The sequence below is a fragment of the Rhodoglobus sp. genome (assembly GCF_053580035.1).
This window is the reverse complement of sequence record NZ_JBMDVL010000004.1, coordinates 172,196-227,628: the sequence shown is the minus strand read 5'-3', so window position 1 is coordinate 227,628 and position 55,433 is coordinate 172,196. Positions and strand designations below refer to the sequence as shown.

General features: G+C 58.5%; 62 protein-coding genes (1 of these 62 cut by a window edge). 12 read left to right on the top strand and 50 right to left on the bottom strand.

Annotated elements, in window-relative coordinates; genetic code table 11:
* From pheT to infC, 10 genes are all read right to left on the bottom strand, one after another.
* On the bottom strand, positions 1-1,114 hold the beginning of the coding sequence (pheT, locus tag ACOH1Z_RS13380; RefSeq protein WP_449648990.1) for a phenylalanine--tRNA ligase subunit beta. 1,379 nt of this gene lie to the left of the window's left edge; the window shows 1,114 of its 2,493 coding nt (coding positions 1-1,114); its start codon is at positions 1,112-1,114; the stop codon falls past the left edge of the window.
* Positions 1,114-2,154: a phenylalanine--tRNA ligase subunit alpha gene (pheS, locus tag ACOH1Z_RS13375; protein WP_449648989.1), complete on the bottom strand. Its 1,041-nt coding sequence runs from the start codon at positions 2,152-2,154 to the stop codon at positions 1,114-1,116. Before pheS ends, pheT begins: the two co-directional genes overlap by 1 nt.
* Before the next feature lie 48 nt (positions 2,155-2,202).
* A complete protein-coding gene (locus ACOH1Z_RS13370; protein WP_449648988.1) occupies positions 2,203-3,141 on the bottom strand; it encodes an amino acid ABC transporter permease in 939 nt (312 codons plus the stop codon).
* Positions 3,138-3,806 carry an amino acid ABC transporter permease gene (locus ACOH1Z_RS13365; RefSeq protein WP_449648987.1) on the bottom strand — a complete coding sequence of 223 codons (669 nt, stop codon included), beginning with the start codon at positions 3,804-3,806 and terminating at the stop codon, positions 3,138-3,140. The genes ACOH1Z_RS13370 and ACOH1Z_RS13365 overlap by 4 nt, the downstream gene beginning before the upstream one ends.
* Positions 3,807-3,886: 80 nt before the next feature.
* Entirely contained in the window at positions 3,887-4,756 is an 870-nt protein-coding gene (locus ACOH1Z_RS13360) for a glutamate ABC transporter substrate-binding protein (protein ID WP_449648986.1), read from the bottom strand.
* Positions 4,757-4,793: 37 nt separating this feature from the next.
* Complete coding sequence (locus ACOH1Z_RS13355) at positions 4,794-5,546, bottom strand: amino acid ABC transporter ATP-binding protein (protein WP_449648985.1); 753 nt, start codon at positions 5,544-5,546, stop codon at positions 4,794-4,796.
* A 73-nt stretch (positions 5,547-5,619) separates the two neighbouring features.
* Positions 5,620-6,423, bottom strand: a complete 804-nt coding sequence (locus ACOH1Z_RS13350; RefSeq protein WP_449648984.1) for a TrmH family RNA methyltransferase — start codon at positions 6,421-6,423, stop codon at positions 5,620-5,622.
* 104 nt (positions 6,424-6,527) lie between these two features.
* Positions 6,528-6,914, bottom strand: a complete 387-nt coding sequence (rplT, locus tag ACOH1Z_RS13345; RefSeq protein ID WP_009771944.1) for a 50S ribosomal protein L20 — start codon at positions 6,912-6,914, stop codon at positions 6,528-6,530.
* 18 nt (positions 6,915-6,932) lie between these two features.
* A complete protein-coding gene (rpmI, locus tag ACOH1Z_RS13340) occupies positions 6,933-7,127 on the bottom strand; it encodes a 50S ribosomal protein L35 (protein WP_197108656.1) in 195 nt (64 codons plus the stop codon).
* Positions 7,120-7,737 carry a translation initiation factor IF-3 gene (infC, locus tag ACOH1Z_RS13335; RefSeq protein ID WP_449648983.1) on the bottom strand — a complete coding sequence of 206 codons (618 nt, stop codon included), beginning with the start codon at positions 7,735-7,737 and terminating at the stop codon, positions 7,120-7,122. The genes rpmI and infC overlap by 8 nt, the downstream gene beginning before the upstream one ends.
* 308 nt (positions 7,738-8,045) lie before the next feature.
* On the opposite strand from infC, the gene ACOH1Z_RS13330 reads away from it, so the two are divergent.
* Positions 8,046-8,396 carry a DUF1844 domain-containing protein gene (locus tag ACOH1Z_RS13330; protein WP_449648982.1) on the top strand — a complete coding sequence of 117 codons (351 nt, stop codon included), beginning with the start codon at positions 8,046-8,048 and terminating at the stop codon, positions 8,394-8,396.
* Here the strand turns inward: ACOH1Z_RS13330 and ACOH1Z_RS13325 are convergent.
* The 6 genes from ACOH1Z_RS13325 to ACOH1Z_RS13300 all read right to left on the bottom strand — a co-directional run bounded on the left by ACOH1Z_RS13325 (position 8,393) and on the right by ACOH1Z_RS13300 (position 12,810).
* Positions 8,393-9,160: an SseB family protein gene (locus tag ACOH1Z_RS13325; RefSeq protein ID WP_449648981.1), complete on the bottom strand. Its 768-nt coding sequence runs from the start codon at positions 9,158-9,160 to the stop codon at positions 8,393-8,395. The two genes, ACOH1Z_RS13330 and ACOH1Z_RS13325, sit on opposite strands and share 4 nt — an antisense overlap.
* Before the next feature lie 24 nt (positions 9,161-9,184).
* Positions 9,185-9,934, bottom strand: a complete 750-nt coding sequence (gene priA, locus ACOH1Z_RS13320) for a bifunctional 1-(5-phosphoribosyl)-5-((5-phosphoribosylamino)methylideneamino)imidazole-4-carboxamide isomerase/phosphoribosylanthranilate isomerase PriA (protein WP_449648980.1) — start codon at positions 9,932-9,934, stop codon at positions 9,185-9,187.
* Between the two features lie 79 nt (positions 9,935-10,013).
* Positions 10,014-10,646 (bottom strand): imidazole glycerol phosphate synthase subunit HisH, encoded by a 633-nt coding sequence (hisH, locus tag ACOH1Z_RS13315; RefSeq protein ID WP_449648979.1) that lies wholly within the window; start codon positions 10,644-10,646, stop codon positions 10,014-10,016.
* Entirely contained in the window at positions 10,646-11,251 is a 606-nt protein-coding gene (gene hisB, locus ACOH1Z_RS13310; RefSeq protein WP_449648978.1) for an imidazoleglycerol-phosphate dehydratase HisB, read from the bottom strand. The genes hisH and hisB overlap by 1 nt, the downstream gene beginning before the upstream one ends.
* A complete protein-coding gene (locus ACOH1Z_RS13305) occupies positions 11,248-12,336 on the bottom strand; it encodes a histidinol-phosphate transaminase (RefSeq protein WP_449648977.1) in 1,089 nt (362 codons plus the stop codon). Before ACOH1Z_RS13305 ends, hisB begins: the two co-directional genes overlap by 4 nt.
* Before the next feature lie 111 nt (positions 12,337-12,447).
* Positions 12,448-12,810, bottom strand: coding sequence for a LysM peptidoglycan-binding domain-containing protein (locus ACOH1Z_RS13300; RefSeq protein WP_449648976.1), 363 nt, complete (start codon positions 12,808-12,810; stop codon positions 12,448-12,450).
* A 230-nt stretch (positions 12,811-13,040) separates the two neighbouring features.
* Here ACOH1Z_RS13300 and lexA point away from each other — a divergent pair, with 230 nt between their 5' ends.
* Complete coding sequence (gene lexA / locus ACOH1Z_RS13295) at positions 13,041-13,730, top strand: transcriptional repressor LexA (RefSeq protein ID WP_449648975.1); 690 nt, start codon at positions 13,041-13,043, stop codon at positions 13,728-13,730.
* A 50-nt stretch (positions 13,731-13,780) separates the two neighbouring features.
* Here the strand turns inward: lexA and hflX are convergent, their stop codons facing one another.
* Positions 13,781-15,331, bottom strand: coding sequence for a GTPase HflX (gene hflX / locus ACOH1Z_RS13290; RefSeq protein ID WP_449648974.1), 1,551 nt, complete (start codon positions 15,329-15,331; stop codon positions 13,781-13,783).
* A 41-nt stretch (positions 15,332-15,372) separates the two neighbouring features.
* On the opposite strand from hflX, the gene ACOH1Z_RS13285 reads away from it, so the two are divergent.
* Entirely contained in the window at positions 15,373-15,996 is a 624-nt protein-coding gene (locus ACOH1Z_RS13285; protein ID WP_449648973.1) for a class I SAM-dependent methyltransferase, read from the top strand.
* Positions 15,997-16,033: 37 nt separating this feature from the next.
* Here ACOH1Z_RS13285 and dapF read toward each other — a convergent pair whose 3' ends face one another.
* The 17 genes from dapF to ACOH1Z_RS13200 all read right to left on the bottom strand — a co-directional run bounded on the left by dapF (position 16,034) and on the right by ACOH1Z_RS13200 (position 33,746).
* Complete coding sequence (dapF, locus tag ACOH1Z_RS13280) at positions 16,034-16,912, bottom strand: diaminopimelate epimerase (protein WP_449648972.1); 879 nt, start codon at positions 16,910-16,912, stop codon at positions 16,034-16,036.
* Positions 16,899-17,834, bottom strand: coding sequence for a tRNA (adenosine(37)-N6)-dimethylallyltransferase MiaA (miaA, locus tag ACOH1Z_RS13275; protein ID WP_449649012.1), 936 nt, complete (start codon positions 17,832-17,834; stop codon positions 16,899-16,901). The genes dapF and miaA overlap by 14 nt, the downstream gene beginning before the upstream one ends.
* 37 nt (positions 17,835-17,871) lie before the next feature.
* Positions 17,872-19,407: a tRNA (N6-isopentenyl adenosine(37)-C2)-methylthiotransferase MiaB gene (gene miaB / locus ACOH1Z_RS13270; protein ID WP_449648971.1), complete on the bottom strand. Its 1,536-nt coding sequence runs from the start codon at positions 19,405-19,407 to the stop codon at positions 17,872-17,874.
* 44 nt (positions 19,408-19,451) lie between these two features.
* Positions 19,452-20,255 (bottom strand): regulatory protein RecX, encoded by an 804-nt coding sequence (locus ACOH1Z_RS13265; RefSeq protein ID WP_449648970.1) that lies wholly within the window; start codon positions 20,253-20,255, stop codon positions 19,452-19,454.
* An 8-nt stretch (positions 20,256-20,263) separates the two neighbouring features.
* Positions 20,264-21,424: a recombinase RecA gene (recA, locus tag ACOH1Z_RS13260; protein WP_449648969.1), complete on the bottom strand. Its 1,161-nt coding sequence runs from the start codon at positions 21,422-21,424 to the stop codon at positions 20,264-20,266.
* 241 nt (positions 21,425-21,665) lie between these two features.
* Positions 21,666-21,893 (bottom strand): DUF3046 domain-containing protein, encoded by a 228-nt coding sequence (locus ACOH1Z_RS13255; RefSeq protein ID WP_449648968.1) that lies wholly within the window; start codon positions 21,891-21,893, stop codon positions 21,666-21,668.
* A gap of 77 nt (positions 21,894-21,970) precedes the next feature.
* Positions 21,971-22,279: a helix-turn-helix domain-containing protein gene (locus ACOH1Z_RS13250; RefSeq protein WP_009771924.1), complete on the bottom strand. Its 309-nt coding sequence runs from the start codon at positions 22,277-22,279 to the stop codon at positions 21,971-21,973.
* 201 nt (positions 22,280-22,480) lie between these two features.
* Entirely contained in the window at positions 22,481-22,978 is a 498-nt protein-coding gene (locus ACOH1Z_RS13245; RefSeq protein ID WP_449648967.1) for a CinA family protein, read from the bottom strand.
* 10 nt (positions 22,979-22,988) lie between these two features.
* Positions 22,989-23,645, bottom strand: coding sequence for a CDP-diacylglycerol--glycerol-3-phosphate 3-phosphatidyltransferase (pgsA, locus tag ACOH1Z_RS13240; RefSeq protein ID WP_449648966.1), 657 nt, complete (start codon positions 23,643-23,645; stop codon positions 22,989-22,991).
* Between the two features lie 4 nt (positions 23,646-23,649).
* Entirely contained in the window at positions 23,650-26,388 is a 2,739-nt protein-coding gene (locus tag ACOH1Z_RS13235; RefSeq protein WP_449648965.1) for an FtsK/SpoIIIE family DNA translocase, read from the bottom strand.
* A 76-nt stretch (positions 26,389-26,464) separates the two neighbouring features.
* On the bottom strand, positions 26,465-27,817 hold the full coding sequence (locus ACOH1Z_RS13230) for an ABC transporter permease (protein WP_449648964.1): 1,353 nt from the start codon (positions 27,815-27,817) through the stop codon (positions 26,465-26,467).
* Positions 27,814-28,539 carry an ABC transporter ATP-binding protein gene (locus tag ACOH1Z_RS13225; RefSeq protein ID WP_449648963.1) on the bottom strand — a complete coding sequence of 242 codons (726 nt, stop codon included), beginning with the start codon at positions 28,537-28,539 and terminating at the stop codon, positions 27,814-27,816. Before ACOH1Z_RS13225 ends, ACOH1Z_RS13230 begins: the two co-directional genes overlap by 4 nt.
* Positions 28,539-29,507, bottom strand: coding sequence for an efflux RND transporter periplasmic adaptor subunit (locus ACOH1Z_RS13220; protein ID WP_449648962.1), 969 nt, complete (start codon positions 29,505-29,507; stop codon positions 28,539-28,541). Before ACOH1Z_RS13220 ends, ACOH1Z_RS13225 begins: the two co-directional genes overlap by 1 nt.
* A 148-nt stretch (positions 29,508-29,655) precedes the next feature.
* Positions 29,656-31,332 (bottom strand): ribonuclease J, encoded by a 1,677-nt coding sequence (locus ACOH1Z_RS13215; RefSeq protein WP_449648961.1) that lies wholly within the window; start codon positions 31,330-31,332, stop codon positions 29,656-29,658.
* 93 nt (positions 31,333-31,425) lie between these two features.
* A complete protein-coding gene (dapA, locus tag ACOH1Z_RS13210) occupies positions 31,426-32,400 on the bottom strand; it encodes a 4-hydroxy-tetrahydrodipicolinate synthase (protein WP_449648960.1) in 975 nt (324 codons plus the stop codon).
* 9 nt (positions 32,401-32,409) lie between these two features.
* On the bottom strand, positions 32,410-32,940 hold the full coding sequence (locus tag ACOH1Z_RS13205; RefSeq protein WP_449648959.1) for a dihydrofolate reductase: 531 nt from the start codon (positions 32,938-32,940) through the stop codon (positions 32,410-32,412).
* Positions 32,937-33,746 carry a thymidylate synthase gene (locus ACOH1Z_RS13200; protein ID WP_449648958.1) on the bottom strand — a complete coding sequence of 270 codons (810 nt, stop codon included), beginning with the start codon at positions 33,744-33,746 and terminating at the stop codon, positions 32,937-32,939. The genes ACOH1Z_RS13205 and ACOH1Z_RS13200 overlap by 4 nt, the downstream gene beginning before the upstream one ends.
* Positions 33,747-33,842: 96 nt before the next feature.
* Between ACOH1Z_RS13200 and ACOH1Z_RS13195 the strand changes: the two genes are divergently transcribed.
* Together ACOH1Z_RS13195 and ACOH1Z_RS13190 are read left to right on the top strand one after the other, a co-directional pair.
* Positions 33,843-34,268: an OsmC family peroxiredoxin gene (locus ACOH1Z_RS13195; RefSeq protein WP_449648957.1), complete on the top strand. Its 426-nt coding sequence runs from the start codon at positions 33,843-33,845 to the stop codon at positions 34,266-34,268.
* Positions 34,269-34,270: 2 nt separating this feature from the next.
* Entirely contained in the window at positions 34,271-35,170 is a 900-nt protein-coding gene (locus tag ACOH1Z_RS13190) for a TIGR01777 family oxidoreductase (RefSeq protein WP_449648956.1), read from the top strand.
* A gap of 51 nt (positions 35,171-35,221) precedes the next feature.
* Here ACOH1Z_RS13190 and ACOH1Z_RS13185 read toward each other — a convergent pair whose 3' ends face one another.
* Both ACOH1Z_RS13185 and dapB read right to left on the bottom strand, forming a co-directional pair.
* Complete coding sequence (locus tag ACOH1Z_RS13185; protein ID WP_449648955.1) at positions 35,222-35,677, bottom strand: hypothetical protein; 456 nt, start codon at positions 35,675-35,677, stop codon at positions 35,222-35,224.
* A complete protein-coding gene (gene dapB / locus ACOH1Z_RS13180; protein ID WP_449648954.1) occupies positions 35,674-36,429 on the bottom strand; it encodes a 4-hydroxy-tetrahydrodipicolinate reductase in 756 nt (251 codons plus the stop codon). The genes ACOH1Z_RS13185 and dapB overlap by 4 nt, the downstream gene beginning before the upstream one ends.
* Positions 36,430-36,499: 70 nt before the next feature.
* On the opposite strand from dapB, the gene ACOH1Z_RS13175 reads away from it, so the two are divergent.
* Entirely contained in the window at positions 36,500-36,958 is a 459-nt protein-coding gene (locus ACOH1Z_RS13175) for a GNAT family N-acetyltransferase (protein WP_449648953.1), read from the top strand.
* Positions 36,959-36,968: 10 nt separating this feature from the next.
* Here the strand turns inward: ACOH1Z_RS13175 and ACOH1Z_RS13170 are convergent, their stop codons facing one another.
* Both ACOH1Z_RS13170 and ACOH1Z_RS13165 read right to left on the bottom strand, forming a co-directional pair.
* The gene (locus ACOH1Z_RS13170) at positions 36,969-37,571 is read right to left on the bottom strand and encodes a histidine phosphatase family protein (RefSeq protein ID WP_449648952.1); all 603 of its coding nucleotides are present in this window, start codon (positions 37,569-37,571) and stop codon (positions 36,969-36,971) included.
* A gap of 18 nt (positions 37,572-37,589) precedes the next feature.
* Positions 37,590-38,957 (bottom strand): M16 family metallopeptidase, encoded by a 1,368-nt coding sequence (locus ACOH1Z_RS13165; protein ID WP_449648951.1) that lies wholly within the window; start codon positions 38,955-38,957, stop codon positions 37,590-37,592.
* A gap of 312 nt (positions 38,958-39,269) precedes the next feature.
* Between ACOH1Z_RS13165 and ACOH1Z_RS13160 the strand changes: the two genes are divergently transcribed.
* The gene (locus ACOH1Z_RS13160) at positions 39,270-39,860 is read left to right on the top strand and encodes a TetR/AcrR family transcriptional regulator (RefSeq protein WP_449649011.1); all 591 of its coding nucleotides are present in this window, start codon (positions 39,270-39,272) and stop codon (positions 39,858-39,860) included.
* Between the two features lie 90 nt (positions 39,861-39,950).
* Here ACOH1Z_RS13160 and ACOH1Z_RS13155 read toward each other — a convergent pair whose 3' ends face one another.
* Positions 39,951-40,943 (bottom strand): aldo/keto reductase, encoded by a 993-nt coding sequence (locus ACOH1Z_RS13155; protein WP_449648950.1) that lies wholly within the window; start codon positions 40,941-40,943, stop codon positions 39,951-39,953.
* Positions 40,944-41,132: 189 nt separating this feature from the next.
* Between ACOH1Z_RS13155 and ACOH1Z_RS13150 the strand changes: the two genes are divergently transcribed.
* Entirely contained in the window at positions 41,133-41,672 is a 540-nt protein-coding gene (locus tag ACOH1Z_RS13150; RefSeq protein ID WP_449649010.1) for a YbhB/YbcL family Raf kinase inhibitor-like protein, read from the top strand.
* A 90-nt stretch (positions 41,673-41,762) separates the two neighbouring features.
* Here the strand turns inward: ACOH1Z_RS13150 and ACOH1Z_RS13145 are convergent, their stop codons facing one another.
* Positions 41,763-41,948 carry a hypothetical protein gene (locus tag ACOH1Z_RS13145; protein ID WP_449648949.1) on the bottom strand — a complete coding sequence of 62 codons (186 nt, stop codon included), beginning with the start codon at positions 41,946-41,948 and terminating at the stop codon, positions 41,763-41,765.
* A 173-nt stretch (positions 41,949-42,121) separates the two neighbouring features.
* On the bottom strand, positions 42,122-44,371 hold the full coding sequence (locus tag ACOH1Z_RS13140) for a polyribonucleotide nucleotidyltransferase (protein ID WP_449648948.1): 2,250 nt from the start codon (positions 44,369-44,371) through the stop codon (positions 42,122-42,124).
* Between the two features lie 308 nt (positions 44,372-44,679).
* Between ACOH1Z_RS13140 and ACOH1Z_RS13135 the strand changes: the two genes are divergently transcribed.
* On the top strand, positions 44,680-44,862 hold the full coding sequence (locus ACOH1Z_RS13135) for a DUF5302 domain-containing protein (protein WP_009771901.1): 183 nt from the start codon (positions 44,680-44,682) through the stop codon (positions 44,860-44,862).
* A gap of 124 nt (positions 44,863-44,986) precedes the next feature.
* Here ACOH1Z_RS13135 and ACOH1Z_RS13130 read toward each other — a convergent pair whose 3' ends face one another.
* Both ACOH1Z_RS13130 and ACOH1Z_RS13125 read right to left on the bottom strand, forming a co-directional pair.
* Complete coding sequence (locus tag ACOH1Z_RS13130) at positions 44,987-45,619, bottom strand: FMN reductase (RefSeq protein ID WP_449648947.1); 633 nt, start codon at positions 45,617-45,619, stop codon at positions 44,987-44,989.
* Positions 45,620-45,672: 53 nt separating this feature from the next.
* Positions 45,673-46,785: an LLM class flavin-dependent oxidoreductase gene (locus tag ACOH1Z_RS13125; protein ID WP_449648946.1), complete on the bottom strand. Its 1,113-nt coding sequence runs from the start codon at positions 46,783-46,785 to the stop codon at positions 45,673-45,675.
* Between the two features lie 207 nt (positions 46,786-46,992).
* On the opposite strand from ACOH1Z_RS13125, the gene ACOH1Z_RS13120 reads away from it, so the two are divergent.
* A complete protein-coding gene (locus ACOH1Z_RS13120; protein ID WP_449648945.1) occupies positions 46,993-47,958 on the top strand; it encodes an alpha/beta hydrolase in 966 nt (321 codons plus the stop codon).
* 116 nt (positions 47,959-48,074) lie between these two features.
* A complete protein-coding gene (locus ACOH1Z_RS13115; protein ID WP_449648944.1) occupies positions 48,075-49,082 on the top strand; it encodes a helix-turn-helix domain-containing protein in 1,008 nt (335 codons plus the stop codon).
* A 30-nt stretch (positions 49,083-49,112) separates the two neighbouring features.
* On the opposite strand, the gene ACOH1Z_RS13110 is transcribed toward ACOH1Z_RS13115, so the two are convergent.
* From ACOH1Z_RS13110 to ACOH1Z_RS13085, 6 genes are all read right to left on the bottom strand, one after another.
* Entirely contained in the window at positions 49,113-49,886 is a 774-nt protein-coding gene (locus ACOH1Z_RS13110; RefSeq protein ID WP_449648943.1) for an anti-sigma factor, read from the bottom strand.
* Positions 49,873-50,433, bottom strand: a complete 561-nt coding sequence (locus tag ACOH1Z_RS13105; protein ID WP_449648942.1) for an RNA polymerase sigma factor — start codon at positions 50,431-50,433, stop codon at positions 49,873-49,875. Before ACOH1Z_RS13105 ends, ACOH1Z_RS13110 begins: the two co-directional genes overlap by 14 nt.
* A gap of 20 nt (positions 50,434-50,453) precedes the next feature.
* Entirely contained in the window at positions 50,454-51,062 is a 609-nt protein-coding gene (locus ACOH1Z_RS13100) for a class F sortase (protein ID WP_449648941.1), read from the bottom strand.
* Between the two features lie 55 nt (positions 51,063-51,117).
* On the bottom strand, positions 51,118-51,942 hold the full coding sequence (locus ACOH1Z_RS13095) for a DUF4397 domain-containing protein (RefSeq protein WP_449648940.1): 825 nt from the start codon (positions 51,940-51,942) through the stop codon (positions 51,118-51,120).
* Between the two features lie 128 nt (positions 51,943-52,070).
* On the bottom strand, positions 52,071-53,243 hold the full coding sequence (locus tag ACOH1Z_RS13090; protein WP_449649009.1) for a benzoate/H(+) symporter BenE family transporter: 1,173 nt from the start codon (positions 53,241-53,243) through the stop codon (positions 52,071-52,073).
* Between the two features lie 72 nt (positions 53,244-53,315).
* Positions 53,316-54,233, bottom strand: coding sequence for an NADP-dependent oxidoreductase (locus ACOH1Z_RS13085; RefSeq protein ID WP_449648939.1), 918 nt, complete (start codon positions 54,231-54,233; stop codon positions 53,316-53,318).
* A 100-nt stretch (positions 54,234-54,333) separates the two neighbouring features.
* On the opposite strand from ACOH1Z_RS13085, the gene ACOH1Z_RS13080 reads away from it, so the two are divergent.
* Entirely contained in the window at positions 54,334-54,942 is a 609-nt protein-coding gene (locus ACOH1Z_RS13080; RefSeq protein ID WP_449648938.1) for an HdeD family acid-resistance protein, read from the top strand.
* A gap of 115 nt (positions 54,943-55,057) precedes the next feature.
* On the opposite strand, the gene rpsO is transcribed toward ACOH1Z_RS13080, so the two are convergent.
* On the bottom strand, positions 55,058-55,327 hold the full coding sequence (rpsO, locus tag ACOH1Z_RS13075) for a 30S ribosomal protein S15 (RefSeq protein ID WP_009771894.1): 270 nt from the start codon (positions 55,325-55,327) through the stop codon (positions 55,058-55,060).
* Positions 55,328-55,433: the final 106 nt, after the last annotated feature.

Here is a 55,433-nt window from a genome sequence, read left to right as displayed (position 1 = left end):
CGAAACGACGCGATGCCTCGCTTCCCAGCTTGTGACGACGTGCGGTGCGTGCAACAGAAATCGGATCGAAGTTTGCCGCTTCGATCAGAACGTTGGTGGACGAATCCGTAATTTCGGTGCTCGCTCCCCCCATCACGCCGGCAAGACCAATGGGGCCAGAGTCATCCGTGATCAGCAGATCTTCGACATTCAACGTGCGCACTTTGGCATCGAGCGTGGTGAGGGTCTCCCCTGCCGCCGCACGACGCACTGTCAGGCCGCCGGCCACACGATCGAGATCGTAGGCGTGAATGGGTTGCCCGAGTTCGAGCATTACGTAATTCGTAATGTCGACCGTCAGCGAGATTGAGCGGATGCCGGCAAGCGTCAACCGGGTGATCATCCATGACGGTGTTGGCTTGGTAACATCCACGTTCCGGACGACACGCGTGGTGAATGCTCGCACGCCAGCACGACCACGAATGGGCGCATCATCGCTGATCGTGACGGAGAATCCGCTCGCCTCAGTCACGGTTGGGGCATCCGCTGGGTCAGTGAATGTTGCTCCGGTCGAGAGCGCGAATTCGCGAGCGACTCCACGGATAGACATCGCGTAACCACGGTCGGGCGTGACATTGATCTCGACGGCGAAGTCGTCAAGGCCGAGTAGTTCGATTGCACTCGTGCCGACCTCGGGGTCGAGTCCGAGCGTAGAGAGAACCAGGATGCCGTCGTGTTCGTCTCCGAGACCAAGCTCGCGAGTCGACGCGATCATGCCGTCAGAGACGTGACCGTACGTTTTGCGTGCAGCAATGGGGAATGGGCCGGGCAGAACGGAGCCTGGCAGTGTAACGACGACTTTGTCTCCGACAACGAAGTTGTGGGCTCCACAAACGATGCCTCGGGGCTCGGGTTCGCCGACATCCACTTGGCACCAGTTGATGGTTTTTCCATTGGTTTGAGGCTCGCCAACGAATTCGAGAACTTGGCCGACAACTACCGGCCCGGAAATTTCGAATCCGTGTACGTCTTCTTCTTCGAAACCGACCTTGACGAGGGCAGCGTGTACCTGTTCGTGTGTGATGTCTGCGGGGATCTCAACGAATTCCCGCAACCAGCTCATGGGAATTTTCATTAGACCACCATTCCGAACTGCTGGGAGAAGCGAATATCGCCCTCGACCATGTCTCGCATGTCATTCATTTCGTTGCGGAACTGGAGCGTGCGCTCAATTCCCATTCCAAAGGCGAAACCCTGATATTCCTCGGGGTCGATGCCTGCTGCACGCAGCACGTTGGGGTTGACCATTCCGCAGCCACCCCACTCGACCCAGCGCGCACCGCCCTTGGCATTGGGCTGCCAGACGTCCATTTCGGCGCTGGGCTCCGTGAAGGGAAAGTAGTTGGGGCGCAGACGAATCTGGGCACCCTCGCCGAACATTGCACGAGCTAGGTGATCAAGGGTTCCTCGCAAGTGCGCCATCGTGAGGCCTTTGTCGATCGCGATTCCCTCAAGCTGGTGGAAGACCGGCGTGTGGGTCGCGTCGAGTTCGTCGGTGCGGAAAACTCGGCCGGGCGCGACGACGTACACGGGAAGCGGGCGTTCGAGCAGCGAACGAATCTGAACCGGGCTGGTGTGGGTGCGCAACAGCAAGTGCGAGTCAACGGGGTCGATGAAGAAGGTGTCTTGCATCGCCCGCGCGGGGTGATCTTCGTCGAAGTTGAGGGCGTCGAAGTTGAACCACTCGTTTTCGAGTTCTGGGCCTTCGGCGACTTCCCATCCCATGCCGACGAACAGGTCGCTCATGTGTTCCATAAGCAGGCTGAGCGGATGACGCGCACCCTTTACGTAGCGGGTGGCGACGGCCGTAACATCCACAGCTTCCGCCGCAAGCTTTGCCTCTTCTTCGGCAACGGCCAATTCGGCCTCGCGCGCACTAAACGCACCGCTGACGCGACCTCGCGCGCCACCGATGAGTTTGCCGCTGGCGGCTCGGTCGGCGGGCGCCACGTTTTTCATTTGGGCGTTGAGGGCAGCCAGTGGCGAACTCTCGCCTAGGTGGGCGTTTCGTACCGCTTTGAGGTCGGCCATTGTCGCGGCGGAGTCGATGGCAGCAAGAGCTGCTTCGACCGCTGCGGTTACCGCTGGTTCTGTGATCGGGGTGGGTTCAGACACAAGAACCGAGTTTAGCCGACGCGGCTGTCGTGGGCTTCCCTCGGAAAGCTAGTAGCCGCTGGCACTGCCGCTGTTGTCACCGTAGCTAGCGTGACCGCGCGGAGGCATTGTGATAGCGCGGGTGCCTTCGGCACCGGGCACCTTAGGGTTATCCGGTGTCGTTGCGCCATCCTTCGGGCCGCTGCGCTTCGCGATGTAGCGAGCGATGTAGGACAAGCTCAGGTTCATCACGAGGTAAATGGTGACACCGACAGCAAATAGCGTAAAGAGGTAGCGGCTGCCGTAGAAGTTCTGGAGATCCTTGATCGTCCGAGAGAGTTCCGGGTAGGCGACCACGTAGGCCAAGGAGGTGTCCTTGAGGAGTACAACAAGCTGCGCGAGGATGATCGGTAGCATTTGGCGGAACGCCTGAGGAAATTCAATTATGAATCGGGTTTGCAACGACGTGAGACCGATCGAGAGTCCACCTTCTCGCTGCCCCGTTGGCAGTGAGGATATTCCCGCGCGAAGGGCTTCTCCGATTATCGCCCCGTTGTAGATGGCGAGACCGAGCACTCCAGCCCAGTAGCCACCTGTCGAGAACAGCAGGAACACAAAAAAGATGAGCAACAGTAGCGGGATTCCACGAAAGAACTCCAACAGAATCGACGTGGGGATTCTTATCCATTTGGATGCCGCGGTGCGTCCGAAGGAGAAAAGAATTCCCACGACGATTGCCAGTACAGCCGCTGCGCCTGCCATGCGCAGTGTTGCGAGAACGGCACGACCGAATGCGCCCCAGACCTCGGGATCCGAGAGGATGTCTGTTCGAGACGGGTCAAAGAGACCCGGTTGCTCAGCACCATTCGCACTGACGCGCGGTGCGGCGAGCACGAAATAGACCCAAACAAGTAGGGCAAGAATAACGACGGCACCGACCACGGAAGCAATCATCGAGTTGCGGCGGGTCTTAGGACCAGGGGCATCGTACAGTACGCTCGTGCTCATCGCAGCACCATAACCTTCTTCTCGATTGCCCCGGCTATGAGCCCGAGCGGAACTGTTATCACGAGGTAGAGCGCTGCAGCATAAACGAGTGTGAGTAACACGACGTCGCCGTGGTCTCGTGAAGCGGCTCCGGTCGCTTTGAACAGCTCATTAACGAAGAACGCGCCAGCAACCGAAGTGTTCTTTGTTAGCGCGATAAAGACATTGATCAGCGGTGGAACTACCATTCGGCTCGCCTGAGGCAGGATCACGAGACCGACAGTTTGAGTGAAACCCATACCGATGCTGCGTGCGGCTTCAGCCTGACCAACGGGAACGCCATTGAACCCCGAACGCACCGCTTCAGCGACGAAGGGTGAGGTGTAGAGGGTGAGGCCGAGCGTGGCAAGAAGGAAGTAGTCGAGCTCGACACCCAGTATTGGTAGAACGAATGCGCAGAAGAAGAGCACAAGCAGGAGGGGGATGTTGCGAAGTATCTCCGTATAGACGGTCGCGAAGACGCGAAGCGACGGTACCGGCGAAATCCGCATCGCCGCAACGAAAACCCCGAGAATAAACGCCCCGACACCTGCAATGCCCAGTAGGGCAAGAGTCAGAAGAAAGCCCTGCATGTAGAGCGGCGTTATGTCGACAAGGGCGTCGATCGCGTTAGTGATGACGTCCATCCAGAGCCTCCTGAAAAATTGTGGGTAGGGGCGTGAGTAGTGCTCGCCCGCAGACTAGCCGCGGGCGAGCACCGGTCACACTAGTTGCTGTAGCGGTCTACAGCGGGCGGGGTCGGCAGCTTCAGGACCTGGCCTGCAGTTCCTTCCCAAGCCGCGTCCCACGAACCGTCGGAGTACGAGGTCTCGAGCACGTCGTTGATGTAGTCGCGGAATGCGTCATCATCGTGACCGAGGCCGATGCCGTAAGGCTCTTCGGTGAATGGGTTGCTGAGAACTTCAAACTCGCCAGCGTTCTGATCGGCAAGTCCGGCCAAGATCACGTTGTCAGTGGTGACAGCGACAACCTTGCCGCTACGAAGCGGCTCGAGGCATGCGGAGTACGTGTCAGTGGTGATGAGGTCGACGTTGTACTCGGCAATGTTCTTTTCTGAGGTCGAACCGGCAACGCTGCAGACAGCCTTGCCTTCGAGGTCCTCGGGGCCTGTGATGCCCTCGGGGTTGCCCTCAAGAACGAGGATGTCTTGACCGGCGTTGTAGTACGGCCCTGCGAAGGAAATAACTTCCTTGCGGGAATCGTTGATCGTGTATGTCGCGATCACGATGTCGACAGTGCCGTTCTCGATGAAGGACTCACGGTTGGCGGAAACGGTTTCTTTCCACTCAATGTTGTCTTCGCTAATTCCGAGCGAAGCGGCAATGATCTTGCCGATCTCAACATCAAATCCAACGGGATCGCCCGACGGTCCCTTGAGGCCGAACAGCGGCTGGTCGAACTTGGTGCCGATGGTGATCTTGCCCGCATCGGCGAGGTCGGCCATGGTGGTGCCTGCTTCGAACTCAGGAACGACGATCTCAGGATCGGTCGTACCCGTGTCTGCTGCACACGCGCTGAGGCCGAGAATACCGACCGCGGCGATGGCAGAAATCATCAGACCTTTTTTGAGTCTCATGTTTTTCTCCTTGCTGCTGTGAGGATTACCCGCTGAGTTAGTGGGTAAGAATTTTCGAGAGGAAGTCCTGCGCTCTCGGAGACTGAGGGTTGGTGAAGAACTGCTCGGGCTCGGCCTCTTCAACGATTTCGCCATCCGCCATAAAGATGACTCGATCAGCGGCCTTACGAGCGAAGCCCATCTCGTGGGTAACAACCAGCATGGTCATGCCATCCTTCGCGAGCTGGACCATGACATCCAGAACCTCGTTGATCATCTCGGGGTCGAGAGCAGACGTTGGCTCATCGAGAAGGATGATCTTGGGATCCATCGCGAGCGAACGAGCAATAGCTACTCGCTGCTGCTGACCGCCAGAAAGCTGAGCCGGCATCTTGGATGCTTGGTTGCCGATACCCACGCGGTCGAGGAGTTCCATCGCGTGCTTGTCAGCTTCGGCCTTGCCGATCTTGCGCACACGGCGCGGGCCAAGCGTGACATTCTCAAGAATCGTCTTGTGCGCAAAGAGGTTGAACGACTGGAAGACCATCCCGACGTCTGCCCGCAGCTTTGCTAACCCGGAGCCCTCTTCGGGAAGAAGCTTGCCATCGATCGTGATCGTGCCATCGTCGATGGTTTCAAGACGGTTGATCGCACGACACAGTGTGGACTTGCCGGAACCACTAGGCCCGATAACGACCACCACCTCGCCACGATGAATCGTGGTTGTGATGTCTTTGAGCACGTGCAGCTCACCGTAATGTTTGTTGACATGGTCGACTACGACCAGAGGTTCACCGCTCTGTGCTGCCATATTGCAAGACAACCACATGCCTCCAACGAGGGTCAAACGGCACGCCTAGTTGTAACACGCTCGTGACACAGAATCAGTTGTTGTGCTGAGCGAATGCACTCTCATAAAGGCAAACCGATGCCGCTGTCGCCAAGTTCATCGACTCTGCGTGCCCATAGATCGGCACCGAAATGACCCAATCGGCAAGCGCATAGTGTTCGTCAGTCAGTCCACGAGCCTCATTGCCAAACAACCAGGCGGTCGGATGATCGAGCACACCGTCGTTGCGCGCTGCGAGTAAATCGCCACCCTTGATGTCTGCCGCAATTACTCGAAGATCGGCGCCCTTGACACGCTCAAGAACAGCCTCAAGCTCAACGCCGACAGCGACAGGAAGGTGAAAGAGCGAACCGGTTGTTGCTCGCACTACTTTGGGGTTGTAGAGGTCGACGCTTCGACCGGTCAGGATCACTCCATCGGCACCAGCGGCATCCGCGGCTCGAATTATTGTTCCCGCGTTGCCGGGGTCGCGCACCTCTTCGAGGATCGCGATGAGCTTGGGCCCACCGGAAAGTAGGTCCTTGACCGATGTTGGGAACTGACGGCACACGGCAATAACACCCTGTGGCGTTACGGTGTCAGCCATTGTTTCGATTACCTGCTCGGTAACAAACTCGATCTCGATGCCGGCTTCTTCAGCCGCACGAGCGAGATGAGTGTGACGCTCTAGTGCGGTAGGAGTGGCGTATAGCTCCACGAGGAGCTCCGGCCGAAAATTGAGGGCTTCAGAGACTGACTGCGGGCCCTCCAGCAGAAAGAGCCCGGTCTCGGACCGAGCGCTCTTCTTCTCAAGTTTGGCCACGGCTCGGACGCGTGGTGAGCGCGGGTTATCAATCACGTCTTCAACCCTAGACTCGGCCGCCCAATATAAGAGAAACGGCACGCTGTACTGGCCGAAATGGCCTGTACAGCGTGCCGTTGCACGATGTGTGGTGCGACTGCCTAGGCAGCCGAACGCGGTGCTGACGTGTCAGCAGGAAGTGCAGCCTTAGCGGTTGCAACCAGTGACGCGAACGTAGCAGGCTCGGTGACGGCGAGGTCAGCGAGGATGCGACGGTCAACCTGCACTCCAGCCAGGTTCAAACCCTGGATGAGGCGGTTGTAAGTAAGCCCGTTTGCACGTGACGCAGCGTTGATGCGCTGGATCCACAGACGACGGAACTCACCCTTGCGGGCGCGGCGGTCGCGGTATGCGTAGACGAGCGAGTGAGTAACCTGCTCCTTGGCCTTGCGGTAGAGACGCGAACGCTGACCGCGGTAACCCTTGGCGCGTTCGAGGATAACCCGACGCTTCTTGTGAGCGTTTACCGCCCTTTTAACTCTTGCCATGATGTATTCCTAAACCCTTTACTTACCGAGAAGCTTCTTGATTGTCTTGGCGTCCTGCGGTGCGATGACCTGATCCTGGTTGAGCGCGCGCTTACGCTTGCTGCTCTTAACCTCGAGGTTGTGTCGCATACCAGCCTGCTGCTTCATGACCTTGCCGCTACCGGTGACCTTGAAACGCTTCTTGGTGCCTGAGTGCGTCTTCTGCTTAGGCATCTTTCTCCTCTTTCTCTGGAACTTCTGCCTCACGAGGCTTCTTGTTAGCAACCTTGCGGGCCTCGGCTTCAGCCTTCGCTGTTGCCTTGGTCTTGTGTGGGCCAATAATCATGACCATGTTGCGACCGTCAATAGTCGGCGTTGATTCGATTGAACCGAATTCCGACACATCTTCGGCAAACTTCTGAAGTAAACGCACACCCTGATCGGGGCGAGACTGCTCACGGCCACGGAACAAGATCATTGCTTTGACCTTGTCGCCGCCTGCGAGGAATCCCTCAGCACGTTTGCGCTTGGTTTCGTAGTCGTGCGTGTCAATCTTCAGACGGAAACGAACCTCTTTGAGGATCGTGTTCGTCTGATTGCGACGAGCTTCTTTCGCCTTCTGCGCCTCTTCGTACTTGAACTTGCCGTAATCCATGATCTTGGCAACGGGAGGCTTTGAGCTGGGAGCAACCTCGACCAAATCTAGATCTGCCTCTTGGGCGAGCTTGAGGGCGACGTCAATTGAGACGACACCGACTTGTTCACCGCCGGGTCCGACAAGACGGACCTCAGGAACTCGGATTCGGTCGTTGGTACGGGGATCGCTGATGCGTGTTCTCCTCACATTTCGTGGTGCACTTCATGTACGCGGAGCGTTTCACGAAATACAGTTCGGCGGATGCCGTGGCACGAAAGAGGATCAAATGCAGCAGAACGCTGCAACACCCTTTAAAGCTGCAGGCGAGCATCCGGAACAATAGGCATAATCACAACTGATTACACACACTGCACCGCAAGCGAACCATGCGGGGTGTAACTACCCGGTAACCTTGTATGCGGTTGACAGGTGGGAGAATCTCCACTTTCGTATCCGGGGCAAGCCCCGGGCCTGCATAAGGATAGCAGAGCGAACCCCAATTAGCGAAGGACATCATGAGCGAGCCCACCAATGACGACGTCAATGAAACTCGAGACATCTCTGAGGTGCCCGCGGTAGAGGTAATTAACACCGTTGCCGTACACATGCTCAGCGCTGCAGCAGTAAAACTCGGGCTCTCCGACGGACCAGATGCGGAATCAGAAAAAGACCTCGACGAGGCGCGAAAACTCATCAATGCCCTCGCCGGTTTGGTTACCGCAGCAGCGCCGGAGATCGGCAACCACCACGCTCGCCCCCTGCGCGATGGCCTTCGTTCAGTGCAACTCGCGTTCCGCGAAGCATCCACCATCCCTGATGCACCCGGTCAGGGTCCAGGCGAAAAATGGACAGGGCCAGTGAACTAGAGCGACGACTCCGGCGCTCGAACTACCTGCACTGCCAGAGAATCGACCGACTGCGCGATGAGTTCGGAAGTAGCCCAGCGCTCGCGCATCCGATCCATCGTGGCATCGAGCGTTTCGCGGTCAAGCCCCGGCTTCATAGCGATTTGAACAACCAGTTCAGGGCCCTGCAATCGCGCCCCCGGATCTCCCGCGAGCAACTGGATTTCAGCAACGTCGGCTTCTTCTGCAGCGGCTATCGCGAATTCGTCTCGCACGTCGGTGCGCAAATAGCTGGGAGTCCAGTCAGTTGACTGCGCGATCGACCACAGCGCGGGTCGACGGATAACAAACTCACTGTCACTCAGTGGATCGATAACGACCAGATCAGTGTTCTCGCTCGCAGCGGCGAGAGCTACGCGGGTGCCGGCTGCCGGAACGGGGCGAGCGTCCGGGTTCCAATTACTCATCGCAGTGACCGAACTAAACACCGGCAGAACTGCCCGACCATCCGGGCCCGTCACCGTCACGATCGATAACTCTTGAGTCTTGTCAATCGTGAGTCCGGCTTCGGTGGTCTCCGTCTCCCCCGCCTTCGCAAGCAACGGGATGAGAAGCCGAGATTCACGAATGGAATCAACTACGTCTGCCTCAGTCGCATTGCCCTGATGGAACCGAGTGATGGCGGCCATGAGCGCAACAGGTGCTGTTCCGTCGTCATCGGGAGCAGGATTCGGTTCGAACGAGCGACCCTCCCAAGGAGTGCCGGCGGAGTCTGTCGAGTTCATATCAGCGTCCGATGCAAAAAATAGTTACTGCGATGAAACGTCAAGTGCTTCCGCAAGGGTGAAAGCCTTGGCATAAAGTGCCTTGCCGATGATCGCACCTTCGAGACCCTGAGGCACGAGTTCGCGCAGCTCGATGAGGTCATCGAGACTTGAGACGCCACCAGAGGCGATAACCGGGCGGTGAGTGCGATCCATCACTTGGCGAAGCAAATCGATGTTCGGGCCCTGGAGAGTGCCGTCTTTAGTCACGTCAGTAACCACATAGCGGCAGCATCCGGCTGACTCGAGACGGTCGAGGACCGTCCACAGGTCGCCACCCTCTTGAGTCCAGCCACGAGCAGCGAGCGTCGTTCCGCGCACGTCGAGACCAACGGCAATAGCCTCGCCGTACTCAGCGATTACGTGGGCAGCCCACTCAGGATTCTCCAGCGCTGCAGTGCCGAGATTGATGCGCTTCGCGCCGGTGGCAAGCGCGGCCTCGAGAGACGCATCGTCACGGATGCCGCCAGAAAGTTCAATATTGACGCGCTTCGGCGTCGACTTGATGACCTTCTTGATCATCGCGTGGTTATTGCCGCGACCGAAGGCAGCGTCAAGATCCACCAAGTGGATCCACTCCGCACCCTGGTCAACCCAGTCGTGCGACGCCGCGCACGGGTCGCCGTAGCTCTTCTCGGTTCCCGCTTCGCCCTGAGTGAGTCGAACGGCCTTACCGTCAGCGACATCGACGGCAGGCAGAAGTGTGAGGCTGGGTGTTTTATTGAACTCGCTCATAGATTTGCTCTCTGAAGACCTGATCGCGGAACGCCGCGCACAAGCATCCGATACTAGTGCACGTCGAACTGACGCAAAATCAGAGCGTCTCCAACCAGTTGCTTAGTAGTCGGATTCCGGCTTCGCCAGACTTCTCCGGGTGAAATTGAGTAGCCGTCAGGGGTCCATTTTCGACGGCAGCGAGGAAGCGACCGCCGTGGTCTGCCCACGTGAGCTTGGGTTGTGGAAATGGGGGCTGAACGTCAAGTGTCCACTGCTGTGCAGCATAGGAATGGACGAAATAGAATCGCTCGTCGCGAATCGAATCGAAAATAGTCGTGTCGTCGGGAGTCTCGACCGTGTTCCAGCCCATGTGGGGCAAAACTGGAGCAGGTAACTTTTCTACAACACCCGGCCACTCATCGAGTCCGTCGGTCTGAACACCGTGCTCATCGCCGGAAGAAAACAGCACCTGCATTCCGACACAAATCCCCATCACTGGGCGGCTGCCTGTCAGGCGCTTCTCGATAATCGCACCACCGCGCACTGATTCCAGTGCCGACATGACAGCAGCAAATGCGCCAACCCCTGGCACGAGAAGCCCGTCAGCAGCCTCAGCAACAGAACGGTCAGCGCTCAATCGCACGCTCGCGCCGGCAGCCTCTAGAGCCTTAGCCGCAGAGTGGATATTGCCCGATCCGTAATCCAGAATGACAACTGAGGGCGCAACCACTAGAGCGCACCCTTTGTTGACGGAATTCCGGTGACACGGGAATCGGGCTGAACAGCACCGCGCATCGCACGAGCAAAGGCTTTGAATTCAGCCTCAGCGATGTGGTGGGGGTCACGCCCACCCAAGACAGTGATGTGAACGGTAATACCCGCGTTGAAGCTGATCGCTTCGAAAACGTGACGAACCATCGATCCCGTGAAGTGTCCACCGATCAAGTGCATCTCAAACCCGGCAGGCTCCCCCGTGTGCACGAGGTACGGACGACCCGAGACGTCGACAACCGCTCGAACAAGCGCCTCGTCAAGAGGAACAAGCGCATCGCCATAACGAGAAATGCCGGCCTTGTCGCCGAGCGCCTGTTTGATGGCAAGACCCAAAGCGATGCCAATGTCTTCCACAGTGTGGTGGACATCAATGTGAGTGTCACCGGTCGCCTTCACAGTGAGGTCGATCAGTGAGTGCTTCGAGAATGCGGTGAGCATGTGGTCATAAAACGGGACGCTCGTCTCAATGGATGAGGTACCTGTTCCGTCGAGATTGATCGAGAGTTCGATACTCGACTCGCTGGTCTCGCGCGTGATCGTCGCGGTGCGCTGTGAAGTCATTGCTCAACTCTACCGAGCGCTTGGAGGTCAGCCATCGCATCCAGAAATGCCGTGGTCTCTGCTTCAGTGCCTGCAGTGACCCGCAAGTGGTGAGGTATACCGACATCGCGAATCAAAATGTCTTGAATGAGCAACTTGTTAAACAGTGCTTGCGGATCCGCAACATTCCCGAAGAGCACGAAATTTGCTTCGGTCAGTACGGGGGTGAACCCCAACTCCGCAAGCCCGGCGCTCATCCGGTCGCGCTGAGTTTTAATCTCCCCAACCATCGCGAGCATCTCAGGGGCGTGAGCAAGCGCGGCAACTGCGGCCGCCTGCGTCAAAGCGGAGAGATGGTACGGCAATCGTACGAGTCTGAGGGCATCGGCGATAGCCGGATCGGCGGCCAAGTACCCCACTCGAGCTCCGGCGAACGCGAACGCTTTGCTCATGGTGCGGGAAACAATGAGGCGCGGCCGTCCCTCAAGCAGTGACAGCGCCGTCTCGCGGTCGGAGAACTCTGCATAGGCTTCATCGACGAGCACGATACCGTCGGTCGCGTCGTAGGCGGCGACGACCGTCTCGTTGCTGACGGGAGTGCCGGTGGGATTATTCGGCGAACAGAGAAACACGATGTCCGGCGAAAGGTCAGCTATCGCCGCCACCACTGTTTCGGGAGTGAGGTCGTAGCCGGCATCACGAGAAGCCGTAACCCACTCGGTGCCGGTGCCTGAGGCGATGATGGGGTGCATAGAGTACGTGGGCGGGAATCCGAGAACGCTGCGGCCTGGACCGCCGAAGGCCTGAAGCGTTTGCTGAAGTACCTCATTGGAACCATTTGCTGCCCAGATGTTCGCAGCGGCGAGGCCGTGCCCCAGGTATTCGGCGAGACTCTCCCGCAGTTCAGTGAACTCTCGATCGGGATAGCGATTTGCGGTCATCACTGCTCTTGCCAGCGCCATCACAATATCGGTGGCCACCGCCTCGGGGATGGGGTGGGTGTTCTCGTTGACGTTGAGTTGGATGCTCACCGGATCGGTAGGTGCACCGTAGGGCTTGAGCCCTCGAAGGTCGTCACGGATAGGGAGATCTGAAAGCGAAGTCACTCCACAATGCTAGATGCAGACGGCTGACAAGCGTCACGCTGCCTCAATCAATCAGCCTCTACGTTCTCGCATGCACCACGAGCGAACCGCGCGAAGAGCTAGCGCGCGCTTCTATTCAGAAAAGCTGGCAGGGATCGCGAGCTGTTGACCCGCAAAGACATCTGCTGAGGGAAGCTGGTTGAGCTCAATCAACTGAGCAACAACATCGCGCGGATCGTGCCCAGGAGCATGGGTCTCTGCGATGTTCCACAGCGACTGGCCTGCGGAAACGTCGACGTAAACGAACGCGTTCTCGTTTGACTCCAACGTAGCGGCAGCGTCACCACCGTTGAGGGAGAAAACGAGAGCCGCAACAACCAACGGCGTGGCCGCGAGCGTCATCAAGACGACGCGACCACGCGTTGTGAGGCGAAGACGCGGTGCGGACTGCCGAGCACGGGATTCCGCGTTGGGTGCAATCACTGCAGTGGACATCAAATTCTCCTCTAGGGGTTCCCGCACCCGACTCTCGGCCGGGAGAGTCGGGTGCGAAGCTGTGTTCCGAACATACATTCGAATTGTTCTAATTTCAAGTACATATTCGAACAAGCCACCGACATTGCCTCGCGACACTCGAACAAATGTTTGTTTTTGGCTTGTTCTGCGGATACAGTTTCGAATGAGCCACTGACATTGGAATCGTTAGAGGCAGAAATAGAGGACTCGTGACCGACTCAATAGCCGCAAATGGCGACGCCGCAGAGCGTGGCACCCGCCGGCGAACCAGCTTGAGCGCGAAACAACTCGCGATCCTCGAGATGATTCAGCGAGCAGTCGCTACTCAGGGCTACCCGCCGAGCATGCGCGAGATCGGAGACGCTGTCGGCCTCTCCTCGCTATCGAGCGTTACCCACCAGCTCAACCAGCTCGAGCTCAGCGGCTACGTGCGCCGCGACCCCAACCGCCCCCGCGCCATCGAAGTTCTTATCGACGTGCCAAGCGCCGTCGACGAATCCAGCACGATCAGCCCATCGATGGGTGATGCCGCGATGGTTCCGCTCGTCGGCCGCATTGCCGCCGGTATCCCCATCACTGCAGAGCAGCACATTGAAGAAGTGTTCCCTCTCCCCCGCCAACTTGTTGGCAAAGGTGACCTGTTTATGCTGAAGGTCGTCGGAGATTCAATGATCGACGCTGCCATTTGCGACGGCGACTGGGTTGTTGTGCGCCAACAGCAGACAGCCGAAAATGGCGACATCGTTGCCGCAATGCTCGATGACGAAGCAACCGTCAAGGTATTTCGTCAACGCGACGGTCACACATGGCTACTGCCACGCAACTCCAACTTTGAGCCCATTCTCGGTGACTACGCCACAGTGCTCGGCAAAGTCGTTACGGTACTGCGCTCGCTCTAAGCAGGTTTAATCGCGAGCTCGCGCCCAACGCGCAAGCTCGCGACCAGACGCTACGAAGCTTTACTCACGAACTCTTCGAGCTCGGCTAGTCGAGCCGGGTGCACAAGCGCCCGCACCTGGGTTCCATCTTCGCGATAGTCCGTCGCCAACACGCGCCCCTGCACGTGGAGGCGCGAGATGACTTCTCCACGGTCATAGGGCACGAGCAGAGTCACCTCGACCTCCGGAGCTGGCAAAAGTTCCGCAATACGCGCGTTCAATTCGTCGATGCCCTCACCCGAGCGGGCAGAAACAAAGATTCCCGTCGGCTCAAGTCCACGAATCAACAAACGCTGGTCGTCATCCGCAAGGTCGCTCTTGTTGAAGACAACGATTTCAGGGATGTCGCGGGCACCCAGCTCACCGATGACGTCGCGCACCGTGCTCAGCTGAGCACCGGGATCTGGGTGGGAGGCGTCAACAACGTGCACGATGACGTCAGACTGCCCGATCTCCTCGAGGGTCGACCGGAACGCTTCCACAAGCTGATGCGGCAAATTGCGCACGAAACCAACAGTGTCGCTAAGCGTAAATAGCCGGCCATCTGCTGTCTCCGAACGTCTCACAGTGGCATCGAGCGTTGCGAAGAGCGCATTCTCTACGAGCACGCCGGCGCGAGTCAGACGGTTGAGCAAACTCGACTTGCCTGCGTTGGTATAGCCGGCAATAGCGACACTTGGCACCTCAAACCGGTCACGGTTGGCGCGTTTCGCCTCCCGAGCGGGCGCGAATCCCTTGATCTGCTTGCGTAGGCGAGCCATGCGAGTGTGGATGCGACGGCGATCGAGTTCAATCTTGGTTTCACCAGGACCACGGCTACCCATACCGGCGCCGGCGCCACCCACTTGGCCACCGGCCTGGCGAGACATCGATTCACCCCAACCACGAAGTCGTGGAAGCAAGTATTCCATTTGGGCTAGCTCCACTTGAGCCTTGCCTTCACGGCTTGTCGCGTGCTGGCTGAAAATGTCGAGGATCACCGCTGTGCGGTCGATCACCTTCACGCCGACGACATCTTCGAGTGCACGACGCTGGCTGGGAGCAAGTTCTGTGTCGGCAATGACAGTGTCCGCGCCGGTAGCGGCTACAACGTCGCGCAGCTCGATTGCTTTGCCCTTACCGAAGTACGTGCTTGGGTCAGGGTGCGAACGGCTCTGCAAGAGGCCATCAAGCACCACTGCGCCTGCGGTCTCTGCCAGAGCGGACAACTCCCGAAGTGAGTTCTCCGCTTCCCGAAGCGCTCCCTGACCGTAGATTCCGATCAGCACAACGTTTTCGATCCTCAGCTGGCGGTACTCGACCTCGGTGACGTCATCAAGCTCTGTTGAGAGCCCTCGAACACGCTTCAGTGCGTGCCGGTCGTCTCGATCAAACTGGTCGCCGTCTCGGTCGGCTTCATAATGAGCATCCGATTGGAGCGCTTGCGCCCCAGATGCCCCAGCACCGAAGCGCGTTACGGCAGCATGAGTGGAGCCTTCGCTGGCGAGAACGCGCTCGACGGAACGCTCGGCGTCGTCGCCGTTGTTGGCCTCGATACTGGTTTCTGTCGTGTTTCGCGTCATTGGGTTAACCCTACTTCTCTAGTTTTCGGTAAGTTCTGTTCATGGCTAACGAGCATTACTTCTCGTCTTCACCCGAGAGTGATCTCAAATTGCGGACGATTCACGCGACCATTGCTGGCGTCGAGCGAGAACTTGTCACGTCAAATGGGATCTTCAGCCCCGCGCACATTGACGCGGGAACTCAAGTTCTCTTGTCGAACGTGCCAGCGCCTCCTCCGGGAGGTAACTTGCTTGATCTCGGGTGCGGTTGGGGTCCGATGGCGCTCACCCTTGCCCTCGAATCACCTCATGCAACGGTGTGGGCGGTGGACGTCAACGAGCGCGCACTGGATCTGGTGCGCGCAAACGCCAAGAAATTGTCCATACCCAATATTAACGCGGTTCTGCCCGAAGATGTTCCCGAAGACATAACGTTTATGACTATTTGGTCGAATCCGCCCATTCGCGTAGGCAAGGGCGAGCTTCACAACATTCTTGAAACGTGGCTGCCGAGGCTCGAAATGGATGCGGATGCCTGGCTCGTTGTTCAACGCAACCTCGGCTCGGATTCCCTACATCGCTGGATGGAGTCCGCATTCCCTGACAACTTCACATTCAGTCGCGCCGCCATCAGCAAGGGGTATCGCGTATTACGGGCGCACAAACGCGCAACCGACGCGAACTAACAAAATCTCGGCAGTTAGCCGCTCTGCAGCGCGGAAACTAAGCCAGTTCGAGACTGCCGGTGTAAACGAGTTCCGCCGGACCGCTGAGCGAGACGTGTTCGCCGTCTTCGGTCGGGAACATCCGCACAACCACGGTGCCGCCCGGCACCGTAACGCGCCACTGATGCGGTGCGTTCGGGCCCGCGTAGTGACGAATGGCAAGCGCTGCTGCTACGGCCCCAGTGCCACACGACAAGGTCTCCCCGCTGCCGCGTTCATGCACGCGCATCCGAATCGAACCAACTCCGTCTTTGACGAGTGGATCCGCCGGCACCACGAACTCGACATTCGCGCCGTGCTCGGGCACAGGATCGATTACAGGGATGTAGCCGAGGTCAACACCGTCGAGTTCTGATTCTTCGGCGAGAGCAACGACCACGTGGGGGTTTCCTACGTTGATACCGAGTCCCGGGCGGGCGATCTCAAGCTCTTTCGCTCTCACGAGCGGTTCTCCACCGTCGAGTGCCCAACGCCCCATGTCGACTTGGTAGCCAGCCATGTTGCGCTGAACATCGCGAACACCACCGCGAGTACCAATTGGCAAAGTATCGCCGGGTTCGAAATCCACAAAGCCTTCGTTGGCGAGAAACTCGGCGTAGACACGGATGCCGTTGCCACACATCTCCGAGATGCTGCCGTCCGCATTGCGGTAGTCCATGAACCACTCGGCGTCGGCGTCTTCGGCAAGCGCCGCAGCGCCCGCATCGAGACTGCGAGACCGTACGGCGCGGATGATCCCATCTGCACCAACACCAAAGTGACGATCACAGATCGCTGCAACCTGCTGCGGGGTGAGGTCGAGCTCACCGTCTGGATCAGCGAAGAGCACGAAATCGTTGCCCGTTCCTTGACCTTTTGTGAAGTTAAGCGTCGCCATGCTGACCATTCTCCCCCATCACGATCGCCAGAGCACGCTGGGCACGATCAGCAGCGTCGTATTCGAGCCAGCGGCACTGCGCATAACGTTTGAACCAGCCAACTTGGCGTCGAGCGTAGCGACGCGTGAGCGCCGCCGTTTGCTCGATGGCTTCTGCTTCAGAGAGTGTGCCCTCCAGCTGTTCAATGGCCTGGGCATAGCCGATCGCGCGGGCAGCGGTGGTGCCTAAACCGTGCGGACGCAGCGCACGAACCTCATCGAGCAGCCCGGAATCCCACATATTCTGCACGCGCTCGTTCAGTCTGGCCACTAGCTTGTCGCGCGGAGCAGCGAGGCCAACAATGCGGGTTGGCGTCCAGAGCTTGTTTTCTTCAGGTAATCCAGCGCCGAAGGGTTTTCCTGTGATTTCGATGACCTCAAGGGCGCGAACTATTCTGCGACCGTTGCTGGCGCCGATCGATTGCGCGGCATCAGCATCCAACTCGCGGAGACGCTGAAATAGGATGCCAGCGCCGAATGTTTCCAGCTCGGCCTCGAGTCGTGCTCGCACGTGCGGGTCGCGGGCAGGGAACTGGAAATCATGAATGACGCTCGAGACGTAGAGACCGGAGCCGCCAACAAGGATGGGTACGTTTCCAGCAGATTGGATTTCTCGAATGATTTGACGCGCATCCACCTGATACTGAGCGACGCTGGCGTCGTCTTTAGGATCGAGGACGTCGAGCAGGTGATGAGGAATGCCGCGTCGTTCACTTATCGGGAGCTTGGCCGTGCCGATGTCCATCCCGCGATAGAGCTGCATTGCGTCTGCGTTAACGATCTCGGCGTGAGTTCCGTGACGCGCGAACCCTTCAGCGATGTCGAGCGATAGCTCTGACTTGCCGGTTCCTGTCGCCCCGACGATGACAACGAGGTCGTGCATGAAGCCGTGCTCGTCACTGGAGACCGCATGCTCGGGATTAGCGGAGGGAGTCTGTTGGGTCATAGATCGGCGTTGTCGAGACACGGATGGTCGGGAGGCCAAGTGATACTCGTGGGCCGGAGTCGGTAGTGGCCGCGCCGGTCGGCACTCCGCAGGACTCGGCTTGTGCGCGATCCCACGCATCTCCGGCTGGGGTTCGACGGATGTCAAGGGTCTGGCCCGCTGGAGTGTCTGCTACAAGGTGAAATGCTGCAGCTTCGGTGATTGTCAGAGTGACGACGTCGCCGGGACGCGGCGTTGCACTGCCTTCGGGAATATCGAAGTGCACAAGTCGCGAGTCTTCGGCACGGCCCGATAGCCTGGCGGTTTCTGCTTGCTTGCGTCCTTCGGTCGCGGTAACCATGACGTGGACGGTGCGACCGATTTGTTTGTCGTTTTCTTCGCGCGAGATGCGGTCTTGAAGAGCCGCGAGTCTTTCGTAGCGCTCTTGTACGATCTCTTTGGGGATCTGGTCGTCCATTGTGGCGGCGGGCGTTCCAGGCCGGATGGAGTATTGGAATGTATAGGCCGAGGCGAATCGCGACTCTTCAACCACACGCAGGGTTTCTTGGAAGTCTTCTTCTGTCTCACCGGGAAAACCGACGATGATGTCAGTGGTGATAGCGGCGTGCGGCATTTGGGCTCGTACTCGGTCAAGGATTCCGAGGAATTTGGTGGAGCGGTAGCTACGGCGCATTGATTTGAGGATGCGGTCTGAGCCGGACTGCAGGGGCATGTGCAGTTGCGGCATCACATTGGGCGTCTCTGCCATTGCGTCGATGACGTCGTCGGTGAAAGCTGCCGGGTGCGGGCTGGTGAAGCGCACACGTTCGAGACCTTGGATCGCGCCGACTGCTCGCAGGAGTTTGCTAAACGCTTGACGATCACCGAATTCAACTCCGTAGGAGTTCACGTTTTGCCCGAGCAGGGTGACTTCGATTGCTCCGTCGTCAACAATGGCTTGAACTTCGGCGAGGATGTCGCCGGGACGTCGGTCTTTTTCTTTTCCACGTAGCGCTGGCACGATGCAGAACGTGCACGTGTTGTTACAGCCTACGGAGATCGATACCCACGCGCTATGGGTGGATTCTCGTCTTGCCGGGAGCGTCGAGGGGAAGACGTCAAGCGACTCAAGAATTTCGAGTTGCGCTTCTTCATTGTGGCGGGCGCGTTCGAGAAGAGCGGGAAGGGAGCCCATGTTGTGGGTTCCAAAGACCACGTCTACCCACGGTGCTTTCTCGAGGATGACGTTCTTGTCCTTTTGCGCAAGACAACCGCCAACGGCGATTTGCATGCCTTCGTGTTCTTTTTTGACGCTGGCGAGCATGCCGAGGTTGCCGTAGAGCTTGTTGTCCGCGTTCTCGCGAACCGCACAGGTGTTAATGACGACGACGTCTGCTTGGCCCTCGGTTGCGCGAATATAGCCGGCTGCCTCAAGGGAGCCACTGAGTCGCTCGGAGTCGTGCACATTCATCTGGCAACCGTAGGTGCGCACTTCGTAGCTGCGTGGGGCGGCCAGTTTCTCATCAATCATGTCTTCCACCTTAAGCCTCTGGACCATCTCCGCTTGACGGTGTGTTACCTAAAGGTGGGCCCGCCAGAAGATTCGCTTGAGCCAGAGGAGAGCGCGGCGGTGACTGCCGCCGAGACTACGGACCCTGAGTACCCCTTGCGCATGAGAAACCCCGTGAGCCGACGCTTGGCTGTGACTCCGTCGAGTGAGCGAAGCTGAGGAGCTCGCTTGAACGCAACCTCGTTCGCGCGCTCTTGCTCCTCGTCACGATCGTCGTCGAGCACCGCAGCAATGTGCTCTTGGTCGATATTGCGTCGACGCAGTTCGGCACGGATAGCTGAAGCGCCAAGTTTCTTTCGATCGCGTAGTGTTCGCGCGAGTGTTTCGGCGAGTGCGGCGTCGTCGAGTAGTCCACAGCTCTCCAGCCGTTCGACTTCGCAATCAATGTCTTCAGATTCGAATTCTCGAGTGGCTAAGAACTGCGTCATTTCGTGTGACGACATGCCCCGTCGAGCGAGTGCCCGCATGCTCACTTGGCTTATCTCCGAGAAGCCGTCTCGCGCTTGACGTCGCTGCGCTTGTGACTGCGCGCGAACTGGCTCAGCTTGAGTCTTGGAGTCATCCGTATCGGGTGTTTGTTCCTTGGAGTGAGCGGGGCTGAAGTCAGCCATGGTCGGTAGTGCACGCACCGGTGCCAGGTCGGCTGCACGCGAATCCGCCCGTCCAAGGGATTCGCCTTGGTCGCCACTAGCTTCGAGCGTTGGTGACTCCTCCGGCGATAAATCCGCCGCCCCGTTCCGTTGGGTACCGGAACGATCCCCAAACAGGTTGATGACGGGTGCGAGAAATTCATCGTCGGAGGAAGTCATAACAGAACCTACTGGCCTACGGCTGTCTTAAGCGGGGTAGCTGCTTTGTCAGCTACTGGCAGCACCGGTCCGTCAGCCTTAGCGCTGGCCTTCGCCGCCTTCTCAGCTTTCTCCGCCTTCACTGCGGCGTCGGCCAAGGCTTTCGCCTCGCTCGCGTTCGCTGCTTTCGCTTCAGCGCCCACACCGAGTTTGCGCATGATCTTCTGTTCAATCTCCAGCGCAATGGCAGGATTTTGGAGCAGGAAGGCTCGCGACTTCTCTTTACCCTGGCCGAGCTGGTCACCGTCATAGGTGTACCAAGCACCAGATTTGCGGACAATCTCATGGTCCACGCCGAAATCGATGAGGCTACCCTCGCGTGAAATTCCGATGCCATAGAGGATGTCGAACTCTGCCTGCTTGAAAGGTGGCGCCATTTTGTTCTTGACTACCTTTACTCGCGTGCGGTTTCCCACTGCGTCCGTGCCGTCTTTCAGCGTTTCGATGCGGCGGATGTCGAGTCGAACCGAGGCGTAGAACTTGAGCGCCTTACCGCCGGCGGTGGTCTCGGGACTGCCGAAGAAGACACCGATCTTTTCACGCAACTGGTTAATGAAGATCATGGTGGTGTTGGTTTGGCTGAGGCCACCGGTGAGCTTGCGCAATGCCTGAGACATAAGTCGGGCCTGAAGACCAACGTGGGTGTCGCCCATTTCGCCTTCAATTTCTGCACGAGGAACGAGTGCAGCGACCGAGTCAATAACGATGAGGTCAATTGACCCACTTCGCACCAGCATGTCGGCGATTTCAAGAGCTTGCTCGCCGGTGTCGGGCTGCGAGACGAGCAGAGCATCAATGTCTACGCCAAGCTTCGCGGCATATTCGGGGTCAAGAGCATGCTCTGCATCGATGAATGCGGCAATACCGCCGTTGCGCTGAGCGTTGGCAATTGCGTGCAGGGTCAACGTAGTTTTACCCGAAGACTCCGGACCGTAGATCTCGACGATTCGCCCGCGGGGAAGCCCGCCTATACCCAGCGCGACGTCGAGAGCGATCGAACCGGTGGGAATCACCTCGACCGGAGCGCGCTCATCGCTGCCGAGGCGCATAACTGAACCTTTGCCGAACTGACGGTCAATCTGAGCGAGGGCTGTCTCTAGGGACTTCTCGCGGTCTGCTGCTGATGGCATTACATCTTCTCCATTGGTCGTAGGTTGCTGCCCATAGGCTGTCGCGATTCGTGTGGACCGATAATGCAAGGTCCGCAACCTCCCGACAAAGGCTGTGTTACTAAATGCCACGTTACGTGCCTGCTCTGACATTCCAGGGCAGCGGCGTGCGGTGTGCGCCCAAAAGCTGTATTCGATTGGGTGTTAGGGAGAAGACTAACAATATCGAACGAATGTTCGAACGCGCCACGCGGGCGAAGAGCTACTGCTTCTTGGGTTCGCGTTGCCCAACGCCGTAGCGACGCTCGGGAGGAACATCCATTGCCTCGCACAATGCCGTCCAGACCTGACGAGCAGGAACGCCACGGGAGAGCGCTTGGGCAGCAGTGACACTACCTACTGCACCCAACACCTGGTCGTTAACGAGCACGCGGCCGTAAGGCTCACCAAACTCATCGGCGACCGCCGTCCAAAACTCGCTCACTCGCATGCAACCACCCTATGTTCGCTCCGCTTAAGTAACGAATGCCCCACTCCACACGGAGCGAGGCATTCGATCTGCACTGGTTAGCGCGAAACCAAATTCGAATCGAACTCGGCAACGAGCTCATCGGGGAGAGTATCGGGGATCGTCGTTGCACCTTCAATGACGGCAAGACGATCGCCAACCTCACGCATGATTACGGAGATCGGTGTATCGAGGGCTTCGGCGACCGAAGCGAGAATTTCTGAGCTGGCCTCTTTTTGGCCGCGCTCGACCTCACTGAGGTATCCGAGGGCAACGCTCGCTTTGCTTGCGACCTGACGAAGGGTGCGTCCCTTTTGAAGGCGCACGTCGCGGAGAACGTCACCGATTTCCTGACGAACTAGAACCATTGGACACTCCCTCTCTGACTGTGTATCGCGACCAGATTATTCTGGATAGTCAAGACTACAGCCACTATCTGTTCAGAACTCTAACCCTTCCAAACTGGAGAGGCCTTGTGAGTTCGCTAACTGTAACCCAGCCGAAACCTGCAATATTCCCACGGCACGATTCTTGCTGTACCCACTTGTGGGCGCTGCCCCTTCCCGCGATCAGTTCTCCGCGGTGAGGTGCTCATACAGACATTCCAAAGCAGCATGCACAGTCTGCACACGGATCTCGTTGCGATCCCCCGTGAACTCAAAGTCACGAGTTTCCACGAAGTTGGTAGCGGCGAAGCCAATAAATACTGTGCCTGGCACTTTGCCTTCGTGAGAGTCCGGGCCCGCTACGCCCGTCGTAGCCAGTCCGTAGGTTGCCTGCTGCTCACCGACACCAAGCACGTCACGCACGCCGGTGGCCATATGAGCAGCGACATCCGGATGCACGGTGCCATGAATCGCCAACAGACTCGCATCGACGCCAAGAACTTGGTGCTTGATAGCCGTGTTGTAGGCGACAACGGCGCCGTTGAGCACAGCGGACGCTCCCGGCACAGCAACAAGCTGAGCGCAGAGCATCCCTCCGGTCAGCGACTCCGCTAACGCGATAGTTTGTCGATGTGCGGTCAGAATCGCCACGATTTTCGTGGCGAGTTCTTCAGTATTCACTGGTGAAGGGTCACGCTCCTGAATTGGATTTGCGGGTGTGACGCCATGCCCGCCACAGGTATTCAACGCCCGTGTACACCGTAAGAACGACAGCGACTGCCATGACGGACCAATTGAGCCATAAGACCCACGGACCGAGAACGGTGAAGAGCGGTACGAGGAAAAGGGAAATAGCGACGGCCTGCAGGACCGTCTTGAGCTTGCCACCGCGTGAGGCGGGGACGACAACCTTCGAAAGCACAGCGAAACGATAAATCGTGATTCCGAACTCGCGAACCAAAATGAGAATCGTGACCCACCACGGCAGCTCGCCCAAGATCGACAGGGCCACAAGCGCGCCGCCCGTGAGAACTTTGTCGGCAATCGGATCCAAAATGATTCCGAGGTCCGTGATGAGGTTTCGCCCGCGAGCCAAGTGCCCATCGACAGTGTCAGTCACGATGGCGAATATGAAGAGTGCAGCCGCAAGGTATCTGATGAGACCCATCTCGCCGTCATCCAGCAGCAAAAGCCAGATGAAGAGAGGTGCAAGAAAGATTCGAACAACGGTGATGATGTTGGCGATATTCGCAATAGAGGCCGGCGTATCGCCGTCGCGAATCATCCGACCACGCAGCGAACTAGTTCGTTCGGGCGGAGCAGAAGGTGATGCTGGTTGGTCGCTCACGCGATCACTCCCGATCAGTCAAGTTCCAAGCGTCCTCATCTGAGCCGCCTTCTACTTCATCGTATCCGCTGAGAGATTCCTCCACAGCGTCTACCGGTGCTGGCTCCTCTTCGCCGCGCAATCGCGCGAGCACTGAAGGAAGCTGCTCGGCGGTGACGAGCACGTCGCGCGCTTTCGAACCCTCCGATGGGCCAACAATCTCTCGAGACTCCAAGAGGTCCATGAGACGGCCAGCCTTAGCGAAACCGACACGAAGCTTGCGCTGCAACATCGATGTTGACCCAAATTGGGTGCTTACGATGAGTTCAGCGGCCGCCAACAGTTCTTCGAGGTCTCCGCCGATGTCAGCATCGATGTTCTTCTTCTCGGCAACCGCTGCAACATCGTTGCGGTATTCAGGCTGGGCCTGAGCAATGACATGTTGCACGATCTCGGCAACTTCACTCTCGGGAACCCAAGCGCCCTGCACTCGAATCGCCTTGGAAGCGCCCATCGGCAAGAAGAGAGCGTCACCTTGACCGATGAGTTTGTCTGCACCGGGCTGATCGAGGATCACTCGAGAGTCCGTCATGCTCGACACGGCGAACGCCAAGCGCGAAGGCACGTTGGCCTTGATGAGCCCGGTAACCACATCGACACTCGGTCGTTGGGTTGCCAGCACCAAGTGGATGCCGGATGCGCGCGCGAGCTGCGTGATTCGAACAATCGAGTCTTCGACGTCTCTCGGCGCAACCATCATGAGATCTGCCAACTCATCAACGACGATGAGCAAGTACGGGTACGGCTTCAGCTTGCGCTGACTGCCCTCAGGCAGCTTGATCTCTTCGGCGACGACGGCGCGGTTAAAGTCGTCAATGTGACGGTAGCCGAAGCTCGCCAGATCGTCATACCGCATGTCCATCTCTTTCACGACCCAGGCCAGCGCTTCTGCCGCCTTCTTGGGGTTGGTGATGATGGGAGTAATCAGATGCGGCACTCCCGCATAGATCGAAAGCTCAACGCGCTTGGGGTCGATGAGCACCATTCGCACCTCAGCAGGCTTCGCCCGCATCAGAATCGACGTGATCATAGAGTTCACGAAGCTCGACTTACCCGAACCCGTAGAACCCGCCACTAGCAAGTGGGGCATCTTGGCAAGGTTCGCGACAACGAATCCACCCTCGACATCTTTTCCGAGGCCAATCGTCATCGGGTGCTCACTCTTAGTGCTCGCGCTGGAGCGCAGTACGTCACCAAGCGACACGATCTCGCGATCCTTGTTCGGGATCTCAACACCGATAGCGCTCTTGCCCGGGATAGGCGAGAGAATGTTGACCTCGTTGCTTGCGACGGCATAACTAATGTTGCGGGCCAGCGCTGTAACACGCTCAACCTTGACACCGGGGCCTAGTTCGAGCTCGTACCGGGTAACCGATGGTCCGCGACTGAAACCGGTGACCGTCGCGTCCACACTAAATTGTTTGAGAACCTCAGTGATCGACGCGACCACTTCATCGTTGGCGGCTGAACGCGACTTGGGTGGCGTTCCCGCAGACAACATGGATGCTTGGGGAAGACGGTAGACGGCGTTCGATGCTTGGGGCGTGGTCTCGTGCGGGCCGTCGAACTCGCCAGCGGTGCCCTTTTCGCTGGCCTTGGTAGTAAAGCCGGGGAGAACGCGAGGCCCGTCGTCGCGCATTTCAGTGGCCGGGGCATCCACTTCGCCAGTGTTGTAGTTCTTGACAGCTTCTTCGGCTTTAAGAAGATCTTCGAGTAGCTCGACGCCGAACTGCTCTTCCTTTTTGGTGAGGTCTTTTGCTGCTGGAGGCGGCGTCGGGTTGACGACCTCGGTGGCTTGATCTCGAGAGATCACTGGGCTGTCGAAAGCTTTATCTTCGCTATTTTGTGACTTGTTTCGACGCCACCATGGCAGCGATGACGTGTCGTTGTCTCCCCCAAGACCGATATCGGTCAGCGAACCAAATTGAACGGAATCGTTCATATTTGTGCTCGACTTAGCCTTAGCCGCGGCCCGCTCTTCATCACTCTTGAGCTGTGCGCCAAAAAGGTAAGCGTAGAGCTCACGAAGTCGCGAAGGGAGACGATTCGGTGGGGTCTTCGTGATGATGAACAGCGAAAGCACAAGCAGCAACACGATTACGGGCACGGCAAGCAGTGTCGTTCCCAGCCAAATAAGGGGATTCGCCATCATCCAGCCGAACACTCCCCCGGCCCGCGCGATGGTTTCTGCTCCCTCAGAGGGGTGCGGCTGGCCGCTGAACACGTGGCACAGCGCTGCCACTGTGACAATGAGAATGCTGAGACCGATGCCGATGCGACCGTTGTCATGAACGCTAGACGGATGCCGAAACATCCAGACAGCAAGAAGCAGCAAAATCACCGGCAAAGCAAACGCGACCCGTCCAACGAGGCCACCAAAGGTGTAGGCGTCGAGCGCAATTGCTACCGAGTCTGTGGGGTTGAACCATTCAACGACCGCGCCAACGATTGCGAGAACAAAGAAAAGAAACGGAACACCGTCTCGGCGTTCATCTTTAGTGAGTTCTTCGCGGCCAAACACGCGAAAAGCGCCGCCGACCATGTGAGCAAGCGCCATCCACATTTTGGTGAGAGGACCCTCAGGCTCAACGGGAGCTTGCTTGCCGCGGGGCAGTCGCTTGGTTGCTTGAGTCTTGTTCGAAGTGTTTCTGGCGCGAGGTTTCGACGCACCCGAGCGCGAGGTCGACGATGTACGCGTAGCCATAATTCAAAGCTACCTGTGGCCTCTGTCAGAGTGATGCAGCGACACTCAACCTGCCAAGCTGCGCTCAATGCGCGCGCTAATAGCGGATGGCATCAATCACCTTCACTTTGACGGCGACGATGGCAGGCATGAGGCCAGCAAGGACACCAACAGCTGCGGATGCCGCGAGCGCGATCAGCGCAGCCTCTAGCGGATACGGCGGCAGATCTTGCACACCAGGCGCAATCAGATTCTGAACGGCGGGGTTTTGCACGATCGCAATCGAGAGGGCAACCCCAATTACGCCAGCGGCGATCGTTGCGACGACGCTCTCCATCATGACCGCGAAAAACACGCGTCCGGCCGTGGCTCCAAACGCACGACGGACTCCGATTTCTCGCACGCGATATTTCACCGTCACAAGAGAAATATTGACAAGCCCCAATGCGCCAAGAAGGAGAATGAGACCTGCGATACCGCCAATGACCCATTGGAGTGGTTCGAGAGGGTTGGGTCCACCCCACGCCAGATAGTCATTGCGGTTCACACTCGGTTGGACGTCTTCGCCATACTGCGCGCGCATGTCGCGATCGAGGAGGTCGACCAGTTGAGAAGATTGTTCTTCGGGAACCCACATCTCGAAACTCGAATCGCCTGCGTTAGCGGCCTCAGTGCCGACGAGCGCGCTAAAAGGCGACGCAAGAATTGACACACTTAACCCTGAGGCGTTCGGCTCCGGCGCGAGTACCCCAACGACCACAGCCGTAGTCACTGTGTCAGCGGAAAGTTTAATCGTGGGGTGCATACGCAGGTCAGGACGCCCAAGTTTCTCGTACAGCTCGTCGTTGATGACCACTGACGGCGCGAGGTGCTTCTCATCCTCTTCGGTCAGCCAGCGGCCCTCGGCAATGTCTAGTCGATGCATTACGCCGTATTTGTCATCCACACCCAACAGGGCGGTGAACTGTGTACCGTCTGGCAGCTGAATGCTGGCGCTTCCTCGACGGACGGAAGTTGAGTGACTCACCTGATAGCGCTCGACGAGTGTTCCCATGAAATCGAGGAACTCTGCTGCATCAGCTTGCTCATTCGTCACCGTCGAGAAAGGTGGGTATGCCATGATCGTCGCCGGCCGACCGCTTTGCTTCTCGTACTGTTCAGTCTGGGCTTGTCCAAATACCGCTCCGGCGCCAACCACGGTCGCAAGAGCGCAGACCGCTACCCCGATACCGATCAAACTCAGAAGCACTCGGGTGCGGTTGATGCGGACTTCGTCCCATGCCTCAACAACAGAACCCACGAGGCCGCTCAACAGTGAACCACGCGGTTCACGCGTCGGTTTCGCGAGCTCGTAGTTGGGGCGCACGACGACGACGGTACCCGGCTCTACCGCTGCATCAGCCTCAGGCTCAGCCCCTGCCTCGCGATCTTTCTTGTGAAACCACCTCATAGCGCAGCTTCCGGAAGTGACGTCGCCAGCATCCGACGCACATCAATCGCCGACAGTACCCCGTTGTCTAGTCGATAGTGCCGGCGAGCGAGCGCTGCAACGTTGGGGTCGTGGGTAATGGTGATGAGAGCGGCACCGGATTGCTCCGCAACGGTGTCGAGTAATTTCATGACAGTCGCACCGGTCTCAACATCGAGCGCTCCGGTCGGTTCGTCAGCGAGGATCAGTCGCGGGCTGCGCACGAGTGCTCTCGCGATGGCAACACGCTGTTGCTCACCGCCGGAGAGTTTGTCTGGCATTGATGTCATCCGCTCACTGAGGCCGACCCGGTCGAGCATCTCTTCAGCAAGAGCGCGACGGCGCCAAAACTGACGGCCAGACGCGTACAGCAGTGGGGTCATAACGTTCTCGAGCGCAGTACGGCCCGCCAGCAGATTGAATTGCTGAAAAATAAAACCGACATCGCGCCCTCGTTTGCGGTCTCGCTTGCCACCTGAGAGCTTCGCTAACGGGGCACCGTCAAACACGATGCGACCAGTTGTCGGGTTATCGATGAGTCCAAGCAGGTTGAGGAGTGTCGACTTACCTGACCCAGAACGCCCAACAATGCTGATGTGGTCACCAACATCCACAGCAAGATCAACGCCCTTAAGGATGTCGAGACGACTGAAGTCGGGAAGCTCTACCGAGCGCGTTACGCCTTCTAGCGATAACAACGGCATCAGTAGCACACCACGCTATCGCCATCTTTGTAGCAATTGTCCGGCAGATTTTCCTCGTCGATCGCATCAGCACCGGGAACAAACTGCAAGATCACGTCGCCGATTTCCAGTCCGGAAACAATCTCAACGGTGATGCCATCGTTAAGACCAAGCACGACTTCGCGCACCTCGGTCGTGCCGTCAGGGAGCACGAAATAAACATTTCCCGAGCTGGCGAGTCCCTCGATGGCAGTAACCGGGGCGACCATGACGTCTTCAGCGACACCGCCAGCGATCGTCAAATCGGCGCTGAGACCAGGGAACACAACAACATCACTCGGCACGACACAGGACACTGTTGGTCCGGATGCCGCTTCCCCACCGGCTTCTGTCGCAGCCGCAAACGTGATGCTCAGTCCGGTACACGTGAACGGCGCCGGACCTCCGTTGATGGCAACACTTGCTTCGGTGGGACGGTCGACGAGTCGGTACAACTGCGCGGAGGGAACCGTGCCGGTCACGAGGTATGACGGTGGAGCCACGCTGCCGACGGGTGACCCCACCTGAAAGGAGGAACCGACGAGCGTAGTGAAGTCGGTGAGCGTGCCGGTGGCTGGCGCAACGACCACCTTCCACTGAGTTCCTGGCGTTCCGTCGGCGTTGACCACCTCGGCTCGCAGCTTCAGGATCTCTTGGCCCTTCTTGACAGCCTGACCTGCCGTGACCGCAACCTCACGCACTTCTCCGGAAAGCGTCGCAGGAATCGGGACACTAGCGGCAGCCGTCACACTCCCCGTCAATTCGACATCGTTAGTGATCGTTCCCGTCACCACTTCGTAGTGCTGCTCCTCAATCGCGACCGTCGGAAACTCTCGGTCATCCACAGCGAGCGCATCGCCAAAGAACGCAAACTTCACGAGGGCTGCCGCAATAACAGAAAAGATGATCAGCCAAATAATGGGGAATACCCACCTGCGCGCAACACTCATTCGATACTCCGAATCCAGAATCGGCTCGCCATAGCAACCGAGCAATCTTCACATCACACCATCAAAAGTGACAAAAGACAAGCCCGGCATTCGCTCCGCGGGTGCACAAAAGGCGCGAGGAGCAGAGCCCCTCGCGCCCAGTGAAAAGTTAAACCTCGATGACGACCGGAACGATCATCGGACGACGACGGTGCTGGGTATTAACCCAACGGCCGACAGTGCGACGGACAACTTGAGCGAAAGAGTGAGTGTCGCGCGTTCCGTTCGCGGCGGCGTCAGTAAGCGCCTTGATCACCATGGGGAGAACGGCATCGAACACGTCCTCATCCTCAGCAAAGCCGCGAGACTGAATCTCAGGCCCGACAATGACCTTTCCCGTCTGAGCATCAACCGCGACGAAAATCGAAATGAAGCCCTCTTCGGCAAGAATGCGGCGATCCTTCAGATCAGCATCCGTGATTTCGCCAACGCTCGACCCATCAACATAGACGAAGCCAACATCGAGTTGACCAACGATCGCTGCGTGACCATCTTTGAGATCGATCACCGTGCCATCTTCGGCGATGATCGTGTTCTCGGCAGGAACACCCGACTGGATCGCCAGATTGGCGTTAGCGACCAAGTGACGGTATTCGCCGTGAACAGGCAGTACGTTCTTGGGGCGCAAAATGTTGTAGCAGTACAGCAGCTCACCTGCCGCCGCGTGGCCAGAAACGTGCACCTTGGCATTCGCCTTATGCACAACGTTGGCCCCCAACTTGGTCAGCCCGTTGATTACGCGGTAAACAGCGTTCTCATTGCCCGGGATAAGGCTCGACGCGAGAATTACCGTGTCACCCTGCCCGACCTCGATCTGGTGCTCCATATTCGCCATGCGCGCAAGAACAGCCATCGGCTCACCTTGGCTACCCGTTGACATGTAGACGAGCTTGTTGTCTGGATAGTTGACAGCCTTTTTGGCATCGAGCAAAACACCGTCTGGCACCTTGAGGAAGCCTAGATCAGCAGCGATACCCATGTTGCGGACCATTGAACGGCCCATCAAAACAACCTTGCGGTCGTTGGCGATTGCCGCATCGAGCACCTGCTGCACGCGGTGCACGTGGCTCGAGAAGCTCGCGACAATTACGCGCCGAGGAGCCTTGGCAATGACCGCCTCAAGAACCGGACCAATGTCACGTTCGTTCGGCGTGAAGCCCGGAACGTCAGCGTTCGTCGAGTCAGAAAGGAAGAGATCAATTCCCGCTTCGCCGAGGCGAGCAAAAGCACGCAGGTCGGTGATGCGATTATCGAGCGGCAACTGGTCCATCTTGAAGTCACCCGTGTGCAGAACAGTGCCTGCAACAGTCGTAATGGCAACGGCAAGGGCATCCGGAATCGAATGGTTGACGGCAACAAACTCGAGATCGAATGGACCGATCTTCTCTTTTTGACCCTCAGTGACATTGAGCGTGTACGGCTTAATGCGGTGTTCTTTGAGCTTCGCTTCAATGAGCGCGAGGGTAAGGGTCGAACCGATCAGGGGGATGTCTTGACGCAAGCGCAAGAGGTAGGGAACAGCGCCAATGTGGTCTTCATGGCCATGCGTGAGCACAATGCCAAGAATGTCGTCGAGACGGTCACGAATCGAACTGAAATCAGGAAGGATCAGGTCGACACCGGGCTGGTGCTCCTCAGGAAAGAGTACACCGCAGTCAACGATGAGGATCTTGCCGTCGATTTCGAAAGTGGTCATGTTTCGACCGATTTCGCCGAGACCGCCAATCGGTGTAACGCGGAGGGTGCCCGACTCAAGTGCGGGTGGATCAAAAACGGAAACTGGCATTCAGTACCTTGCAGTTAGATGTGTAGGGCCGTCAGCCCCTGTGCGAAAAATGTGGGCCATGCCCATGGCAGAGCCTACCCCTCGCGGAAGAACCTAGCGGGTTGCTCCGGCAACTTTGGGGAGCGCTCCCCCGGCAGCCGCATTGCGGTCAGGGCGAAAATTTGTGAGATCGAGACCTGTGATTCCGGTGACCAGCGCCAACTCGTCTTCAATCTGCGCCGCCTCTGACTCTTCAGGTCCGACGAGAGGCAATCGAACTCGTGGGCTAGAAATGCGCCCGAGGCCGTGAAGAATGTACTTGGCAGCGACGGTGCCTGGAACGTGAGTCATTGCCGCCCGAACCAGTGGCTCGAGCGCTTTGTGGGCTGCGGTTGCTGTGGCAAGGTCGCCCGCATTTACCGCATCGACGATCACGCGGTAGGGAGCAGGTGCGATGTTGGCCGTTACTCCGATGAGGCCGGAAGCGCCAATCGCTAGGTGAGGGAGAACATTGGCGTCATCGCCAGAGAAGTACAAGAGGTCAGTCTGGTTGAGCACACGGCTCACCTCACTGAAATCACCCTTCGCATCTTTCACCGCGAGGATGTTGGGATGCTTCGCCGCACGAAGGATTGTTTCGTACATGATCGGCACGCCAGTGCGACCCGGGATGTCATAAAGAATCGCGGGCAGATCGGTAGCATCAGCGAGCATGCGAAAGTGAGTGAGCACGCCAGCTTGGGTCGGCTTGTTGTAGTAGGGCGTGACGAACATCACACCGTCAGCGCCAGCCTTCTCGCTTGCCTTGTAGAGCTCAATCGCGTGCGCGGTCTCGTTCGAACCACCGCCAGTGATGATCTTGGCGCGACCGGAAGAGACAGATTTTGCAACCTCGACAAGCTTGATTTTCTCGGGATCAGTGAGAGTGCTTGTTTCACCGGTAGTACCCGTGACGACGATGCCATCGGCACCGGCGCTGATCACACTATCGATGTGCTTTTCAACATCGCCCCAATTAACTTCACCCTCAGCGGTGAATGGCGTGATGAGCGCGACGAGTACTTGACCAAAAGGATTCACTGTAGACACCCCTCTAGGTTAGCGCTGGTTCGAAGTCTGGGTTTCGTATCGCAAGAAACGGTAATGAAGTCCACTGGATGACGTGTGCCAATCTTCGGCGGGATCGCTCGCTGCCAGCATCCATTGTTCGCTTCGATGCGGGGCAAGGGTGTCCCCGTCAAAGCTCTCGCGGATCTCTGTGATCTCGAGCCTGTGCGCATGGTTAAGGGCATGCGCAAATATTTCTGCGCCCCCAATAACCCACACCGTGTCCCCGGGCTGAACGGATGTCGCAGCCAACATAATGGCTTCGTCAACGCTGTGTGTGACTTCCGCTCCGTCATCGCCCCACTCGGTTTGCCGAGTGACGACGATGTTGCGGCGCCCTGGCAGCGGCCGAAAACGCTGAGGCAGTGACTCCCACGTTTTACGGCCCATGATTACCGGGCTGCCAAGAGTGAGTTCTTTGAAGTGGGCGAGATCCTCAGGCAAGTGCCAAGGCATCGCGCCGTCGCTTCCAATGATTCCGCCATCAGACTGCGCCCAGATCATGCCAACGGTCACGCTCACACTGCGACCGGGGCCTTGATGGCTGGGTGGTGCTGGTAGCCGACGATCTCAAAGTCTTCGAACGCATAGCCGAAGACTTTGTCTGGTTTGGTATGGATTGCCAGGCTAGGCAGAGCATAGGGCTCACGGCTCAACTGCTCGGCAACTTGCTCGATGTGGTTGTCGTAGATGTGGCAATCGCCACCTGTCCACACAAAGTCGCCGACCTCGAGCCCCGTTTGTTCGGCAACCAGGTGCGTGAGCAGCGCATAGCTGGCGATATTGAAGGGAACGCCAAGGAAAAGGTCTGCGCTTCGCTGATAGAGCTGGCAGGACAGTTTGCCGTCGGCGACATAAAACTGGAAGAAGGCATGGCACGGGGCTAGCGCCATTTTCGGGATGTCGGCCGGGTTCCAGGCAGAGACGATGAGCCGACGAGAATCGGGATTGGTCTTGATTTGCTCGATGACCTCAGAGACCTGATCAATCTGTTCTCCAGACGGAGTCGGCCAGGAGCGCCATTGCACGCCGTAGACGGGGCCAAGTTCGCCATCGTCGTCTGCCCACTCATTCCAGATTGTTACCCCGTTGTCGCGAAGCCACGAGACATTGCTTTCCCCGCGCAAGAACCACAACAGTTCATAGGCGATCGACTTGAAGTGAACACGCTTGGTAGTGATGAGAGGGAATCCCTCTGCGAGGTTGAACCGCAATTGACGCCCGAACACACTTCGTGTGCCAGTACCAGTGCGATCACTCTTGTGCACACCGTTGGCGAGCGTGTCGCGCAACAGATCTTCATAGGGGGTAGCGATCGTAGAAGCCATCGAATTGATAGTACTTGGTGCGCGCACCTTCACACGGGTTTCTCATGCGCGTCGTTCAGCCAACGCATAGTGTTGAGCACGACGAAAGGAACGGCAATGCCTGTTACGAGCGAAGCAACAACACTCTGGTTTGGTGACCTGTTTAGTGGAAAAGGTACGACATCGCTAGATTCCTCTGATGCGGCAGAGTTCCCGGTCACCTGGGCAGCACGCTCAGAGGGCCAAGAAGCGACGACCAACCCTGAAGAACTGCTTGGCGCGGCCCATTCGGCCTGTTTTGCGATGGCATTCTCGAACGGGCTCGCCAGTAACGGAACTCCGGCAGAGAGCCTGCAAGTCACCGCCGCTGTCACCTTTGATCCTGCAGAAGGAATCACGGGAAGCCACCTGCTGGTCAGTGCCAAAGTGGCTGATTTGAGCGAAGACGACTTTCAGCGATTGGCTCAAGAAGCAAAAGAAGGATGCCCCGTATCACGCGCGCTGACGGGCGTCCCCATCACTCTTGAAGCAAGCTTGGCCTAGCGGTGACTGAGGAAGCCGTCACACGGGTCCTCGTCGCTGGTGCGTCTGGCTATATCGGCACGGAACTCGTCTCCCAACTGGAGACAGAAGGTTTCGAGGTGATGAGCCTCGTTCGGCGAGAACCCCGCACCGAGTCCGAGTTCTACTGGGATCCACTATCGAGCACCATCGACGATCGCGCCATTGAACGTGCGGATGCTGTCATCAACCTTGCCGGCGCCAGCACTGGACGAATTCCGTGGACGCCCAGCTACAAGCGGGAGATATTGCGTTCCCGCGTCAACGGCACCCGCACCATCGCCGAAGCGATTCGGCGGTCTGCAACTCCCCCTTCCGTTTTCCTTAACGGCTCCGCTGTGGGCATCTTCGGGAGCCGTCCAGGCGAAGTTCTGACTGACGACTCGACGAAGGGAACAGGATTCCTGAGCGACGTTGTTGATGCGTGGGAGAAAGCCGCGCAGCTCACACCTTCGACAACACGCCTCGTAATGTTCCGCACTGGAATCGTTGTTGGTGAGGGCGGAGCGTTTACTCCGCTCAACCTTCTCACTCGTTTCGGTCTGGGGAGCCGGCTCGGAAGCGGTGAACAGTATTGGCCGTGGATTAGCCTTCACGACGAAGCTGCTGCCATCATCCATTTGCTCCGAAGTGAATTCTCCGGCGTCGTTTCCCTCGTTGGGCCAACTCCAGCAACGGCAGACACGGTCACCAAAACCCTCGCACAGGCCATGCACAAACCCCATTGGCTTACTGTTCCCAGCTTCGCATTCCGGATGCTGGGCGATGCAGGCGAAGATCTCATCTTGGTTGATGAAAAGGTTCAGCCGAGCAGGCTCCTCGGCACGGGTTTTACTTTCACGCACGACACGATCGAGCAGGCGATCGAGGAATTCATCGAGTAAGTCTGCTCGACTTTAGACAGCGAGTCGTTTCGCCCGCGGTCACGGTCGTTCCTAGGCAGCCTTCGCCGCAGGACCACGAGAAAGCGAGATTGCGCGTCGCGTTGCCCAGCGCGCGCGACGGCGGTCGCCACTGGCGTCGTAGGCGAGTCCGAGCCGAAGCCAGGCACGCCACGATTCCGGGCTGGCCTCCGCCTCATCGCGGTAACGTCCGAATGCTCGATCGGCGGCTTCGGGATCCGGGCGACCGCTTGGCCGACGTTCCGTGATCTCCTCGGGCAAAGCATCCTCGTCCCTGAGAGTACTGAACAGTCGATCCGCGCGAAAAATGAATACCATTTCTGCCGCAAGCGCCCACAAGCCGATCAGCGGAAGGACAAGAAGCGCCCACCCCATAACCTGGGCGATGAGCTCACCTGTTCCGATGAGAACAAATGAATAGTTGATGACGAATACGAGATAGAGGATCAGCAGACCCACCATCACCAGTGCCGCAATGCGTGTTTTCACTGGGAATCCGCTCGGTCGCCAGGGGTGAGATCGATGAGCTGATCGAGCCCAACCGTTACCCCGCGCGCACGGGAGATCGCCCGCAGCCCAAGCAAAATTCCCGCCTCGTAAGAGTCTTGCGACATTGTGCGGTGGTCGATCGTGAGCACTTCTCCCGGACCACCGAAAATAACCTGCTGGTGTGCCACAACTCCCGCCATTCGCAGGCTGTGCACCGGAATGCCGGCAACCTGTTCGCCCCGCGCACGTTGATCATGATGAGGTGCTGCCACAGGTCCACGTTTATTGCGGGCATCTGCCATGAGCTCTGCCGTGCGAACAGCCGTGCCGGAAGGCGAATCGACTTTGCCGGCGTGGTGGCTCTCGATGATTTCGATCGAATCGAAATACCTCGCAGCGGAGGCCGCGAATGATGTGGCCAAGGCGGAGCCAAGGGAAAAGTTAGGGATAAAGATGACGCCGACATCGGGCCTGTCGGCAAGCGCTGATTTTACGCTTTGCACGCGATCTTCGCTCCAGCCAGAGGTGCCGACAAGAACACTCTTGCCATGCGACGTCGCAAACTCGACAACCGATGGCGAAATGCTCGGCTCGGTGACGTCAACCACGACGTCTGCCTCAAGCATTTCGCTGAGCTCCGACCGCGAATTAAGGGTGGCGACCAACGAGAAATCAGCTGCTGCGTCGACCACGCCACTGATGAACTTTCCCATGCGACCGGTTGCGCCGACTACCGCTACTTTCGTTGTCATTACTCAAATCTATCAATGCTGAGCGACTTCGCTGACTACCCGCACCTGCAGCCGAGAGTACTGTGGTGCTGTGCCACAGTTTCGACCTCTCTCCGTCTCGGATGCTCTCGCCCACGAACTTCTCACCGAGTACTTTAGCTACCGAGCTGAGACGTTTCCGACCCCATCGGGCTACGTCACTACTTTCCCCAGCGTCGACCAGTTCACGCCGCCGCGCGGAGTTTTCGTCGTCGTCGAGGAAATGGGCAACGCACTCGGCTGTGGCGGCATCCGCCAGCTTGATGCTGGTCGTTTCGAAGTGAAGCACCTGTGGGTGCGCCGCGAAGGTCGCGGCGCCGGGCTCGGACGACAACTCTTAGCGGAACTCGAGCTGCGGGCCCGCAAATGGGGCGCCACAGAGCTAGTACTCGACACCAACGAAAGTCTCGCCGCAGCCGGTGGGCTTTACCGTTCGAGCGGATTCGAATCCGTCGAACCGTACAACGACAACCCCAACGCGACCACCTGGTATCGCAAGAAGATCCAGTAACACACTCGCGCTAGTAGGGCTGCTCTTCGGGAAGTCCCGTGCGCAATTCTGCCGGCAAGTGCCCGAGATCATTGTGGGCCACGAGCACTGGCGGCTTCGCACTTCGCACTCGGATGATCGTAAGCCCACAATTGGCCTGATTGAGCCCCAACCAACGCCACCGGTCACCGCCAAGCACTTCGCGCACAAACCAAGCGATTACGAAATTGTGCGTGATGAGCAGGTCGTGGCGGTCTTCGCGTGCCGGAGTGAGGAATTCGGCAACGGCATCAGCCATTTGCGCTTCGCCAGCGTCAATCTCTTCCGGTGTTACTGAGCCAAAGAAGTGGTCGAAGGCTGACGGCATATCGACGGTTGGGCCGCTGGGGATGCAGTCCATGAGCAGCGTTGTTGGCTGTGACTCGAGTGCCGGCATCCGCTCAGTCATTATTGCGGCCGTTTCTGCAGCGCGCTGCAGCGGCGAGTGAAACGCGCGGGTAAAGGGAACACCACTCAGGCGCTCAGAGATTGCCATCGCTTGACGTGTCCCCTTGCCCGAGAGCGGGCCGTCAGGAAGTCCATGTTCTGCGTCTTGCTGCTCGCCGTGACGCACGAGGTAGAGGTAGTGAGCCATCACCATTCCTTTGTTGATCTAGCTTCGGGCAGCGCTGCCCAGAGTAAGCCCGGTGAACATCTCTTGAGTGACCGCACCGACTGCCGCAATCGACAGGGGGCGCGATGAGAGCTCGCGAGCAAGCTCTTGAATTCCGTCGGCTGTGACTGCCGAGATCCGAGCAATCGATGTGTCGAGGTCGATAAACTCGCCAAGCGTTAGTTCGCTGCGCCCGAGTCGCGACATGCGCGAATCTGAGTCTTCGAGCGCAAGTGCTGAGGCGCCTCGGAGTTGACCAACCGCGCGACTTATTTCCTCGTCAGTCACATGGGCATCGCCGAGCTTGCTGAATTCTTCGAGCATCAATTCGGCGACCTGTGCGGACTTTGCTGGCGAACATCCGGCATAAATTCCAAAGATTCCGGCGTCGGAGTAGCTGGGCGCGAACGAATACACCGAGTAGGCCAGACCACGCTTCTCGCGTACCTCTTGAAAGAGCCGCGAGGACATTCCGCTGCCAAGAATCGAGTTGAGCACGGTGAGGGTTGCGCGTCGTTCATCGGTCGCCGAAAGTCCTTCAACGCCAGCAATGATATTTGCTTGCTCGATCGGGCGATGCGTTATCTGAAGGCGCTGAGCTGCAGTCGTCGCTGATGCTGCTGTGGCTGCACTGTCTCTGCGTGCTACCGGTGTTGCCTCATAAGAGAGATCCCAGCCGGCGCCAACCAAGCAGGCGGAGACTGCGGCGAGGAGCATGTCGTGGTCAACGGCACCTGCCACAGTGATTACCAGATCTTGGGGGCGGTAATTGCCGCGGTAATGCTTCATTACCGATTCACGCGAGATCGCGTTGATTGTTTCTGCGCTACCGCCAATGGGCCGACCAAGCGGATGATCGCCAAAGACCGCTTCGAAGAAGCGCTCGCTAGCGACATCAGTGGGATCGTCGTCTGCCATGGCGAGTTCTTCTAAGATCACGCCGCGCTCGTTGGCGAACTCGGTTGGATCAATGAGGCTCGACGTGAGCATGTCACCAATCACTTCAATCGCCATGGGCAAGTCAATATCTTGCACCTTGGCGTAATAGCAGGTGTATTCCTTGGCGGTCATTGCGTTGTGTTCGCCGCCGACAGCGTCAAAGCTCACCGCGATGTCGAGAGCTGTGCGCGATGGGGTGCCTTTGAAAAGCAAGTGCTCTAGGAAGTGAGTTGCACCGAAGGTTCCCGGGAGTTCGTCTCGGGAGCCCGCCGCTACCCAGTAGCCGACGGTGGCGCTTCGCGCACCAGGAACTTGTTCGCTGAGGATGCGCACACCACTCGGCAAAACGGTTCTGCGAACGAGACTGTCGCCGGTTGCAGTGAACGACAGTTCGGGAAGGTCAAGAGGAAGAATCACAGCGTCGCTCATCGGTATGAGCCTACGTCATTTGTCTTGAGCGCACGATTGCGTCGAGAATTCTCAGGAAAAAGACCCCCCAAATTGGGGTGGCCAAATGAGGACAGACAGACTTGTCTGTATGTCCTCCTGTGGTACAGTTCTTTTAGGCACCCGAAGCCGACAACCCACCGCTCAAGCCCGAATCGCGCGGTGACCATAACCACACAACCCGGACCCGAACCGGGTTGTGTATTACAACCGCATCGCTCGACCCGAATCGAGTAATGCACTTAGTGGGGAAAAATTCCTGATCCGGATTTCCCCCGGAAGGAGTGCGCTGTGATGGTATTTGAGACACCAGAGACCGCACAGCGCGCTCCGGCCAAAGGCCGCATTCTTGAAACGGCCAACGAACTTTTCTACCAAGATGGCATCCTGAACGTCGGAGTAGACCGCATCATCGCTCAGTCGAGCGTGACGAAAGCGACGTTCTACAAGCACTACCGCTCAAAAGACAACTTGATTCTCGAATACGTCAAGAGCCGCAGAGCGAGCACTGAGGCGCACGTACAGTCCGTCATAGATAGTGCAGCATCACCGCAGGACGCGGTTCTGGGATTGCTTGAAGGCATCGCTGGGGAGCTCACAAAAGCCGATTTTCGCGGATGCCCATTCCTCAACGTCGTTGCAGAGTTTTCCGACCCCACACATCCGGTGCGTAAGCTCATCGCCGAGCATCGCGATTGGTACAACGAGGCTCTCTATGAGCTCATGCGCGACGCAGGCCACCTCTTCCCCGGTGACGCAGCTGACGAGCTCATGCTCGCTAAAGATGGCGCCCTCGCCGGCGGCTATGCCGGAGACACTATCGCCGCCGGAGCAGCAATGGCGCGTGTAGTCAAACGCGTGCTCGCTGACTCCGTCCGGGTTTAGTCCAACCGTGTACTAAGACTCACAGGTCAACCGGCAACGCCAACCTGAGCTCGTCACCGCGGTGCCGATACAGTGCCGCCGTTTCGGACTCTAGTACGCGGACGCTCGATCCAAGTCAGCCGACTGATGCCGCGTCAACTGCACGCGGGCAGCCGCGAGTAGTTCAGGCACCTGCGCCGCGTTGCTCGCACTCACGACGGGCGCCACGACTCCTGGCTTATTGAGAAGCCATGCCAAAGCAATCGTTGCCGCACTCGCATCGTGTTCATCTGCAACCTCATCCAAGGCGTTCAACACCTTGAAGCCTCGACGTCGGAGATATTGCGCGGCGTCATGCCCGCGGGAGTTGAGGGCTAGATCGCCCCGTTGACGGTACTTTCCACTGAGGAACCCACTGGCAAGAGCAAATCGCGGCATTACCCCCAAACCCTGAATGGCAGCGACATGAGCGAGACCAGTCTCATACTCTTCACGGTGCAGGAGATTGTAGTGCGACTGCACAGCGATCATGGGCGCTACGCCCATCTGACCGCAGGCAATGCGCGCCTGAATAAGGCGATTGCCGGTGTGGTCTGAGCCTCCGAAGTAACGCACTTTGCCTTCACCGATGAGTTCATCTACCGCGAGCAGAGTTTCGTCAAAATCGACGCTCTCGTCATCAACGTGCAGGTACAGGAGGTCGATGTGCGAAGTTCCTAGGCGCGCAAGCGACGCAGCGACAGCACGCTTGATCGAACCTGCTTGCATGCCAGGGTTGTCGCGACTCTTCCCTACCTTGGTGGCCAAAACGACGTCATCGCGGTTGTGACGAACGCGCATCCACTTGCCAACCATGAGCTCGCTGCGGCCGGAAGCGTAAGAGTCAGCGGTATCAATGAAGTTGCCGCCGCCGTCAGCGAAAGTATCGAGAATCGCCGTCGTCGCCGAGTCGTCGGCAGTCCAGCCGAAGACGTTGCCGCTGAGGGCAAGAGGATAGACACGAAGGTCAGAGGAACCAATTACGCGCGTGATGAAGTGAGGTTGCGAACTTAGCTCCGCACTCGGAGCACCCGGCAGTGATCGAGTCGGGTGTACCTGCGTCATAGTGGCCTCCCACAAGGCTTTTGGCAAGGATAAGACGAGCCAACGCGCAATACGCGCCGCACACCGCGATCGTTACTAGTCCGTGTCAAAAACAGCGACATCGGGGCTCTCAGAGCGCAATTGGTGCCGCTTCAGTCGCAACCTCGCGATAATGGCACGAGCACCGAGTTAGCCAACGAGAGGATCCCCATCGTGAATGACCCGAACTGGAAGCTTCGCGTCGTACCGACGTTTGAGCTTGAGAGCCCAGACTTTGAAGCTGAAGGAATGCTGCCCCAGTGGGCTCGCTCCGGCATCGCGAACGCGGGCGGCGAAGACCGCTCCCCCACCCTTCATTGGCACGGTTTTCCCTCCGGCACCAAAAGTTTTGCCCTCACGGTGTTCGATCCTGACGCCCCGACCGGCAGCGGATGGTGGCACTGGGCCGTCTACAACATCCCCGCCTCGGTAGAGTCTCTGCCTCAGGATGCCGGTAATCCGGATGCTCAGCTCATGCCACACGGCTCCGTCACTCTTCCGAACGAACTGCGACTCACGTCGTTTCAAGGAGCAGCACCGCCCGCCGGTCATGGCGCCCACCGCTATGTTTTCACCGTGAGCGCCCTCAACGTCGAGCTCCTCGACGTTGCCGAAGGAAGTACTCCCGCCATGTTGGGTTTCGTACTGCGTGATCACATTGTTGCCCGCGCTCAGCTGATTGGCTACTCCAGCACCGACAATGACGTATAAACGCTCGCGGGCTCATCTGAGCGATCACACGAGCACGCCAAGTAACCCGCTTCGGGAATGCGGGCAAATAAAGAACGCAGAAATCGGGGCTTAGCTACTCTGACGGAAGTAATGCGGTACGCGTTCGTAGCCTCGGCTGCGCATTTTTGCGACAACCACGCTGACGACCACGACAAGCACGACGATGCCGAGAGCCACCCACAAATACCAAGCGCCATCTAGCCACACGAGCATGTCGCTCATGAAGGCATCAAGAGGTGTAGTGATTCGGGTCACAGAACCACCGTACCGCCCCAGAGCCCCTATATCCCCTCCCTGTGCAAGGGGAGACAAGGGTGACTACCCCTGAAAGAGGTCTTACTTCTCTCGAGCTAGACGCGTTAACCGAGTAGTGCCCACCCTCGAAAGGATGGGCACTACATCGTTACTTCAGTTTTACTGAGCTGGCTCTAGCTTTCGTCAGCGGGAACCGCTGCTTCTGCGTCAGACTCGTCGGTAACCGGAGCAAGCGAGAGCTTTCCACGGTCATCGATCTTGGTGATTTCAACCTGAATCTTCTGGCCGACTCCGAGAACGTCTTCGACGTTCTCGACACGCTTACCACCGGCAAGCTTGCGAACCTCAGAGATGTGCAGCAATCCGTCTTTACCCGGAGTGAGAGATACGAAGGCACCGAAGGTAGCGATCTTGACGACCGTACCCAAGAAGCGTTCGCCAACCTCAGGGTTGAGGGGGTTCGCGATGGCGTTAACCGCCGCGCGTGCAGCCTCGGCAGAAGGACCATCGACAGCACCGATGTAGACGGTTCCGTCATCCTCAATCGAGATGTCGGCTCCGGTGTCATCCTGGATCTGGTTGATGTTCTTGCCCTTGGGCCCAATGAGCTCACCGATCTTGTCAATCGGAATCTGAACCGAGATCACGCGAGGAGCCGTTGGAGCCATCTCGTCAGGAGCATCGATTGCAGCGTTGAGCACCGAAAGAATCGCAGTACGCGCTTCCTTGGCCTGCTTGAGTGCACCGTCGAGAACCGACGAAGGCAAACCAGCGAGCTTGGTGTCGAGCTGAATGGCGGTAACGAATTCGCTCGTACCAGCAACCTTGAAGTCCATGTCGCCGAGAGCATCTTCAGCACCAAGGATGTCGGTGAGAGCCGCGTAGCGCGTGACGCCATCAACTTCATCCGAGATCAGGCCCATGGCGATACCCGCAACGGGTGCGCGCAGTGGCACACCAGCGTTGAGCAGTGACAGGGTCGAAGCACAAACGGAACCCATCGACGTCGAACCGTTGGAACCGAGAGCCTCGGAAACCTGGCGGATGGCGTAGGGGAATTCCTCACGGGGAGGAAGCACTGGTGCGATCGCACGCTCTGCGAGGAAACCGTGACCGATTTCGCGACGCTTCGGGCTACCAACGCGACCGGTTTCACCAGTCGAGTACGGCGGGAAGTTGTAGTGGTGCATGTAGCGCTTCTTGGTCACTGGTGCCAGTGAGTCAATCTGCTGCTCCATCTTGAGCATGTTCAGCGTGGTGACACCCAGGATCTGAGTCTCGCCGCGCTGGAAGATTGCCGAACCGTGAACGCGAGGAATGACCTCGACCTCAGCATCGAGCGCACGAATGTCGCTCAAGCCACGGCCGTCGATGCGGATTCCCTCGGTGAGTACGCGCTGGCGCATAACCTTCTTGCTGACGGCCTTGTACGCGCCGCCAACCATGCCAAGAACGTCTGAGCTGAGTTCTTCAGCGTCGACCTTCGACTGAACTTCAGCCTTGACGCGAGCCTTAAGCTCATCGTCAGCGGTCTGGCGCTGAATCTTGTCAGCGATCTTGTAGACATCGCGAAGCTCTGCTTCAGCAATTTCGCTAACCGCGTTGTACGCCTGGTCGGAGTACGGCGGGAAGAGCTGGAACTCGGCAACAGGCTTTGCAGCCTTGTTAGCAACCTCGAGCTGAGCCTTAACAAGTTGCTTAAGAAACGGCTTCGATGCTTCGAGGCCCTGAGCAACTACTGCCTCGTCTGGCTTCGTTGCGCCGGCCTTGATGAGCTCCCAGCTGTTCTCAGTAGCTTCAGCTTCCACCATCATGATGGCGATGTCTTCTTCGCCCTGGTCGTTGGTGACCATACGGCCGGCAACAGTGAGGTCGAAGACAGCGTCAGCGAGCTGGCTGTGCTTCGGGAAGGCAACCCACTGGTCGTTGATCAGAGCCAGGCGGATGCCGGCAATGGGACCGTAGAACGGAAGACCCGAGATCTGGGTGCTGAGCGATGCAGCGTTGATTGAGAGAGCGTCGTAGAACTCGTCCGGAGCGATGCTCAGAACGGTAATGACGATCTGAACTTCGTTGCGGAGTCCCTCAACGAACGTCGGACGCATCGGACGGTCAATGAGACGGCAAACGAGGATCGCTTCCGTCGATGGGCGGCCTTCGCGGCGGAAGAAGCTGCCGGGGATCTTGCCCGCTGCGTAGGAGCGCTCTTCAACATCCACAGTGAGTGGGAAGAAGTCGAAGCCTTCACGCGGGTGCTTGCCAGCGCTGGTTGCGCTCAAGATCATTGTTTCTTCGTCGAGGTACGCAGCGACGGCACCCTGTGCCTGCTGAGCGAGTCGACCGGTTTCGAAGCGCACGGTGCGCTTGCCGAATTTACCGTTATCGAGAACGGCTTCGGCGAATGTGATTTCTGGACCCTCCATGCGGGGGTTTCTCCTTTGTTTTACGTCGCGCACCCGTATGGTGTGCGACTCGTCAAGGAGCAGGAGCGGGCAGAAGGACGCTTGGTTCACGCGCATGCCTAGAGTGGCGGCGCGTGTCTGGCCAACAGTAGAAAGCCTCCGAACAACTCGGAAAATTACCACCGGTGACCAGCTTCTTGCCAGCCTGCTCCGTACGTTGGCCTACAACTACGTGGACAACTCCCCTAATCGTATCATTAGGCACCTTCTGACTCCGGAAATCAGCGCTATCGACACGCAAAGTCGCCTCGTCGTTTACGCTTGGGTTTATGGAACCCACAGAAGAAACACCCTCTGCGAGCGAAGAGAACAAGCGCAGGTTCCGCGAGGCGCTTGATCGCAAGCAGGGCAAGGAAACAGCCCGTCCCGGTCACCTGGATGCTGAATCGGCAATCCACGGCACGCAAGACCGCGCAGATCACAAGCGCGACTTCCGCCGCAAGACTGGATAAACGTCGCAACAACCGCTGCCGCCCGGCGACACCGCGTGGATTTACCACTTACGGAGTTGCCGAGCAGCGCGGCTGGAGGAACCACACACCGTGCTACCGCACGGCTTTCTCATTCACGGGCCGGCTACTGAGCGCCGAAGCTTCCCACCGGACTGAAGCCCTCAGGGAGGGCAAACGGGTCAACTACCCGATCCGAACGATCAGATACTGCCGCGAGCGCCGCCAATTCCCCTGCCGCACGGGCTATTCGTGCTGGGAGCGTGCTCGATGCGCTGTCTCCCCCACTGCCCCAATCTGCCGATGCCGCATATACCCCGGTCGGCACCGACACTGCGTGGAGATAGGTGAATAGCGGTCGCATCGCGTAGTCGATCGCAAGGGAGTGTCGATCGGTCCCGCCGGTTGCGCCGAGCAGCACAGGCAGGTCCGTGAGCGATTGCGGATCGAGTACGTCGATGAATGACTTGAACAGCCCGCTGTAACTCGTGGTGAAAATGGGCGTGACGGCGATGAGTCCATCCGCGCCCGTCACCGCGGCGATGGCGTCGTCGAGCTTGGTGCTCGGGAAGCCCGTGAGCAGGTTGTTCGTCACGTCGTGCGCGAGGTCGCGCAATTCGATGACAGTCACTTCTGCTTCGATGCCGCGTTCACGCAGGTCGTTGACGGTTGCCTCGGTGAGACGATCAGCGAGGAGCCTCGTGGATGATGGCTGGCTGAGGCCAGCGGTGATGACGGCAATTTTCTTGACGTCGGACATTATGTGCTTCTTTCTGAAGGTTGTGCTGAGCCGCGAGGGGGAAACGAGGAGATCTAGACGGTCACCGGCGCGTCAGCTGCGGCCGCAAGAGCGGCATCACGCTGGGCGACGAGCGAGGCATGGGTTGGAGCATCCGGAACTTCGGCTGGCCGATTGGTGGCGAATTCCTTGCGGAGCACGGGCACCACTTCTTCACCGAGGATGTCGAGCTGCTCAAGAACGGTCTTGAGCGGCAGGCCGGCGTGATCCATGAGGAAGAGCTGGCGTTGGTAGTCACCGAAGTGTTCGCGCATTCCGGCGTACTTGTCGATGACCTCTTGAGGGCTGCCAACGGCGAGCGGTGTCTGGTCGGTGAAGTCCTCCATCGACGGCCCGTGACCATACACGGGAGCGTTGTCGAAGTATGGGCGGAATTCTGCCTTGGCCGACTGAGAGTTGCTGCGCATGAAGGCCTGACCGCCCAGCCCGACGATGGCCTGTGCTGCCGTGCCGTGGCCGTAGTGCTCAAAGCGCTGACGGTAGTAGCTCACGAGACGCATGTAGTGCTCTTTCGGCCAGAAGATGTTGTTCGCAAAGAAGCCATCTCCGTAGTACGCGGCTTGCTCGGCAATCTCTGGGCTGCGGATGGAGCCGTGCCAGACAAAGGGAGGCACGCCATCCAAGGGTCGCGGAGTGGACTGGAAGCCCTGCAACGGTGTGCGGTACTTACCCTCCCAGTTGACGAACTCTTCACGCCACAGCTTGTGCAGCAGAGAATAGTTTTCAATGGCGAGCGGGATGCCCTCCCGAATGTCCTTGCCGAACCACGGGTAGACCGGGCCGGTGTTGCCTCGACCCATCATGAGGTCGGCGCGACCATCGGAGAGATGCTGAAGCATCGCGTAGTCCTCGGCGATTTTCACCGGGTCGTTTGTCGTGATGAGCGTCGTGCTCGTCGAGAGGATGAGCTTCTCGGTCTGAGCTGCGATGTACGCGAGCGTCGTGGTGGGGCTTGAGGAGAAGAACGGTGGGTTGTGGTGCTCCCCCAGGGCGAAGACATCGAGCCCGACTTCTTCCGCTTTCTTCGCGATCGTGACGATAGCCTTGATGCGCTCGCCCTCGGTGGGCGTTGTGCCGTTGGTGGGGTCAGTCGTGACGTCGCTAACGGTGAAAATTCCGAACTGCATGGTGTGCTCCGGTCTCCCAAAATCTGTCTGGATGAATCAGTTATCCGGTTCAACCACCCTGTTTCCTGATAATTCCAGCACCGTACCGCCAGATGGCGGTTAACGGACTCTGAACGTGGATCGGGTGGCGGTACTGCCTGTACCGCATGAGACTCTAGCGTGGGGGCAGGCAGTCACACTGGCGTGACGCAGACCACTGGAGTTCTCATGACTACGAAGAATGTTCACCCGGCTCCCCCGTTCGATACTGAACTAGCCGCAGTTCTGGCTATCGTGAACGAGCAGCTACCGCCAACGCTCACTCCCGACATGATCGAGCCTCTGCGAACCGGGCTGGTTGCGCCCGTCGCCGATTTGCTTGACGGGCGAGCCATCACTCATCGCGAAGAGACATTCGCTGGTCCCGGTGGGGACCTGCTGGTCTCCATCTTCCATCGCAACGATCACAGCGTGGCGGGGCCCGGCATTGTGCATACTCACGGCGGCGGAATGATCATCGGCGACCGCTTCAGCGGCATGGAAACGATGCTCGCCTGGGTTGAAGAATTGGATGCCGTTGTGGTGTCGGTCGAGTACCGGTTGGCTCCCGAGCATCCTGACCCTGCTCCGGTCGAAGACTGCTACGCGACTCTCGTGTGGACGGCAGAGAACGCAGCACGGCTCGGCATCGATGCGACAAAGCTCGTCATTGCTGGCGGTAGCGCTGGAGGAGGCCTAGCTGCGGGCACGACGCTCTTGGCGCGCGACCGCAATGGACCCGCTCTTGCCGCTCAAATGCTGATCTACCCGATGCTCGATGACCGCAACGAGACAGTGTCGAGCTATCAGATCGACGGCACGGGAGTCTGGGATCGCGGCAGCAATGACACCGGCTGGGATGCCCTGCTCGGCGACCGTCGTAAGACCGACGAAGTGTCTATTTACGCGGCACCCGCGCGCGCGACGGACCTCAGCAACTTGCCGCCCGCCTTTATTGACGTGGGCACCTCGGAAGTATTCCGCGACGAAGACGTCGCCTACGCCTCAACCATTTGGGCGTCGGGCGGCCACTGCGAACTGCACGTCTGGCCCGGCGGCTTCCACGGCTACGATGCCATGGCTCCTTTCGCCGCGCTCTCCATCGCCACTCAAGACGCTCGACTCAACTGGTTGCGCCGCACGCTCGGTCTGTAGCGAGCCTGCAGGCTTCAGCGCCACCGGTGCGCCTGCGGTTCGAGCCCTATGCGCGACTGTTCGTTCTGGGCGGGCCGCAATAGAGTAGGGCTCGAACCACAGAGGGCGGAACGAGAATGCAAGAACTAGCCGGACGCTTGAAAGCGCTCGATCCCGAAGCCAGCGAAACCCTGCGGGTGATCTCGTATTTCGACGCGCTCACCGCGGGCCACGCCAGTGCCGAAGTGCTCTTGCGCGGTGCAAGCATGCTCGCTGGATGCCCGGCAGGCCTCACTTCGCCGGCGCTGAACCTTCGAGTTGACGAGCGCGGGCGCCGCAGTTCTGATCCCGGCTCTGCAGACTCATGGCCAGCCCTGCCCGTTGCTGACGGTGCGACCGTCTGGATAGAACGCAAGGGGGCGGCCCACGCGAACGACGACATGATCCTCGAAAGAGTCGCGCTCGCAATCAGAATTCTTATCGAGCGAACCGGCGCAGCTGAATCCCTACATAACCCAGTCGAAGTAATTCTCGATGCAACGGAGACTCCCGAACACCGTCAGAGTGCGGCCCACTCCCTGCACCTTATTTCGACCACGCGCTACCGTGTGATAGCTCAGCCGGCGACCGCTACGACTGCCGCCGCGGGCCCATCCGCCGTCATCGCAACGGTGGCAGGCACTGTGCGCGCCGAAATTAGACTCAGCACGGATGCCGTGCAAGCTCCGCGCGCCGGAATCGGCATCGCTGCCGCGCCCGCTGATCTGGTGCGCTCGTGGATTTCGGCGCTCACCGCCCTTCGGTTGACCTCCGATAGTGAACCGGTGCTGCACGCTGACGATCTCGGCTCCCTGTTGTTGCTCGCGGAGATCAGTCCCGCCGGAGCGCCCGAGAATTGCGACCTCCAGTCGCTCGGTGTCGTGATTCGCGAGACCCCACGCATCCTGCCGATGCTCGACACCCTCGCAGCGAGTGAAAGCCTGCGCGCTGCGGCCAGTACGCTCGGTTTTCACCACTCGACTGTGCAATCCCGCGCAGAGGAACTGAGCGGAAAGTTGGGCTTCGATGTGCGCACAGCACGGGGACGCACACGGCTCTCAGTCGCTCTAGCTCTGTATCGTTTGGAGACTACGCGCTTCGACTAGTAATTGTGCTGTCGCTGGCGTTGGCCGCCTCTAGGCTTCGGCGGAGAGTTGCCCACGAACGATCGAGTCACCGGAATGCGATGGATCTCCGTCAAACTGTTCCTCGGAGATATCGACTAGCGCATAGCGATCAACGTCCAGACCAGCGGGCACCGTGAAGTGGCCAGTGGTTCCTTCGACAATTCCGAGGCTCACGAGAGCCGTTGCATCCGTAGTGATTAGCCAGACTTCGCGGTAGCCACCATCGGCCGCCGGCGCAGCAAAGTTCACGTCGATTACCCGCGTGCCATCGGGCAGCCGCTCGAGTGTGGCCTCCCCCGATGCTTCAGCCCAATTCGGGAAAGCGTCGAGCGTTGCGCTTGCCAGAATTGTCGGTTGCTCGGCCGGCCGAAACGCTAGCCAAATCGCCGAACCTGCTGCGGCGACGAGAGCAAGAGATGCCGCGGCGGCGAGAGCACCGATCCAGGGGCGCCGGCGCTTCTCAAGCGAATGAATGATGGCGCCTGCCGCATTATTCTCGTCGCGCGCGGGCACACTAACTCCGGTCGGTTCGCCAGCTTCGGCAGGAACACTGATTTCGGGACTGAGCGACAACTCATCGCTGATGCGCTCCCAGACCCGTGACGGCGGATCGAGTAATTCTCCAGCGTCGAACGTGGAGCGGCCAATCATTGCCGCACGCGAGAGCACCTCGATTTCGCGGCGGCACTGATCACACTCGCTCACGTGAACACTGTCTTCAGGGAGGGCAACCTGTTCGCCGAGGGCAAGCAGAGCGAGCACTTCAGGATCAACGTGTCGCATAGGTCGCCTCCAATCGTGTTCTCATCCGTTGCAGACTGCGCCGGATATGGCTTTTGACCGTTCCTAAAGGTAGTTCGAGACGGTCGGCTATTTGGTTGTGAGTGAGATCGTCGAAGAATGCTAAGCGCATGATCGCTTGAGCATCCGAATCAAGTCGAGAGATTTCATCGGCCACCAAAAGAGTGTCAGCCAGATCGAAGTCTTCCACAATCGGCTCCGCCCGTGATGTCGTTGCCGTGAGCTGTTCGTGAAGTCGCCGCACTCGCGCTCTCGCTTCATGGGTGTCAGCAATTTTGTTCTTTGTGATGCCAACTAACCAGGCGGAGAGGCTCGATCGCTCTGGCTTGTAGCTTGCCCGCCCGGTCCATGCAGACACAAAAACTTTCTGGGTGACGTCTTCGGCATCACCTCGGTCGCCGAGAGAACGAACTGCCAGAGTAAACACTAGAGAAGACCAGCGGCGGTAAACGTCAGCGAGCGCAGACTCGTCGCCCGCAATGAAGGCCTGAGTCATGCGGGCTTCCTCGGCGACTTCTTCGTCGGTCATGGCTCTCCGGTTGGTGGTAGTCACAGCGGATTGGCGATCGCTACAACGTTGTCTGAATATCTCCGCACATTCTGGTCGAACTGTCCACCACAAGTGAGAAGAACAATTCGCGGAGCGCCCTCCCGGTCAAACACTTGGTCAAGCGGAACTTGCTCCTTCTGGATGCTTTGTACAGACTCGAGACGGTATCGATGGTCGACTCCGTCATCTGTCGTCACTATGATTTCTGCGTCAGCTGGCATCGTCGACAGGTAGGCAAAGGGGCCAAGGCCCTGAATAAAATCGTCGACGTGAGCGGTGATTACGGTGGATCCCCGTTCGCTACTCGGCGATGAGCCGAACCGATACCAGCCGGCCACGGTGATATTTTCCGGAATCTGCATGAAGCCGTCTGCTTCGATGCCGACCGGAGCGATGGCGATGTCTACTGAGACGGAAGGGATCTGGATCCGAACCGGGATTGCCACTGGCTCAATCGGCGCGATCTCGCTCGACTGACGCGGAACGTCGACCACTGCAGTAGGGCGCGGAGCCGGTGCAGGATCTGGTGCAATAGATTGCGCCGGCACTGCGGTGCAACCAGCAAGAAGAAGCGCCAAGGCCGCGAGGGCTAGGGTTCTCGCGGCCATGACGTTCTCCTTGCTGGGGTTGGTGAGTGCTGGTTGGTGACTGCTGGTGGGTGAATTACTTCGTCGCTCGAGCTGCAGAGACTCGTGTTGCGGCGAATCCGGCGAGGGCGATGAGCGCCGCAAGAGCACCCAGTCCTCCGAGGAGAAGCCCGTTGTTGTTGCTACCGGCGAGGCCAGCGGTACCGGCATCCACTCCACCCGGAGTTGAGTGAAGGCCCTCAATGGTCTGCACTGCGATGGTGAGGTTGTCGTCGGCGGCGCTGCCCCAGGCATACACAATGGTGTTGACACCTTCGGCAATCGTGACGTCAGCCGGGCCAATAACCGGATCCGTGGTTCCGGTAAGGGCAACGGCAGCGGAGATAGTTCCCACCGCGAGGTTTGCCTTTACTTCATCGGGGTTACTGAGGTTGGTGAACGCTGCAGCACCATTGGCGAGTACGTCTACAGCGGGGGCTGCGGCCGTGTGACGGACGGTGAGCTTGCCCTCTCCCGCCGGAATTGTGCTCAGGTCGTTGGTGAACAGGGTCGCTGTTGGATCACCGGCAGCATCCAAGTGAGCAACTGCCGTGTAGCTCATGTTGGCTTCCAACGTGAGATCGATCGGGCCAATTGCCGGCGATGAGTCATCAGCGGCATCGGCGGCTGTGATCGCCACCGTATAGGTTCCGGCGGGAAGGTCGAGGGGGCCGGCGAGGTCACCAGGCTCGAAGTCGTCAAGGGTGAGTTCACCATTGACATACACGTCGACGACTAGGTCAGGCACAGCGTGAAGCACGTACAGGTCTGCGCTGGAGTCTGAGATTGCGTTTGCGGGGATAGCGACGCCCACTGCGGCGATCGCGCCGACAGCTACGCCGGCAATGATTCTGTTTCGCACGGTTCTTGTCCTCTCATGTGTAGGCGTAATTCGCCTGACATGGAGTACTTCTGACTGAGACCCTGTTTTGGATGCAGCAATCTCAAAAAACTTCGAAAAGTTTTTCGATGGTGCACCGGGCGTTCGGATTATGGGGTGGATTCGGCTCGACTCTCGCGCCGTCGCCACCCCAACCACGCCATAACAATGGCTCCGACTACGAGCGCCCAAAATGCGGAGCCGATGCCGATCACGGTGATCCCCGAACTCGCAACCAAGAACGTGGCAATCGCAGCGATGCGATGGTGCGGTGCATCAAGCGCTGTTCGTACCGACGTGATCAATGCGCCAATCACAGCGAGCCCGGCGATAGCAACGACGACGATCGGCGGCGCAATAGCGACTAGGGCTGTCGCGAAGCCGGCACCGAGACCGATCACAACATAGGTGGCGCCCGCTGATACCGAGGCAATCCAGCGCTTTCGACTGTCATCGTGCGCTTCCTCGCTCGCGGTGAGCGCCGCCGTGATTGCCGCAAGATTGAGTGCGTGGCCACCAAAAACGGCTCCAACCGCAGACGCCGCGCCGGTAACCGTGAGCGCAGGACCCGCTGGCACTTCGTAGCCATAAGTGCGCATGACCGTGAAGCCAGGCACGTTTTGACCAGCCATCGTCACGATGAACAGGGGGATGCCAAGACTGACAATCAGAATGGGGTCGAAGATCGGTGCCACAAAGCTGAGTTGCGGCACGAAGGTCGACGCCTCGATTCCGTCGCCATTCGATGTGAGCGTAATCGCGACGACGGCGGCCACCAACGCGCCCGGAACGGCCCAGCGCGGCGCGACCTTCAGCAGAATGAGCCACACGATCACCATGGGGAGCCCCAGCCACGGGTATTCCACCGATGCCGTGATCGGCGCAAGACAAATGGGAAACAGGATCCCCGCCAGCATCGCACTAGCAATCGGCTGCGGAATGCGAGTGATGAGCCGGCCGAGTGCTGGCACCAGTCCACACACCATGATCAACGCCGCACACACGATGAACGCTCCGACGGCCGCGCGAAACTCAACATCTCCCTGAGCAGCAACAATGAGCAGTGCGGCACCCGGAGTTGACCACGCAACGGTGATCGGCATCCGGTATCGCCACGCGAGCCCAATCGTGACGAGTCCCATAAGAACGGTAAGCGCTAGGAGACCGGATGCCGCCTGCGCATCGCTTGCGCCGACAGCGCGTAGGCCCGCGACCACGAGGGTAAATGATGAGGCGAATCCGGCTATGCCCGCAATCACGCCAGTAGTAAGGAGCTGAAAAATGGCGATCGTCGCTCTCTGCTTACGGCCAGTACCGGCTCATCATATCGTCGCGCTCAGATCGCGGAACGAAGGTTAAAGCGCGAGCACAATCTTTCCCCTCGAGTGACCAGTCATGAGCTTCTTGTATGCCTCGGAGACTTCCTCGAAGGGGAACACCGAATCAATGGGAACCTGAACGGTCCCCGCAGCCACAAGAGCGGCAAGCGAGGCAAGGTCATCGGGGCTGGCCCCGGCTGCACCAACAACAGATGTGCCGTAGTCCTCGCTAGCTGCATAGTCAGCGATGGAATTGATGCGGGATGCCGGTGCACCAAGCGCAAGCGCGGCATCCACCGTCTCACGCCCATTGTTATCGAGTGCGGCCGTAATACCTTCTGGACTGATTTCGAGAATGCGCTCAACCATGCCCTCGCCGTAGGTCACCGGCAGGATGCCGAGCGACCTCAAGAATTCATGGTTCGATTCACTGGCCGAGCCAATGACTCGCGCGCCAGTGAGCTTGGCGAGTTGCGCAGCAATCACCCCAACTCCGCCAGCAGCGGCGCTGACGAGAACAGTGTCTGCTGATGTGAGTGAAACACTCTCGACACTTGCCCAGGCGGTGCGGCCAGCAATGTCGAGGCCACCGGCCTGTTCCCAACTGAGAGCGGCCGGCTTGCGAACAAGCTTCTTTGTGGGAACAACAACATAGTCGGCTTGCCCACTGAACCCCTTTCCTCCGAGCACTTCATCGCCGATAGCCCATTCCGAAACGCCGTCGCCAAGTTCATCAACGACACCAGCGAAATCGTTGCCGTTGCCACTGGGGAATGCGACTTTCTGTGGCGTCGAAGTGGCACCGCCACTAAATACTTTGGCGTCAAAAGGATTGACGCCGGCAAACCTGACCCGCACCCGCACTTCGCCAACACCCGCATGGGGTTCAGAAACTTCGGAAATCGTGAGCACTTCTGGCCCACCGAGCTGAGAGAAAGTAACGCGACGCGACATATATCGAGCCTAACGGGTGCGTCGCACTTGCACGCAAGCCCGTCGATGCTGGGAGAATGAACCCAACAATCACGGATCGACCACACATCTGAGGACACCCATGAGCCCGTCTGAAAGCACACCATTCCGCTCTACCTCTGCCGAGGACCTTCTTCCGGGGCTACTGCGAGTTCACCGCGGCCAGCTCGTCGCGGTAGCGGTGATCGGACTCGTCCTCGGTGTCATTGGTCTCCTGTTTCCTGCAGCAACCATGTTGACTGTTGCAATCCTCTTCGGCATCTACCTCATCGCCTCAGGACTATTCCGCATCACGGCAGCATTCGTTGCCAATAACCTCGACTCGCCCATGCGCTGGGTCACTGGCCTACTCGGCTTGTTGGTGGTTATTGCGGGAATCCTGTGTCTCTCTAACCCGTTCCAATCGCTCGGAGCACTCGCGCTCGTCATTGGAATTGGATGGATTCTCGAGGGCATCGTCGACCTAGTCGGTGGCGTTCGTGGCACCATCCACCCTCGCTGGTTCGGCTGGCTCAGCGGGATCGTTTCGATTGCAGCAGGAGTAGCCATGTTCGTATTACCAGCAGCCGGGCTACTTTCGCTCGTCGCAATCGGCGCAATCTTGATGATCGCCGTCAGCATCACCACCCTGCTCACGCTGCCGCGGAAGAACAAGCGGTCAGCTGATACAGCAACCGGGCCAACAGCCTAATTCGGCTCGTCACCGCGGTGACGACGACGGCCAGAGTTAAGAACCACGGCCAGAGTTAACAACAAAGGCCGCCATCGCAATGCGATGACGGCCTTTGGCAAGTGTGACGAATCGACTAGCGACGCAATCCCAGCTTCTCGATCAGCGTGCGGTAACGCGTGATGTCGACGTTCTGCAGGTAACCCAGCAGACGGCGACGCTGACCAACAAGAAGAAGCAGTCCACGACGTGAGTGGTGGTCGTGCTTGTGCATCTTGAGGTGCTCCGTGAGGTCGAGGATGCGACGAGTCATCATCGCGATCTGGACCTCGGGGGATCCCGTGTCACCTGGGTGGGTTGCGTATTCTTCGATGATCGCCTTCTTGATACTTGCTTCAAGTGCCATAAGGTAATCCCCTCTCTAGTCGTTGCGCGGTGCCCATAGCTGAATGCTTGAGCTCTCTTTGTCCGCGGCCGTTAGACGGCAACCTTGAGAGTTTAGCAGAACTGGG

Excerpts from the sequence above, each read along its gene's own strand:
- ACOH1Z_RS13370 (WP_449648988.1), bottom strand. The coding sequence starts at position 3,141 with ATGAGCACGAGCGTACTGTACGATGCCCCTGGTCCTAAGACCCGCCGC.
- ACOH1Z_RS13365 (WP_449648987.1), bottom strand. The coding sequence starts at position 3,806 with ATGGACGTCATCACTAACGCGATCGACGCCCTTGTCGACATAACGCCG.
- ACOH1Z_RS13360 (WP_449648986.1), bottom strand. The coding sequence starts at position 4,756 with ATGAGACTCAAAAAAGGTCTGATGATTTCTGCCATCGCCGCGGTCGGT.
- ACOH1Z_RS13355 (WP_449648985.1), bottom strand. The coding sequence starts at position 5,546 with ATGGCAGCACAGAGCGGTGAACCTCTGGTCGTAGTCGACCATGTCAAC.
- rplT (WP_009771944.1), bottom strand. The coding sequence starts at position 6,914 with ATGGCAAGAGTTAAAAGGGCGGTAAACGCTCACAAGAAGCGTCGGGTT.
- rpmI (WP_197108656.1), bottom strand. The coding sequence starts at position 7,127 with ATGCCTAAGCAGAAGACGCACTCAGGCACCAAGAAGCGTTTCAAGGTC.
- ACOH1Z_RS13330 (WP_449648982.1), top strand. The coding sequence starts at position 8,046 with ATGAGCGAGCCCACCAATGACGACGTCAATGAAACTCGAGACATCTCT.
- ACOH1Z_RS13325 (WP_449648981.1), bottom strand. The coding sequence starts at position 9,160 with ATGAACTCGACAGACTCCGCCGGCACTCCTTGGGAGGGTCGCTCGTTC.
- priA (WP_449648980.1), bottom strand. The coding sequence starts at position 9,934 with ATGAGCGAGTTCAATAAAACACCCAGCCTCACACTTCTGCCTGCCGTC.
- hisB (WP_449648978.1), bottom strand. The coding sequence starts at position 11,251 with ATGACTTCACAGCGCACCGCGACGATCACGCGCGAGACCAGCGAGTCG.
- ACOH1Z_RS13300 (WP_449648976.1), bottom strand. The coding sequence starts at position 12,810 with ATGTCCACTGCAGTGATTGCACCCAACGCGGAATCCCGTGCTCGGCAG.
- hflX (WP_449648974.1), bottom strand. The coding sequence starts at position 15,331 with ATGACGCGAAACACGACAGAAACCAGTATCGAGGCCAACAACGGCGAC.
- ACOH1Z_RS13285 (WP_449648973.1), top strand. The coding sequence starts at position 15,373 with ATGGCTAACGAGCATTACTTCTCGTCTTCACCCGAGAGTGATCTCAAA.
- dapF (WP_449648972.1), bottom strand. The coding sequence starts at position 16,912 with ATGGCGACGCTTAACTTCACAAAAGGTCAAGGAACGGGCAACGATTTC.
- miaA (WP_449649012.1), bottom strand. The coding sequence starts at position 17,834 with ATGCACGACCTCGTTGTCATCGTCGGGGCGACAGGAACCGGCAAGTCA.
- miaB (WP_449648971.1), bottom strand. The coding sequence starts at position 19,407 with ATGATTGATGAGAAACTGGCCGCCCCACGCAGCTACGAAGTGCGCACC.
- ACOH1Z_RS13265 (WP_449648970.1), bottom strand. The coding sequence starts at position 20,255 with ATGACTTCCTCCGACGATGAATTTCTCGCACCCGTCATCAACCTGTTT.
- recA (WP_449648969.1), bottom strand. The coding sequence starts at position 21,424 with ATGCCATCAGCAGCAGACCGCGAGAAGTCCCTAGAGACAGCCCTCGCT.
- ACOH1Z_RS13255 (WP_449648968.1), bottom strand. The coding sequence starts at position 21,893 with ATGCGAGTGAGCGAGTTTTGGACGGCGGTCGCCGATGAGTTTGGTGAG.
- ACOH1Z_RS13250 (WP_009771924.1), bottom strand. The coding sequence starts at position 22,279 with ATGGTTCTAGTTCGTCAGGAAATCGGTGACGTTCTCCGCGACGTGCGC.
- ACOH1Z_RS13235 (WP_449648965.1), bottom strand. The coding sequence starts at position 26,388 with ATGGCTACGCGTACATCGTCGACCTCGCGCTCGGGTGCGTCGAAACCT.
- ACOH1Z_RS13230 (WP_449648964.1), bottom strand. The coding sequence starts at position 27,817 with ATGAGGTGGTTTCACAAGAAAGATCGCGAGGCAGGGGCTGAGCCTGAG.
- ACOH1Z_RS13225 (WP_449648963.1), bottom strand. The coding sequence starts at position 28,539 with ATGCCGTTGTTATCGCTAGAAGGCGTAACGCGCTCGGTAGAGCTTCCC.
- ACOH1Z_RS13220 (WP_449648962.1), bottom strand. The coding sequence starts at position 29,507 with ATGAGTGTTGCGCGCAGGTGGGTATTCCCCATTATTTGGCTGATCATC.
- ACOH1Z_RS13215 (WP_449648961.1), bottom strand. The coding sequence starts at position 31,332 with ATGCCAGTTTCCGTTTTTGATCCACCCGCACTTGAGTCGGGCACCCTC.
- ACOH1Z_RS13200 (WP_449648958.1), bottom strand. The coding sequence starts at position 33,746 with ATGGCTTCTACGATCGCTACCCCCTATGAAGATCTGTTGCGCGACACG.
- ACOH1Z_RS13195 (WP_449648957.1), top strand. The coding sequence starts at position 33,843 with ATGCCTGTTACGAGCGAAGCAACAACACTCTGGTTTGGTGACCTGTTT.
- dapB (WP_449648954.1), bottom strand. The coding sequence starts at position 36,429 with ATGACAACGAAAGTAGCGGTAGTCGGCGCAACCGGTCGCATGGGAAAG.
- ACOH1Z_RS13170 (WP_449648952.1), bottom strand. The coding sequence starts at position 37,571 with ATGGCTCACTACCTCTACCTCGTGCGTCACGGCGAGCAGCAAGACGCA.
- ACOH1Z_RS13165 (WP_449648951.1), bottom strand. The coding sequence starts at position 38,957 with ATGAGCGACGCTGTGATTCTTCCTCTTGACCTTCCCGAACTGTCGTTC.
- ACOH1Z_RS13160 (WP_449649011.1), top strand. The coding sequence starts at position 39,270 with ATGGTATTTGAGACACCAGAGACCGCACAGCGCGCTCCGGCCAAAGGC.
- ACOH1Z_RS13155 (WP_449648950.1), bottom strand. The coding sequence starts at position 40,943 with ATGACGCAGGTACACCCGACTCGATCACTGCCGGGTGCTCCGAGTGCG.
- ACOH1Z_RS13140 (WP_449648948.1), bottom strand. The coding sequence starts at position 44,371 with ATGGAGGGTCCAGAAATCACATTCGCCGAAGCCGTTCTCGATAACGGT.
- ACOH1Z_RS13135 (WP_009771901.1), top strand. The coding sequence starts at position 44,680 with ATGGAACCCACAGAAGAAACACCCTCTGCGAGCGAAGAGAACAAGCGC.
- ACOH1Z_RS13130 (WP_449648947.1), bottom strand. The coding sequence starts at position 45,619 with ATGTCCGACGTCAAGAAAATTGCCGTCATCACCGCTGGCCTCAGCCAG.
- ACOH1Z_RS13125 (WP_449648946.1), bottom strand. The coding sequence starts at position 46,785 with ATGCAGTTCGGAATTTTCACCGTTAGCGACGTCACGACTGACCCCACC.
- ACOH1Z_RS13120 (WP_449648945.1), top strand. The coding sequence starts at position 46,993 with ATGACTACGAAGAATGTTCACCCGGCTCCCCCGTTCGATACTGAACTA.
- ACOH1Z_RS13115 (WP_449648944.1), top strand. The coding sequence starts at position 48,075 with ATGCAAGAACTAGCCGGACGCTTGAAAGCGCTCGATCCCGAAGCCAGC.
- ACOH1Z_RS13110 (WP_449648943.1), bottom strand. The coding sequence starts at position 49,886 with ATGCGACACGTTGATCCTGAAGTGCTCGCTCTGCTTGCCCTCGGCGAA.
- ACOH1Z_RS13105 (WP_449648942.1), bottom strand. The coding sequence starts at position 50,433 with ATGACCGACGAAGAAGTCGCCGAGGAAGCCCGCATGACTCAGGCCTTC.
- ACOH1Z_RS13100 (WP_449648941.1), bottom strand. The coding sequence starts at position 51,062 with ATGGCCGCGAGAACCCTAGCCCTCGCGGCCTTGGCGCTTCTTCTTGCT.
- ACOH1Z_RS13085 (WP_449648939.1), bottom strand. The coding sequence starts at position 54,233 with ATGTCGCGTCGCGTTACTTTCTCTCAGCTCGGTGGGCCAGAAGTGCTC.
- ACOH1Z_RS13080 (WP_449648938.1), top strand. The coding sequence starts at position 54,334 with ATGAGCCCGTCTGAAAGCACACCATTCCGCTCTACCTCTGCCGAGGAC.
- rpsO (WP_009771894.1), bottom strand. The coding sequence starts at position 55,327 with ATGGCACTTGAAGCAAGTATCAAGAAGGCGATCATCGAAGAATACGCA.